Source organism: Geobacter sp., assembly GCF_030834625.1.
Classification (GTDB): Bacteria; Desulfobacterota; Desulfuromonadia; order Geobacterales; family Geobacteraceae; genus Geobacter.
Window position 1 is genome coordinate 1 of sequence record NZ_JAUQXO010000089.1, and the last position, 57671, is coordinate 57671.

General features: G+C 63.3%; 49 protein-coding genes (1 of these 49 running past the window's edge). 20 read left to right on the plus strand and 29 right to left on the minus strand.

The features are described from left to right. The 3 genes from RCH91_RS20390 to RCH91_RS20400 form a co-directional block, all read left to right on the plus strand. The coding region (locus RCH91_RS20390; RefSeq protein WP_306537145.1) for a DUF998 domain-containing protein at nt 1–587 on the plus strand (587 nt) is incomplete at its 5' end. A gap of 335 nt (nt 588–922) precedes the next feature. After that, nucleotides 923–1354, plus strand: a complete 432-nt coding sequence (locus tag RCH91_RS20395; RefSeq protein ID WP_306537147.1) for a quinol oxidase — start codon at nt 923–925, stop codon at nt 1352–1354. A gap of 4 nt (nt 1355–1358) precedes the next feature. Further along, the gene (locus tag RCH91_RS20400) at nt 1359–1982 is read left to right on the plus strand and encodes a sigma-E factor regulatory protein RseB domain-containing protein (protein WP_306537149.1); all 624 of its coding nucleotides are present in this window, start codon (nt 1359–1361) and stop codon (nt 1980–1982) included. On the opposite strand, the gene RCH91_RS20405 is transcribed toward RCH91_RS20400, so the two are convergent. Both RCH91_RS20405 and RCH91_RS20410 read right to left on the minus strand, forming a co-directional pair. After that, nucleotides 1973–2497 (minus strand): SRPBCC family protein, encoded by a 525-nt coding sequence (locus RCH91_RS20405; protein ID WP_306537150.1) that lies wholly within the window; start codon nt 2495–2497, stop codon nt 1973–1975. The two genes, RCH91_RS20400 and RCH91_RS20405, sit on opposite strands and share 10 nt — an antisense overlap. Before the next feature lie 113 nt (nt 2498–2610). Next, nucleotides 2611–2877, minus strand: coding sequence for a hypothetical protein (locus RCH91_RS20410; protein ID WP_306537152.1), 267 nt, complete (start codon nt 2875–2877; stop codon nt 2611–2613). Nucleotides 2878–3087: 210 nt separating this feature from the next. Here RCH91_RS20410 and RCH91_RS20415 point away from each other — a divergent pair, with 210 nt between their 5' ends. The 4 genes from RCH91_RS20415 to RCH91_RS20430 are packed head-to-tail and all read left to right on the plus strand — an operon-like array spanning nt 3088 to nt 7183. Further along, complete coding sequence (locus RCH91_RS20415) at nt 3088–3426, plus strand: hypothetical protein (protein WP_306537154.1); 339 nt, start codon at nt 3088–3090, stop codon at nt 3424–3426. A 12-nt stretch (nt 3427–3438) separates the two neighbouring features. Then, complete coding sequence (locus RCH91_RS20420; protein ID WP_306537156.1) at nt 3439–4536, plus strand: hypothetical protein; 1098 nt, start codon at nt 3439–3441, stop codon at nt 4534–4536. Between the two features lie 16 nt (nt 4537–4552). Continuing rightward, entirely contained in the window at nt 4553–6385 is a 1833-nt protein-coding gene (locus RCH91_RS20425; protein WP_306537158.1) for a hypothetical protein, read from the plus strand. A gap of 57 nt (nt 6386–6442) precedes the next feature. After that, nucleotides 6443–7183 (plus strand): PEP-CTERM sorting domain-containing protein, encoded by a 741-nt coding sequence (locus RCH91_RS20430; RefSeq protein WP_306537160.1) that lies wholly within the window; start codon nt 6443–6445, stop codon nt 7181–7183. Between the two features lie 95 nt (nt 7184–7278). Here the strand turns inward: RCH91_RS20430 and RCH91_RS20435 are convergent, their stop codons facing one another. The 3 genes from RCH91_RS20435 to RCH91_RS20445 all read right to left on the minus strand — a co-directional run bounded on the left by RCH91_RS20435 (nt 7279) and on the right by RCH91_RS20445 (nt 11487). After that, entirely contained in the window at nt 7279–8172 is an 894-nt protein-coding gene (locus tag RCH91_RS20435; RefSeq protein ID WP_306537162.1) for a DMT family transporter, read from the minus strand. A gap of 5 nt (nt 8173–8177) precedes the next feature. Next, nucleotides 8178–9815 carry an ABC-F family ATP-binding cassette domain-containing protein gene (locus RCH91_RS20440; RefSeq protein ID WP_306537164.1) on the minus strand — a complete coding sequence of 546 codons (1638 nt, stop codon included), beginning with the start codon at nt 9813–9815 and terminating at the stop codon, nt 8178–8180. Between the two features lie 160 nt (nt 9816–9975). Next, nucleotides 9976–11487, minus strand: a complete 1512-nt coding sequence (locus tag RCH91_RS20445) for a multiheme c-type cytochrome (RefSeq protein ID WP_306537166.1) — start codon at nt 11485–11487, stop codon at nt 9976–9978. Nucleotides 11488–11668: 181 nt separating this feature from the next. Between RCH91_RS20445 and RCH91_RS20450 the strand changes: the two genes are divergently transcribed. Further along, complete coding sequence (locus RCH91_RS20450) at nt 11669–12424, plus strand: RNA-binding protein (RefSeq protein WP_306537168.1); 756 nt, start codon at nt 11669–11671, stop codon at nt 12422–12424. Nucleotides 12425–12481: 57 nt separating this feature from the next. Here the strand turns inward: RCH91_RS20450 and RCH91_RS20455 are convergent, their stop codons facing one another. From RCH91_RS20455 to cydD, 3 genes are read right to left on the minus strand one after another with little or no spacing between them, the layout of a single operon-like run. Next, nucleotides 12482–12913 carry a DUF2141 domain-containing protein gene (locus RCH91_RS20455; protein WP_306537170.1) on the minus strand — a complete coding sequence of 144 codons (432 nt, stop codon included), beginning with the start codon at nt 12911–12913 and terminating at the stop codon, nt 12482–12484. A gap of 17 nt (nt 12914–12930) precedes the next feature. Then, entirely contained in the window at nt 12931–14577 is a 1647-nt protein-coding gene (cydC, locus tag RCH91_RS20460; RefSeq protein ID WP_306537172.1) for a thiol reductant ABC exporter subunit CydC, read from the minus strand. Then, nucleotides 14574–16301 (minus strand): thiol reductant ABC exporter subunit CydD, encoded by a 1728-nt coding sequence (gene cydD, locus RCH91_RS20465; protein ID WP_306537173.1) that lies wholly within the window; start codon nt 16299–16301, stop codon nt 14574–14576. The genes cydC and cydD overlap by 4 nt, the downstream gene beginning before the upstream one ends. A 224-nt stretch (nt 16302–16525) precedes the next feature. Between cydD and RCH91_RS20470 the strand changes: the two genes are divergently transcribed. The 3 genes from RCH91_RS20470 to RCH91_RS20480 all read left to right on the plus strand — a co-directional run bounded on the left by RCH91_RS20470 (nt 16526) and on the right by RCH91_RS20480 (nt 19590). Next, entirely contained in the window at nt 16526–17008 is a 483-nt protein-coding gene (locus RCH91_RS20470) for an Hsp20/alpha crystallin family protein (protein ID WP_306537175.1), read from the plus strand. Nucleotides 17009–17151: 143 nt separating this feature from the next. Continuing rightward, nucleotides 17152–17589, plus strand: coding sequence for a DMT family transporter (locus tag RCH91_RS20475; RefSeq protein ID WP_306537177.1), 438 nt, complete (start codon nt 17152–17154; stop codon nt 17587–17589). Between the two features lie 147 nt (nt 17590–17736). Then, a complete protein-coding gene (locus RCH91_RS20480) occupies nt 17737–19590 on the plus strand; it encodes a phosphoenolpyruvate carboxykinase (GTP) (RefSeq protein ID WP_306537179.1) in 1854 nt (617 codons plus the stop codon). Nucleotides 19591–19681: 91 nt separating this feature from the next. On the opposite strand, the gene RCH91_RS20485 is transcribed toward RCH91_RS20480, so the two are convergent. The 10 genes from RCH91_RS20485 to RCH91_RS20530 all read right to left on the minus strand — a co-directional run bounded on the left by RCH91_RS20485 (nt 19682) and on the right by RCH91_RS20530 (nt 33270). After that, a complete protein-coding gene (locus tag RCH91_RS20485; RefSeq protein WP_306537181.1) occupies nt 19682–20590 on the minus strand; it encodes a putative 2-dehydropantoate 2-reductase in 909 nt (302 codons plus the stop codon). Nucleotides 20591–20680: 90 nt separating this feature from the next. After that, the gene (locus tag RCH91_RS20490; RefSeq protein WP_306537183.1) at nt 20681–22552 is read right to left on the minus strand and encodes an aldehyde ferredoxin oxidoreductase C-terminal domain-containing protein; all 1872 of its coding nucleotides are present in this window, start codon (nt 22550–22552) and stop codon (nt 20681–20683) included. Between the two features lie 180 nt (nt 22553–22732). Beyond that, nucleotides 22733–24088, minus strand: a complete 1356-nt coding sequence (gene adeC / locus RCH91_RS20495; RefSeq protein ID WP_373694415.1) for an AdeC/AdeK/OprM family multidrug efflux complex outer membrane factor — start codon at nt 24086–24088, stop codon at nt 22733–22735. A gap of 187 nt (nt 24089–24275) precedes the next feature. Beyond that, nucleotides 24276–27434, minus strand: a complete 3159-nt coding sequence (locus RCH91_RS20500; protein WP_306537186.1) for an efflux RND transporter permease subunit — start codon at nt 27432–27434, stop codon at nt 24276–24278. A gap of 12 nt (nt 27435–27446) precedes the next feature. Continuing rightward, nucleotides 27447–28649 (minus strand): efflux RND transporter periplasmic adaptor subunit, encoded by a 1203-nt coding sequence (locus tag RCH91_RS20505; protein ID WP_306537188.1) that lies wholly within the window; start codon nt 28647–28649, stop codon nt 27447–27449. A gap of 226 nt (nt 28650–28875) precedes the next feature. Continuing rightward, a complete protein-coding gene (locus RCH91_RS20510; RefSeq protein WP_306537190.1) occupies nt 28876–29451 on the minus strand; it encodes a TetR/AcrR family transcriptional regulator in 576 nt (191 codons plus the stop codon). An 87-nt stretch (nt 29452–29538) separates the two neighbouring features. Continuing rightward, entirely contained in the window at nt 29539–30348 is an 810-nt protein-coding gene (locus RCH91_RS20515) for an epoxyqueuosine reductase (RefSeq protein WP_373694416.1), read from the minus strand. A gap of 11 nt (nt 30349–30359) precedes the next feature. Next, nucleotides 30360–31550: an MFS transporter gene (locus tag RCH91_RS20520; protein WP_306537194.1), complete on the minus strand. Its 1191-nt coding sequence runs from the start codon at nt 31548–31550 to the stop codon at nt 30360–30362. Between the two features lie 67 nt (nt 31551–31617). Next, on the minus strand, nt 31618–32625 hold the full coding sequence (locus RCH91_RS20525; RefSeq protein WP_306537196.1) for an oxidoreductase: 1008 nt from the start codon (nt 32623–32625) through the stop codon (nt 31618–31620). A gap of 57 nt (nt 32626–32682) precedes the next feature. Further along, nucleotides 32683–33270, minus strand: coding sequence for a TetR/AcrR family transcriptional regulator (locus RCH91_RS20530; protein ID WP_306537198.1), 588 nt, complete (start codon nt 33268–33270; stop codon nt 32683–32685). A gap of 220 nt (nt 33271–33490) precedes the next feature. Between RCH91_RS20530 and RCH91_RS20535 the strand changes: the two genes are divergently transcribed. Together RCH91_RS20535 and rarD are read left to right on the plus strand one after the other, a co-directional pair. Continuing rightward, entirely contained in the window at nt 33491–33799 is a 309-nt protein-coding gene (locus tag RCH91_RS20535; RefSeq protein WP_306537201.1) for a DUF2917 domain-containing protein, read from the plus strand. 47 nt (nt 33800–33846) lie between these two features. Then, nucleotides 33847–34755, plus strand: a complete 909-nt coding sequence (rarD, locus tag RCH91_RS20540; RefSeq protein WP_306537203.1) for an EamA family transporter RarD — start codon at nt 33847–33849, stop codon at nt 34753–34755. Here rarD and RCH91_RS20545 read toward each other — a convergent pair. The 4 genes from RCH91_RS20545 to RCH91_RS20560 form a co-directional block, all read right to left on the minus strand. Beyond that, nucleotides 34745–35425, minus strand: coding sequence for an outer membrane protein (locus RCH91_RS20545; RefSeq protein WP_306537204.1), 681 nt, complete (start codon nt 35423–35425; stop codon nt 34745–34747). The genes rarD and RCH91_RS20545 overlap by 11 nt on opposite strands. 97 nt (nt 35426–35522) lie before the next feature. After that, on the minus strand, nt 35523–35843 hold the full coding sequence (locus tag RCH91_RS20550; RefSeq protein WP_306537206.1) for an AzlD domain-containing protein: 321 nt from the start codon (nt 35841–35843) through the stop codon (nt 35523–35525). Beyond that, nucleotides 35843–36556 carry an AzlC family ABC transporter permease gene (locus RCH91_RS20555; protein WP_306537208.1) on the minus strand — a complete coding sequence of 238 codons (714 nt, stop codon included), beginning with the start codon at nt 36554–36556 and terminating at the stop codon, nt 35843–35845. The genes RCH91_RS20550 and RCH91_RS20555 overlap by 1 nt, the downstream gene beginning before the upstream one ends. Nucleotides 36557–36597: 41 nt before the next feature. Beyond that, nucleotides 36598–36939: a zinc ribbon domain-containing protein YjdM gene (locus RCH91_RS20560; protein ID WP_306537209.1), complete on the minus strand. Its 342-nt coding sequence runs from the start codon at nt 36937–36939 to the stop codon at nt 36598–36600. A gap of 201 nt (nt 36940–37140) precedes the next feature. Here RCH91_RS20560 and RCH91_RS20565 point away from each other — a divergent pair, with 201 nt between their 5' ends. From RCH91_RS20565 to RCH91_RS20575, 3 genes are all read left to right on the plus strand, one after another. Next, the gene (locus RCH91_RS20565) at nt 37141–38319 is read left to right on the plus strand and encodes a methyl-accepting chemotaxis protein (RefSeq protein WP_306537210.1); all 1179 of its coding nucleotides are present in this window, start codon (nt 37141–37143) and stop codon (nt 38317–38319) included. 216 nt (nt 38320–38535) lie between these two features. Next, on the plus strand, nt 38536–39291 hold the full coding sequence (locus tag RCH91_RS20570; protein WP_306537212.1) for a lipopolysaccharide kinase InaA family protein: 756 nt from the start codon (nt 38536–38538) through the stop codon (nt 39289–39291). Nucleotides 39292–39297: 6 nt separating this feature from the next. Further along, nucleotides 39298–40167, plus strand: coding sequence for a methyltransferase domain-containing protein (locus tag RCH91_RS20575; protein ID WP_306537214.1), 870 nt, complete (start codon nt 39298–39300; stop codon nt 40165–40167). 61 nt (nt 40168–40228) lie between these two features. Here the strand turns inward: RCH91_RS20575 and RCH91_RS20580 are convergent, their stop codons facing one another. Both RCH91_RS20580 and RCH91_RS20585 read right to left on the minus strand, forming a co-directional pair. Then, complete coding sequence (locus tag RCH91_RS20580; RefSeq protein WP_306537216.1) at nt 40229–41005, minus strand: lipopolysaccharide kinase InaA family protein; 777 nt, start codon at nt 41003–41005, stop codon at nt 40229–40231. Beyond that, a complete protein-coding gene (locus RCH91_RS20585) occupies nt 40983–42458 on the minus strand; it encodes a capsule assembly Wzi family protein (protein ID WP_306537218.1) in 1476 nt (491 codons plus the stop codon). The genes RCH91_RS20580 and RCH91_RS20585 overlap by 23 nt, the downstream gene beginning before the upstream one ends. A 287-nt stretch (nt 42459–42745) precedes the next feature. On the opposite strand from RCH91_RS20585, the gene RCH91_RS20590 reads away from it, so the two are divergent. Beyond that, complete coding sequence (locus RCH91_RS20590; RefSeq protein WP_306537220.1) at nt 42746–44572, plus strand: autotransporter assembly complex family protein; 1827 nt, start codon at nt 42746–42748, stop codon at nt 44570–44572. Further along, on the plus strand, nt 44569–48708 hold the full coding sequence (locus RCH91_RS20595) for a translocation/assembly module TamB domain-containing protein (RefSeq protein ID WP_306537222.1): 4140 nt from the start codon (nt 44569–44571) through the stop codon (nt 48706–48708). The genes RCH91_RS20590 and RCH91_RS20595 overlap by 4 nt, the downstream gene beginning before the upstream one ends. A 184-nt stretch (nt 48709–48892) precedes the next feature. Here RCH91_RS20595 and RCH91_RS20600 read toward each other — a convergent pair whose 3' ends face one another. From RCH91_RS20600 to hpnI, 4 genes are all read right to left on the minus strand, one after another. Then, complete coding sequence (locus tag RCH91_RS20600; protein WP_306537224.1) at nt 48893–51094, minus strand: ATP-binding protein; 2202 nt, start codon at nt 51092–51094, stop codon at nt 48893–48895. Next, nucleotides 51075–52025, minus strand: a complete 951-nt coding sequence (locus tag RCH91_RS20605) for a PfkB family carbohydrate kinase (protein WP_306537226.1) — start codon at nt 52023–52025, stop codon at nt 51075–51077. Before RCH91_RS20605 ends, RCH91_RS20600 begins: the two co-directional genes overlap by 20 nt. Further along, on the minus strand, nt 52022–52654 hold the full coding sequence (locus RCH91_RS20610) for an HAD family hydrolase (RefSeq protein ID WP_306537227.1): 633 nt from the start codon (nt 52652–52654) through the stop codon (nt 52022–52024). The genes RCH91_RS20605 and RCH91_RS20610 overlap by 4 nt, the downstream gene beginning before the upstream one ends. 230 nt (nt 52655–52884) lie before the next feature. Continuing rightward, nucleotides 52885–54021, minus strand: a complete 1137-nt coding sequence (gene hpnI / locus RCH91_RS20615; RefSeq protein ID WP_306537229.1) for a bacteriohopanetetrol glucosamine biosynthesis glycosyltransferase HpnI — start codon at nt 54019–54021, stop codon at nt 52885–52887. Nucleotides 54022–54180: 159 nt separating this feature from the next. On the opposite strand from hpnI, the gene RCH91_RS20620 reads away from it, so the two are divergent. Beyond that, nucleotides 54181–56355 carry a HEAT repeat domain-containing protein gene (locus RCH91_RS20620; protein ID WP_306537231.1) on the plus strand — a complete coding sequence of 725 codons (2175 nt, stop codon included), beginning with the start codon at nt 54181–54183 and terminating at the stop codon, nt 56353–56355. Beyond that, entirely contained in the window at nt 56352–57470 is a 1119-nt protein-coding gene (locus RCH91_RS20625) for an HD-GYP domain-containing protein (protein WP_306537232.1), read from the plus strand. The genes RCH91_RS20620 and RCH91_RS20625 overlap by 4 nt, the downstream gene beginning before the upstream one ends. On the opposite strand, the gene RCH91_RS20630 is transcribed toward RCH91_RS20625, so the two are convergent. Continuing rightward, a protein-coding gene (locus RCH91_RS20630; protein WP_306537234.1) for a SpoIIE family protein phosphatase crosses the window boundary here: on the minus strand, nt 57451–57671 show its 3' portion. Its footprint extends 1705 nt past the window's final position; the window shows 221 of its 1926 coding nt (coding positions 1706–1926); its start codon lies beyond the right edge, outside the window; it ends in the stop codon at nt 57451–57453. The genes RCH91_RS20625 and RCH91_RS20630 overlap by 20 nt on opposite strands.

The window sequence follows — 57671 nt, forward strand, 5'->3', positions numbered from 1 at the left end:
TGGGCCCGCTCCTTTGGCTTTCACTCATCGGCGTTGCGGGAGCTATGCGACCGGAGTTCAATCACATCACGCATTACATCAGCGAGCTTGGGGAACGAGGGAGTTCCACGGAGGTCATGATGCGATATGCAGCATTCGAATTCACGGGCTTTCTGTATCTCTGTTTCGCCTCAGTTCTGATGGCGACCTTCCGAAAAGGATGGTGCTCCACGCTGGCCGCAGGCCTCATTGCCCTTGAGGGACTGGGGCGTATAGGCGCAGGAGTGTTCCCCTGCGATCCCGGATGCGGGGGGCTCTCGTCGAGTCAAGAACTACACCGACTGTTTGCCACTGTCGGCTTCTTATCAGGTATCCTGGCTGCAATCGCATGGGGCATCATCTTCCGGCGACATGGTTGGCCGCAGCGTTTGACTTGGTACTCCGTCGGTACCGGCATTCTGGCACTGATTTTTCTTCTTCTCATGTCATGGAGTCGGAATCCTGTGAATACTCCCGGCCTGTTTGAGCACCTCGCAACAGGAGTCCTCTCGTTGTGGCTCATGGTGTTCGCTGTACACTTGATGCACGCCTCAGAGCAACCTTTGTAGCGTTCATGACATGAGCACTGCGTCCTCAAGGCTGGCTAACCCGGCGCTCACAACTGAATCGACGAATGCCGATGTCAATCGTTGTGGGAACGGAGAGTGACTCACCTCCGGCAAAGCCGGAGGCTTTAAAAAAACCATGCATGGATTGACCCCGCAGTGAAAAATCCTCAGACGATTCATCATCTTGGCAGCGGCAACTTCATGGTTGCAGGCAAAAAGATCAAGCTGAAATCAAAGATGAAGTAGCGGTAGGACGCCAGTTTTGACTGAAGTACCTTTTACATCCACGGAAGAGCGTTATTATTGATAGAGATCCGAGACAGGAGGTCGCGAACATGAAATTATGGCACAGTATCTTTCTACTTACAGGTGCTCTTTTGCTGGCCGGTGGTACAGGCTTGGCCAAAGGTGCGGAACAGCCGACACCGAGCAAGCCATACAAGGCAAGTGTTGCCAAGGACGGGGTGCAAAGAGTGGAGATTGTCGGCGGCAGCTATTTCTTCACCCCTAACCGGATCATCGTAAAAGTCAATATTCCGGTGGAATTGAAGATTCGCAAAGAGCCGGGGATGGTCCCGCACAATATTGTCGTTGCTGCGCCCGAGGCAGGGATAGCCTTTGACGCAACCATGGAGAATGAAGCCAAGGTTATCCGTTTCACCCCGACCAAGGTCGGCAGCTATCCTTTCTACTGCAACAAGAAACTCCTCTTTTTCGAAAGCCACCGGGAGAAGGGAATGGAAGGAGTCCTGGAGGTAGTCGAATAGCGCCATGCTTACGGTAATGGCCCTTTTCCTCACGCTGGCCGCACTTCCCGCCAATCCGGTCGATTCAGCACTGGCTAATTTCCGCCAACTCGACAGCTATCGGGTGACACTGCGCTCCGGACATGGCGACAGCGTCGAGGTGATCCGCTACAGCTACAAAAAACCTGGTTTCGTCAGGATGGATTTCATCAATCCCCATAATGGGGCGCAGTTGGTCTACAACCCCGTGAGCAAAAATGTCCGACTCAGACCATTCGGTTTTGCCAAGCTGCTGGTTCTGACCCTCAGCCCGGACAACAGCCTTGTGAAAAGCGCGCATGGCCACCGAGTAGACGCCTCTGACCTGGGCTCTCTCCTGCAGCAGGTGCAGCGGCTGCAAGAGCATGGCAAAACCAAAATTGAAGGGGAGACCACCGTCGGAAGGAATGGAGCACTGATGGTGTCGGTCGTGGGGGACAAGGATATCGTTCTGACCGGAGTGCATAGCTACCGGCTCTGGCTGGACACGATGACCCTGCTGCCGCTCAAGGCTATGGCTTATGACCACAACGGCAATCTGCTTGAAGAGGTGCTGATGGAAGACCTGGAGCTCAACCCGGCATTGGCTGACGAGCTCTTTCAGCTCTGAGCCTGGCCGAATCTTGTCTGTTGCTGTTCAAGATGTCTGGCCAATCCTTCTCCCCCCCAGCGCATCACCTGGTCGTGATTCCAGCTAAAGAGCAGCCGGGCAAGCGGAGCAAGGAGATTCATCCACTCCTTCTGCGTTGCGACCCGCCATTCGTAATGCACCACGACAACTCCACCATCTTCACTGAAGCGCCAGACCCCTGTGCCGGACAGGTCGCCGCTGGCAGTGCCGGCCAGCAAGAGCGGCCGGTCGATTTGAGTGATGCGGATGTCGAAAACCAGCCTATAGGGTAGCACCCCCTTCCAGCTGTAACGGCGCAGATTGCCGATGCCGCTGTCGTCGCCCTTTTCCAGTTCGACCACACTCAGAAGCCCGGGCCACCACTCCGGCCAGCGCTCGGAGTGGTAGATTGCCTCCCAGACCAGATTAAGGGGCGCGGCAAGACGCCAGGTGGTGAGAAAATCATATTCAACCATGGTTATGAGATTATCAGCAAATGCGGGGATGCAAAGCATATCGGCTGACTTTTTCCCGGCACAGGTGAGTAGCGGAGAGAAGGCTGAAGTGACGCATCACTGACACCAGCACAATGGCGAATGAGGCCGTCCCCCTTGAGCGGTAGACGGCCTCAGGTGACATCTTGAATGCCTGTTTGAAAGGGCAGCCGAAAAACCACCCAGGAGAAACCCCCGTCGGAAACCTTTACAGCCAATCCCCCCATTCCCTTGAGTTTATGCCAAGGGTAGTCATCAACCACCTCGCGCATCCTCCGCCACATCCCTGCCTTGTAATCCCCCCTGATCAAGCCTCCTCCAAGCCTATCCTTAATCCACAGACATTCCCCTGAGATATTACCCCGCCTTGGCCGGACCATATCTGAAAGCATCCATTCCATCAGGGACCGGCCCCCCAGGCAACCCCTTTCCTGACCCGCTGATTCCGTACATATAGTGTCGATTTTTCTTACACTACAATCCCTACACCTCCACACCTGCGCAGTGATTTCAGCAAATTGCACCGAAGGAACAAAAAATGCATTTTAATTTGGGCACATACACGATTATGGGCCGCAGCATTCCATCATCAGGGGCGAAAGGAGATCATCATGAACAAGTTGATGAAATGGTTACCTGTTTTTCTGCTGGGCGTCGGCTTGGCAACCGGCCCATCAGCCATGGCTGCAACGGCTTGGGTGTCAGTCCCCTCAACCCCCGATTCTTCCGGCAAAGTCACCATTACTGGTGGCGATCTGACAACCGGCAGCGCAGTCACCGTCCAGATTGTTGATCCTAACGGAACCACCACCAGCCAGGTGGAGGCCGTCACCACCGATGGAACCCTCAAGGTCGAGTTTCTGCCTGGAATGCCCGGCGGTTACCATGTCACGGTTCTCGACCAGGGTGGCAAGGTAATCGGCAAGGGAACGTTTGGCTACATCAAGTAACGGGGAGGCAACGTGAGTTCAATCCTGCGAACATCCATCCTGACCGCGTTGGCAACGGTTTCTCTCTCCTGGGGGGCAGGCGCGGCCACCACCGCCGACGAGGTTCTCTTTGTTTCCAACCGCGACGGCAACGCGCAGATTTACCTCATGAAGGCCGATGGTTCGGGGCAACGCCCCCTCACCCACACCCCTGAAGAAAACACCGAACCGGCCTGGTCCCCCGACGGCACGCGCATCGCTTTCACCTCCTACCGTGACGGCAATGCCGATATTTACGTCATGGATGCAGACGGCACCAGCCAGAAACGCCTGACATCTGACAAATTCTCCGACAACGCACCCACCTGGACCCCGGATGGGCGCATCATCTTCCGTTCCATCCGCGACCGCTGGACCAATTTCTACGTCATGGATACAGATGGAACCAACCTGAAGCAGCTGACCGGCACCAAAGTGGACAAGGGAATACCGATGCTTTCACCCGACGGCAGATGGATCGCCTTCGTGGTCCATGGCGAGACGGGGAGCTCGGAAATTCATGTCATGCCGGCAGCTGGCGGAGAAGCGAAGAACCTCACCGGCCCCCTCTCCAAGAACAGGAAGATGGCTCCCTCCTGGTCTCCCGACAGCAAGCGCCTCATGTACACAGAAGCCAAGGATCTGGCCCTGAACATCCGTATTATTGATCCCGACGGCGGCAATCCGGGCACGCTTACCGACAATGTCTACACGAACGCATTCCCGGCCTGGTCGCCCGACGGCAAGCGCATCGTCTTCGTTTCCAGCCGCGAGGGCACCCGCACCGAAATGGCCCGGGGCGACATTTATGTCATGAACGTTGACGGCAGCGGTACCACCAACCTCACGCGCAATCCCGACGAGGATAACTATCCGGCATGGTCCGCTGACGGCAGCACCATCTATTTCGTCAGCCTGCGCAACGGAACGGCCCAGATATATTCCGTTCCTGCCCAAGGCGGAGAGCAGCTGCGACTGACCAAGAACAAGGGGAACGACGTAATGATCCGGCCGAAGGCCCCGCAGGCTTCGAAGCTCCGGCCTGACACGGCACGCGACACCGTTATCCCCAACCAGTCGCCCGTGCACTGACATCAAGGAGTCAACCATGAAAAGAGCGATTAAGAAACCTCACCCTTTCAGACCCCTCATCCTCCCCTCCCTCGTTCTCGGCCTTGCCCTGACGGGGGGAAACGCCCTGGCCGCAAGCCAGACCTACACCCTGGACACCGACTTCGACCTGGGAACCATGATCGGAGTCAACCACACCGCGCCCAACAACAACCAGCTGCAGCTGAACATCACCGGCACCAGTTTCCCGGTGTTGTGGATCGCCAACGCCGGCGAGGACACCCTGTCCAAGGTTGACTCAACCCAAATCGGCGGCTCGCCGGGCCGCGAGATCGCCCGCTACCGCACCTGGTTCAACTCGGGCGTTTACGCCCACGACGCCTGGGGCGGCCCGGCACCATCGCGCACGGCGGTGGACACCCAGGGCAACGCCTACGTGCTGGATCGCTGGTTCGGCGGTTACCCGACCCTGTTCAAGATCCTCAACAACACCTTCATCGACCGCAACGGCAACACCGTGGTGAACACCTCGACGGACGCCGACACAAGCGGCACCATCCAGCTCAGCGAGATGATGCCCCTGGTGGACAACAATCCCGCCAACAGCATGATTGATCCCGCCGAGATCCAGGACGAGCGCATCGCATGGGTAAAACGGGTGCCCGACGGAACCTACGGGGGTGGCATGACCCGCCCTAACGGCATCGGTCGCGCGCTCTGCATCGGAACCGACGGAAACCTCTGGGTGGGACTTTACAACAACCAGGAGTATTATAAGGTCAGTGCGGTGGATGGCCACACCATTGCCGGACCGGTGTCCACCAACGGGCAGCCCAACTATGGCTGCCTCATCGACCAGAACGGCACCCTGTGGGGAGCTAACTGGGCAAATGCGACTCTGACCAGGATCGCCAACACGGGCAGCAATAGCGGCCCGTACACCGTCACCAACATCCCCATGCCGAACCCCGTATACGGTCTTGCGCTGAGACGTGATGCCAGCAACGTCACCCACGTTATCATGGGTGGTTCCTGCAACAGCTATGTGGAACACATCGATAACGGGACCAACAACTGGAGCAAGCCGGCCCCTGTCAACTACTGCACCTACGCGGTGGGCACCGACAACGACGGTAATATCCTCGTGAGCAAGCAGACCGGCGGTGTGGTCAAGTTCGCTCCTTCCGGCGCCGTCATCTGGGACAAGGGAAGCCAAGTGGGCGGTTCCGACAGCCGCGGGGTCATCGCCGATGCCAACAACGATATCTGGCAGGTCCATCGCCAGACCCACAACATGGCAAAGTACAAAGGTACTGACGGCAGCTTCCTGGGAGTGATCGGGGTCGGCTATGAGCCCTATACCTACAGCGATGCATCGGGCACCGCGGCCCTGAGCATCACCACCAAGACCGGGAGCTGGGCCGTGACCAAAAACGGCGGTACCCCCGGCACCAAGTGGGGAACCATCTCCTGGAACGCCACGGTTCCCACGGGGGCCGGCGTCACGGTCGAGGCCCGCACCTCCGACAACCCGGTACCATCCGGTGCATTCACTCCCGTAACCAACGGTACACCGTTCAACCTGACCGGCCAATACATCGAGGTGAAGGTGACCCTCAACGCCAACCCCCAGAACCAGTCGCCGGTGGTGCAGGACGTGACCGTTGTCAGCATCTCCCAGCTCAAGTGCGACGTGGACAAGGACGGCGACATTGACCAGAGCGACCTGGCGCTGATCAGCAAGGCACGGGGTCAGCGGGCAACCGGCACCGACGACCCGAGGGATTCCGACAGCGATGGCCTGATAACCCCCAATGATGTGAAGCGCTGCATTCCGCAATGCACCAGGCTGAACTGCGCTGTCCAATAACGGTGGCACCGCTCCCGGCCCCGCCGGGGGCGGTGCCTGTCCGAAAGGAGTGATACCATGAAATATCTTACCCGTGCTTTATCTGTGCTGCTGCTGGTGCTCTTCACCAGCATGGGGGCTCAGGCCACCCCCCTCTCCGACCTGTTCAACGGCGGCTCGATCACCGCAGGCGACAAGCTGTTCGACAACTGGAGCCTATCCTTCTACGACGCTTCCGATGGTCGCAGCTTCAACGCCGCCAACATCGACGTCACCCCCCTCAACGATGGAGGCACGAACCCGGGTCCCGGCCTGCAATTCACCGTTTCCAACAATGAGCTGTCCGTGACCGGCGATGGGATCTACGCCTACGTCGACCTGATGTTCGGTTTCCGTGCCTCGGTTCTTGACCCCACTATGAGAATCAGGGACAACTCTCTGACATTGACTGATGGTTCATTGGCGTGGGATCCCGCTGACGGCAGCTACGATCTCGGCACGTACATCAGGGAAACCATCGGTTCGGCCGCCGGTCAGGAAAACCTGGGGGCAAAGGACGTCCAGTTCAGCGTATTCGGCGATCCGCAAGAGCTCATCGACAATACCTTTAACTCGGCAACATTCGCTCCCCAGAGCGAGATCTGGGTGACCAAGAACATCCTGGTCTGGTCCGTAGATGATACCGATACGGCAGAACTCTTCGGATTCGAGCAGCGCTTCTCCCAGACCCCGGCAACGGTTCCCGAACCGTCCACCCTGCTGCTGACCGGTCTGGGTATTGCCGGTCTGGTGGCGCTGCGCCGCGGGAAAAAGCTGTGATTCACCGAGCGAACTGAACCGCTCTGCACGAGAAAAGGCAGCCCCAGGGGCTGCCTTTTCCTTTTCTTGTTCCGGCAAAATGGAGCTGATTCTCCCTAGTTCCGCCCCTTGCCCACGGCCAGGAGCGCCAAGCCGCCAAAAAGGAGGGCGATGCCGCAGAGGGCCGTGGGGGTGAGCCGCTCCCCCACCACTGCGACGCCGAGGATGGCGGCAGTGAGGGGTTCGGCCAGGGTGAGAGTGACGGCGCTGGCCACGGGGACGGTTTCGAGCCCCCGGGCGAAGAGGAGGTACGCCGCGGCCGTGGCAATCACCCCCAGGTGGAGGATGACCAGGGCGCCGCGGGGCTCGGCGAGCCAGGTAATGTCCGCCCCCACGAGGAGGGGCGAGAGGATGAGGGCGCCGACGCAGAAGACCACCGCCATGACCGCGTCGGGGGAGCGGCCGTTGAGGAGGGTCTTGATGGCCAGGGTGTAGGCGGCGTAGGAGGCCCCGGCCCCCAGGGCCAGAAGCACCCCGAGGGGGTTGACGCTAATGCCGCCCCCCCCGGCCATGACCAGGAGGATGCAGCCGGCAATGGCGAGCACCGTGGCTGCCATCCAGCGCCGTCCCGGCCGCTCGCCCCGGAAGACGAAGGCCAGGATGCCGGCCAGCATCGGCGAGCTGCCGATGGCGACCATGGTCCCCACGGCCACGCCGGTGGCCTTCACGGCGGCGAAGAAGGTGAGCTGATACGAGGCCACGAACCCGCCGGCGCAGAGAGTCGCCACCAGGGGCCACCCCCCTCCCCCCCTGAGCCCCCCCCGCACCAGGGCCACGGCCAGGAGCGCCACCCCCCCGGCGGCCAGGCGCAGGGCACCCAGGGTCATGGGGGTGGCGCCGGCTGGGGCCAGGGCCTGGGAGGTGCCGGTGGTTCCCCAGAGGACCGCAGCCATGAGAATGAGCCACACACCCCCCATGGATCGGCTGTATGTCGGTTTGTCCGTGGTCATTCCGATTACAGGCTCGCCTCCACGTGGCCGTGATAGAGCTCGTCCCGCTCCCGGGCAACGCCGGCATCCTCCAGGAAGTCGTCGAAGCTCATGACCCGGTCAATGACCCCGCCGGGGGTGATCTCCACGATCCGGTTCGCCACGGTGGAGACGAACTCGTGGTCGTGGGAGGCGAAGAGGACCACCTCCGGGTAGGCGATGAGCCCGTTGTTGAGTGCGGTGATCGACTCCAGATCCAGGTGGTTGGTGGGCTCGTCCAGAACGATGGCATTGGCGCCGGAGAGCATCATCCGGGAGAGCATGCAGCGGACCCGCTCCCCTCCGGAGAGGACGCCGGTCTTCTTGGTGGCCTCGTCGCCGGAGAAGAGCATCCGCCCCAGGAATCCCCGGGCAAAGCTCTCCCCCTCGCCGGGAGGGGCGTACTGGCAGAGCCACTCGATGAGGTTCATGTCCCCCTCGAAATAGGCGCTGTTCTCCTTGGGGAAGTAGGAATGGGTGATGGTCACCCCCCAGCGGAAGGTCCCGGCGTCCGGCTCCAGCTCCCCCGCAAGGATCTGGAAGAGGGTGGTCTTGGCCAGGCTGTTGCCGCCGACAAAGGCGATCTTGTCCCCCTTGCGGACGGTGAGGTCGAGATTGTTCAGGACCTGCACCCCGTCCACCGTCTTGGAGAGCCCCTGGATCTCCAGGATGATGTCGCCGCAGGCCCGCTCCGGCTTAAAGACCACGTAGGGGTACTTGCGGGAGGAGACCGGCATCTCCTCCAGGGTCAGCTTGTCCAGGAGCTTTTTGCGGGAGGTGGCCTGCTTGGCCTTGGAGGCGTTGGAGCTGAACCGCTGGATGAACTCCTTCAGCTCATTGGCCTTTTCGGTGGACTTGCGGTTCTCCTCCTGCTTCTGCCTGAGGGTCAGCTGGCTCGCCTGGTACCAGAAATCGTAGTTGCCCACGTAGACCTTGATCATGCCGAAGTCGATGTCGGCCACGTGGGTGCAGACCTGGTTCAGGAAGTGGCGGTCGTGGGAGACCACGATGACCGTGTTCTGGAAGCGGGAAAGGAAATCCTCCAGCCAGGTGATGGATTTCAGGTCCAGGTTGTTGGTGGGCTCGTCCAGCAGCAGCACGTCGGGGTTGCCGAAGAGAGCCTGGGCCAGGAGCACCCGCACCTTGTCCCCCGCCTCCAGCTCCTTCATCTTTTTATGGCGCAGCTCCTCGGGGATGCCGAGACCGTTCAGGAGCACCGCCGCCTCGCTCTCCGCCTCGTAGCCGTTCATCTCGGCGAAATCCCCCTCCAGTTCGGCGGAGCGGATGCCGTCCTCCTCCGTGAAATCCCCCTTGGAGTAGATGGCCTCACGCTCCGCCATGACCTTGTAGAGCCGCTCGTGCCCCATGATGACGGTGTTGAAGACCGTCTCCTCGTCAAAGGCGAACTGGTCCTGGCGCAGCACCGCGATCCGCTCGCCGGAGCCCACGGAGATCTCCCCCTTGTCGGCCTCCACCTCGCCGGCGAGGATCTTGAGGAAGGTGGATTTGCCGGCGCCGTTGGCGCCGATGAGGCCGTAGCAATTGCCGGGGGTGAACTTGATGTTGACGTCCTTGAAGAGAACCCTCTTGCCGTAGGACAGGGTAACGTTCGATGCGCTGATCATGCTCTGGGTAACTCCTTCTCTTGTGCGGGTAAAATAAAAGAACCACAGGGGTGACCCTGTGGTTCACGTGCTGACTGGTTATACCATTTTCGTCCTCGCGGCGGCAATCCCTTTTTCCGTCGCGGGGTTCCGGGGAACTCCGCCAAGGGGCGCCGCCCCCCTACCGTTTTTTCCTGTCCTTTCCGTGGGCCTCTTCCAGAAACCTCAGCCAGTCGGCCATCTCGGCGGTATTCTTGTTCATGTACCAGCGACCGTTGGCGAAGACCCCGTAATCGGCACCCATCATGGCCGACGCGAACCGGGTCGAATTGGCGTAAAACAACCACGATTCCACCCACTTCTTCTCCAGGGCCTCGTTGAAGAGGCTGTCATTATCGGCAAGCCCCCTGGCCAGTCCCTCCTCCCACGCCTCCAGCATGATCCGGGTGGCGGTGAGGGTCTTGTCGTTCATATCCTTCACGGTGGCATCGAAGCGCTCAAAGTGGTTATCGATCCACACGGAACCGTGGCATCCTGCGCAGATCCCCTTCATGGCGCTGCGGCGTTTTGCCTGCTCCTTTGCGTCGATGAGGTACGCCGATGCCGGCTCCCCGGTCAAATCGGTGGGGAGGGGGAGCCCCGCCTTGTTCCTGATCTTGGTGGTGTCAGGGTCCACGGGATGGGGATGGGCGTAGGGGAGGCCGAAGATCCGCCAGTCGAGGCGGTCGTTGAACTGGTGGGTCCGCTGGCCAAGGACTTCGCCGGTCCGGGAAACAACCAGAGAGGCATGGCAGGTGGCGCAGGTGGGGGCAGTGAAGTCTTCCCCCACGGTCCAGGGGACCGCCTTGAAGTTCCAGTTTTTGTTCTGGGAATTGTAGATATTGCCGTGCTTGCTGACCTCGTACACGGCGTAGGCGGGAACATCGGGCCCCTTGTGGCATTGGGAGCAGGTGGCGGGCTTGCGTGCCACCTCGATGGAGAACTGGTGGCGGGGGTGGCAGGAGGTGCAGGCACCCAGGGTCCCGTCGGGGTTTATCCGGCCGACCCCCTGATTGGGCCAGCCCGACAGTCGCGAAACGTTCACGGGCCCAAAGGGAGATGCCTTCTGGATGATCCCCTCGAACGTCACCACGGTGCCGTGGCACGAGTTGCACGAATCGGCCGTGGTTTCGGGGGAAGGAGGGACCACGGAGAGTTTCCCATCATCAAATTTCTGGGTGCCGTTGGTCATGGCGACCATGTCGTGGTAGACGGGGTTGTTGTTGAGGTTACCGTGGGCCTGGGACATGATGTTATTGCCGTACTGACGGTCTTCTTCGGGATGGCAGACGGCGCAGTCCCGGGGAGAAACCACCGTGTGGAGCCTGAAGCCGTTGTGGTCGAAGCTGTCGGGATGGCGGTCGGCGTTCATGGTGTGGCACTCGGCGCACCCCACCACCGTTCGCCCCAGCTCGCCGGGGAGCGACACGGCGGAAATACGGCGTTCCAGAGAAGGTTTTGCCATTCCCTGGTTCGGCGTGGTCACGGCGTGGAGACTCTTTTCCCAATCGGCAACGATACCCGGCGTTGCCGTCCGGTGGCAGGCGAGGCAGCGCTGGGTATCGGCGCTGATCTCCGCACCTCTTGCATGCCCAACAGCCACAACCGCCAACACAATCTGCCCCACGATGATCGCGTTATGAATTCGCCCCACGGTTCTGCCCCCCTGTGTCCTTCCGTTGTCCTCCGACCTGGACCGGTATCTCACCGCAATTGACAGTCTAAAGTGTGCCATCAGCATGTCAAGGTAGTGCCCTCCCCAATCAACGGCAAATCCTTATGCTTTTGGCGCGCAATCTGCTACCATCGGAAAATATTGCATGAAAGGAAGAATCATGAGCAAAGAACTCTATGTGGGGCACATGTCCTACGAAGCCACAGAAAAGGATCTCCAGAAGCTCTTTGCGGTGGCCGGCACCGTCACGTCGGTCCACCTGATCATCGACCCCGAGACCGGCGAATTCAAGGGGTGCGGCTACGTGCGGATGTCGACGGCTGAAGAGGCCCAGGAGGCGGTCGAGACCCTGGACGGGGCGCTGTTGAGAAATCGCGCCATCACCGTAAGTATTGCACGGCCCCAGAAACAGAAACCCCGTCCCGGCGCCGGCAGACCGGGCAAAGGCAGACCCGGCAGCAGCTTCAGCGGCAGCGGGAAGAGCACCCCCGGCACCAGCGGCAACCGCAGGGCGGGAGGACCAGGCACCCACACAACCGAAGGCAGCCGCAGGGCAGGCGGACCGGGTACACGCACCACTGAAGGCAGCCGCAGGGCAGGCGGACCGGGCACCCGCACCACCGAAGACAACCGCAGGGCAGACGGACCGGGCACCCGCGCCGCCGAAGACAACCGCAGGGCAGGCGGACCGGGCACACGCACCGCCGAAGGCAGCCGCAGGGCAGGCGGACCGGGCACCCGCACCACCGAAGGCAGCCGCAGGGCCAGCGGACCGGGCACACGCACCGTCGAAGGGAGCCGCGGGAAGAGTGGACCGGGCACCGGACGCGGGAAGAGCGGGCCCGGCACTAGTCCCAGCGGGACCAGCCGTGGGAAAAGCGGACCGGGCAGCCGCTTCGGAAGAGGGAAGAAATAAACGCACGCTCCGACGCCGCCCCCCGGCGCGGAGCGGCGTGAAACAGCCTCCTTGCCCCTACCTGAGCCTGATCGGGATGCTCCGTGATGGCCCGCTGAGCTCAAACGCCGCCGCCTTGAATTTCGGCGGTCCCATCATCCCCCTGGCGTCGTTCGACGCACCGACCGGCTCCTTCGGCAGACCGATGAAGTTCCTGTCCAACTCACCATTGCCGTTCTCGTCCTGGAAAGCCGTCACCGCATAGACACCCCGGGGAAGCCCCTCCACAACGACGGTCATTTCCGGTCCGGAAACAGGCACCACCCTGCGGGCCGCAGCATGCCGGACATCCTTGAGAAAACGGGCCTCGTCATTCCAGACCGTCACGAAGAGAGTCCCCTTCACACCCCGCAGGCCGGTGACGGTAACGGTCAGGGTTTCGGCAGAGGCCTGGCTGGCCTCCAGAAGAAGCAAGAGAGTTGCGAGTGTTACGACAGCAGCCCGTACCATGGGTTTCCTCCAGTATTCTAACGTTTGACCGACAGACGCACCACCCGGTCAGCCAAGACAAGACAGGCAGGACGGTGGGTGATGACCAGCACGGTTTTCCCCGCGGTCCGCGCGGCCAGCCGGGCCACCACCTCCCGCTCGGTGCCGGCATCGAGTCCCTCGGTGGGCTCGTCCAGGAGGAGAATCGGCGCATCCTTAACGAGGGCCCGGGCCAGGGCGATACGCCGGGCCTCGCCCCCGGAAACGGCGCTCCCCCCCTCCCCCACCGGCGTCTCCATCCCCAGCGGTAGCCCCGCCACCCACGCCGCCAGTCCGGCATCCTCAAGGGCGTGGCGCAACGCATCATCTCCCGCCGCTGGATTTCCCACCATGATGTTCTCCCGGATGGTTGCATTGAAGAGGTGCGGGCGCTGGGGGACCGCCGCGATCACCCCCCGCAGCTCATCGGCCGCCAGGTCGCGGATCTCCGTCCCCCCCACGGTGACGCTACCGGCGTAGTCGCGGAAGCGGAGGAGGATCTCGGCGACGGTGCTCTTGCCGACGCCGCTGGGGCCGGCGAGGGCCACCCTTCCCCCAGGCGGGACTTCGAGACTGAACCCTTCGAGGACCGGCAGGGCCGGATCGTAGGCACTGTATACGTTGCGGAAGACAATGCCGGTTCCGGCGGGAAGTGGCGCTAGCTCGGCGGGGTCGGGGACCGGAGCCGGTGCGTCGGCCAATTCGCGAATCCGCCGAACCGCTTCCCGCGCCGCCGGAACCAGCTGCAGCGCCGCCGGCATTCCGCCGGCAGCCTCAAAAGCCGCCGCCGCGAAGAGGACGAGCATCACCAGGGCCGGGCCGGAAATGAGCCCCGTGGCCACCGAGGCGCTCCCGGTCAGAAGGACCGCCGCCACGCCAAGGCCGCCGCAGGCCACCCCGCCGGCCAGGGTGAGGCCGCCAATGGCGCCGAGGCGCTCCTGCTCGGCCACGAGGCGCGCCGAGAGGAGATCCACCCGCGCTGCCTGGCGCTCAGCCGCGCCGAGGAGTATCAGCTCTTCGGCCCCCTGGAGCCCTTCGGTCACCGCCGTGCGAAGCTCCCCCGCAAGATCCGCCGAGCGCCGCCCCGGTTCCTCCGCCAGGCGCCGGGCAATGAGAGGAAGCACCACCCCGGCAGCCAGGAGGAAGGAAAGAAGGGCCAGGGCTGCCGGCACACTCCAGCGGACGGCAAAGAGAACCGCCAGGACGATGGCGGCCGCGCCGGTGGCCAGGGGCGCCACGATCCGCAGGTAGAGGCTCTCAAGGGCGTCCACGTCGGCCCGGAGCCGGCCGGCCACGTCGCCGCCGGCGTAGCGTTCAAGCCCGGCCGGGGCCAGGGGTTCCAGCCGCCGGAAGAGCCAGACCCGCAGGTCGGCCAGGATGCGGAAGGCAGCCTCGTGGGTCACCAGCCGCTCGGCGTAGCGCCCCACGGTCCGGAGGATGGCCAGCGCCCGGATGGCCGCAGACGGGAAAAAATAGTTAAAGGGGACGGCGGTGACCCCGGCCACGGCCATGGAGGCGATGAACCAGCCGGAGAGGGCCATGAGCGCGGCGTTGGCGGCGATGACGGCGACGCCGAGGATGATGCCGGCGGCCATCCAGGGCCACTGGCGCCGGGAGACGGCAAGGATCCGGACAAGCTCCCTCATCTCCCCACCTCCCCCGCCGCAGCGGCCAGGAACTCCGCCGGCGCCACCACCCGCTCCAGCCGTCCGCCGGCCATGACAGCGACCCGCTCCGCCCGGCGGACGGTCTCCTCCCGGTGACTGATGACGAGTATTGTCCGACCCGTTGCCAGCCGCTCCAGGGCCTCACCCACCAGCCGCTCGTTCTCGGAGTCGAGGCCGGCGGTGGGCTCGTCCAGCACCACCAACGAGGCATCGCGCAGGAAGGCCCGGGCCAGGGCCAGGCGCCGGAGCTCCCCGCCGGAGAGCCCCGCTCCCCGGTCGCCCAGCTCCGTGTCGAGGCCCCGCGGCATCCGGCCCACGAAGGCGCCGGCCGCCGCGGCCTCCAGGGCGGCGCGGATTCCCGCTGCATCGGCCGATGGGCTGCCGAGACAGAGGTTTTCCCGGATCGTGCCCCTGAAGAAGAAGGGGCGCTGGGGAACCCAGGCAATGCGCTCCCGCCAGACGGCCGGGTCAAGGTCGGCGAGGTTGGTGCCGTTCACCGTGATCCGCCCCGCCTCGGGACGGGCCAGCCCCACCAGAAGCCGCACCAGGGTGCTCTTGCCGGTGCCGCTCTCCCCGGCTAGGGCGGTGAGGCTTCCGGCCGGCAGTTCCAGGTCGATGCCGCTCACCCCTCCCCGCTCGCCGCCGTAACGGAAAGTGACCCCCTCGAACCGGACCGCCGGCGGCCCCAATGGTACCGTAAGGGCGCCGCAGTATCCTTCGGGCTCGGGAAGAGCCAGGAGCGGCGCGATCCGCTCGGCGGCGGCCGTTCCCTGCATCCGGGCATGGTAGGAGAGGCCCAGGGTCCTGAGCGGCAGGTAGAACTCGGGGGCGAGGAGGAGGACGAAGAGGCCATCGGCGAGAACCAGCCCCCCTCCCAAGAGGCGGAAACCGACGATCACCGCCACCACCGCCGTGCCGACGGTGGCGAAGAACTCCAGGGTGAAGGCCGAGAGGAACGCCACCCGGAGCACAGCCATGGTCCCTTGGCGGTACTCCTCGGAGACCCGGGCCACCGCCGCCGCCTCGCGCCGCGCCGCGCCGAAAATCTTCAGGTCGGGGAGCCCCTGGACGAGGTCGAGGAGGTGCCCCGCCATGCGGGAGAGGCGCCCCCACTGGCGGCGGTTGAGGCTTTCGGAGCCACGGCCGATGAGGATCATGAGGAACGGGATGAAGGGAGCGGAGAAGAGGAGGACGAGCCCCGCGCGCCACTCCGCCGGAAAGACGAAGAAGAGTGCCGCCGGCGGCAGCACCGCCGCCAGGGCCAGGTGGGGAAGGAAGCGGGCCACGTAGGGCTCCAGCCCCTCGACGCCGGCGGTCACCGCCTCCACCAGGGGGCCGGTCTCCTCGCCGGCGCGCCCCGCCGGTCCCAGCAGCTGAAGCCTGCGGTAGAGGAGACTCCGCACCCGCTCCTTGACCCGGGCAGCTGCGGCCACTGCCCACCGCTCGGAAAAAAAGACCAGGAGACCCCGCGCCACCGCCAGCGCCGCCACCCCGCCGGCCAGGGGCGCCACCTCAGCGACGCCGGCCCCGCCTATCACCACCTCATGGCAAGCCCGGGCCAGAAGCCGCGCCTGGAGGACGATGAGGAGCCCGGCGGCAAAGGCCCACCCCACGGCGCGGACCAGCTCCCCCTTCACCCACCGGGCCCCATCAAGCAGCCATCTCTCGGGGCGCTGCCCCTCTCCTGTGCCGTCTCTGCTCATGGAGGTTATCTACACCCCCCACTGGCACCTGTCAACGACGCCGGCTCCAAGGTATTGACATTCATTATCAATTGAGTATACTGAAATCAGAAATAAACCAATAAAGAAAGGGGTGTTGATTCATGAGACGGCATACTGAACTCAGGACAGTGTCCCGCAAAGACACCGGGGAATCGGTGGAAACCAAACGGACAACGGGATCCGGAACCCATAGAACGAAAGCAATGACGACGGGTGAACCCCGGGAGACAAGCGGTGAGGTGAGCGTACTCTCCCCGCTCAGAGAGATGGAACGGTGGTTCGAGGAATCGCTTAACCGTCCCTTCTTTGGCATGAACTGGACGCCGTTCAGGCAGATGTTCCACGAACTGGGTGATCGGGGTGACATGATGCCCGCCGTCGATATGTTCGAGGAAGGAGGCCAACTGGTGGTGAAGGCCGAACTCCCGGGCATCACGAAAGAGAACCTCAATCTCCGGATTGTCGACAACAATCTGATCCTCTCCGGTGAAAAGACCACCGAGGAGAAAATCGAACGGAGCAACTACCTGCGGCTCGAACGGTCCCACGGCTCCTTCAGCCGGACCCTGAGCCTCCCCGATGGCCTCGATGCCGAGCAGATCAAGGCCACCTTCAAGGACGGCGTGCTCGAGGTGCGAATCCCGAGAACCGAGTCGAGCACGGTCCGGCAGATTACCGTTGAGTAACCAGGGTGACGGATAACGGGACGCCTGCAGTACGGGGGAAGCGAAAAGCTTCCCCTTTTTTGTGTCCGGGGATTGCGTTGCGGGTCACGGAGACGTACAATCTGCCGTCATGTATCCCTAACAGCGCACGCCAAGGAGCACCCATGTCCAACCTCCACCTGTTTCTCCTCATGATGTGCGGCGGCGCCGTGCTGGCGCTCCAGCCGTCCATCAACGCCCGCCTCGCCCAGAAGGTGGGGATCATCGAAAGCTCCTTCATCTCCTTCGCCGTCGGAACTCTCGTCCTCGCCGTGGCGCTTTCCTTTTGGGGACGCGGCAGCCTGCGGGCCATTTCGGGCGCGGCGTGGTGGGAGCTCACCGGCGGACTTCTCGGTGCCGCATTCGTCACCCTCACCATTCTCGTCGTGCCGCGCATCGGCACGGCCGCGGCCATGGCCGCCATCATCGCATCCCAGCTCATCACGGGGCTTCTGATGGACCACCTGGGTCTCTTTGGCTTCCAGGGCGCCCCCCTGGACGGCAAACGGCTTGCCGGGGCGCTCCTGCTCATGGCCGGGGCAGCGCTGGTCTTCCGGCGGTAGCGGCGCGGAAACCTTGACCCTCGCTAAAAAAATTTGCTGAAAGTGAATTTCGCATTGAATGAAACACCGTTAAAGTCTATCATTGTTGTCTATCCCGCGGTGAATCGTGGGGGCCCAACTCTTACATGGCACAAGGAGGCAATCGGCATGAGCTACGATTTACCAGCAAACGAACAGCTGTTGAAGTGGGTGGAGGAAGTCAGGACCCTGTGTGAGCCTGACCGCATCCATTGGTGTGATGGCTCCCAGGAGGAGTACGACGAGCTGTGCAAACTGCTGGTTGAGAATGGCACCTTCAAGAAGCTGAACCCCGAGAAGCGCCCCAACAGCTACCTGGCCTGTTCCGATCCCATCGACGTGGCGCGGGTCGAGGACCGCACCTTCATCTGTAGTATCTCCAAGCAGGATGCGGGCCCCACCAACAACTGGATGGCCCCCAAGGAGATGAAGGAGAAGCTCCACGGTCTCTTCAAGGGGTGCATGAAGGGACGCACCATGTACGTGATCCCCTTCAGCATGGGTCCCCTCGGCTCCCCCATCGCCAAGATCGGCATTGAAATATCGGACTCCCCCTACGTTGCCGTCAACATGAGGATCATGACCCGCATGGGCAAAGCCGTTCTCGATGTCCTCGGCGGAGGCGAGTTCGTCCCGTGCCTCCACTCCGTGGGCGCCCCCCTGGAGCCGGGCCAGAAGGATTCCCCCTGGCCCTGCAACAAGGAGAAGTACATCGTCCACTTCCCCGAGGAGCGCGCCATCTGGTCCTTCGGTTCCGGCTACGGCGGCAACGCACTCCTGGGCAAAAAGTGCCTGGCGCTGCGCATCGCCTCCAAGCAGGGGAAAGACGAGGGGTGGCTGGCGGAGCACATGCTGATCCTCGGCGTCGAGTCCCCCGCCGGCGATAAGACCTACGTGGGGGCCGCCTTCCCGAGCGCCTGCGGCAAGACCAACTTCGCCATGCTGATCCCCCCCAAGCCGATGCAGGACAAGGGATGGAAGGTCACCACCATCGGCGACGACATCGCCTGGATCAAGCCCGGCCCCGACGGCCAGGTCTATGCCATCAACCCCGAGTACGGCTACTTCGGCGTCGCCCCCGGCACCAACGTCAAGACCAACCCCAACGCCATGGCCTCCTGCGCCGCCAATACCATCTTCACCAACGTGGCCCTCACTGAGGACGGCGACGTCTGGTGGGAAGGAATGACCGACGAGCCGCCGGCACGGCTCACCGACTGGCAGGGGAACGAGTGGACCCCGGGCTGCGGCCGCCCGGCTGCCCACCCCAACGCCCGTTTCACCTCCCCGGCATCCCAGTGCCCCTCCATCGACCCCGACTGGGAAAACCCAAAGGGAGTGCCCATGAGCGCCTTCATCTTCGGCGGCCGCCGCAAGGACACCGTGCCCCTGGTCTACCAGGCCTTCAACTGGAGCTTCGGCGTCTATCTCGCCTCCACCCTCGGCTCCGAAACCACCGCCGCCGCAGTGGGCGCCACCGGCAACGTGCGCCGCGACCCCTTCGCCATGCTCCCCTTCTGCGGCTACCACATGGCCGACTACTTCAGCCACTGGCTCCAGTTCGGCCGCTCCATCGCAAAGCCGCCGCGCATCTTCAGCGTCAACTGGTTCCGCAAGGACGCCAACGGCAAGTTCATCTGGCCCGGCTACGGCGACAACATGCGAGTCCTCGAATGGATCGTCAAAAGGGTCCAGGGGAAGGCAGCGGCCATCGAATCCCCCCTGGGATGGATGCCGCGCTACGAGGACATGGACTGGGACGGGCTGGACATGACCCGGGAGAAGTTCAACGAACTGACTTCCGTGGACCGCGACGTCTGGCAGAACGAGCTCATCTCTCACGAGGAGCTGTTCGTCAAGCTCTTTGACCGCCTCCCCAAGGAGTTCCTCCACATGCGTGAGCTGATCCTCTCCAGCCTCTGGCGTTCGCCGGAGCACTGGGAGCAAATCGGCGACGTCCATCCTGAAGGCTGGAACGAGTAACCCCAGCCTCCTGTTACGCACGAAGGCCCGTCAGATCAATCTGGCGGGCCTTCGTGCTTGGTGAATCACGGTGGGACGCGGACTCCAGACTTCAGCTGGCGACCTGCTCCAGCAGCGTCGCCAGCATTTCCACCCGCGGCATGGCTATCCCCTGCCGGGCACCGTAGGCCAGGGGCGTCCTGAAAATGGCGGCAATCTCCAAGGGCCGTCCCTCTTCACGGTCGATCTGCATTGAAGGCCGGTATTCCCCCATCTTGTCGGTAAATTCCAGCATACTGTCGGCGTAACCTTCGGCAATGGGGGTGGCAAGCCCCTGGGCATTGGCGGCGGCGATCACTTCGTGCATGATTTCGCGCACCAGCTTCCTGCTCGCTTTCCGCGCCAGCAAAAGGTTCACCGGCTGCTGCACCAGGGCGCACAGGCCATTGAACGGGATGTTCCAGACCAGCTTTTCCCAGCGGGCCCGCTTCAGGTCGTCTGTTGTCCGGCAATCCACCGCTGCCCTGGTGAACATGGCGGCCAGCTCCTCGATCCGCCCCCCGTCGCGGGGGAGGAATTCGCCCAGGATGATCCGGCCCGACCCCAGGTGGTGCACCTCCCCCGGCTCTCCCCGGTTGGAACAGAGAAAGGCCACCCCGCCGATGATCCGCCCGGCGCCGAAAAGGGAGGCCAGCGCCTCCTCGTTCCCCAGGCCGTTCTGGAGGGTCAGGATCTGGGTCCCCTCCCCCACCAGCGGGCGGATCAACTCTTCATACCGGTCGTTGGCAAAGGTTTTCAGCCCCACCAACACCAGATCCACCGGCCCGATCTCGTCCGGAGCCCGGTATCCCTTAACGTGGGGTAGGGAAAAATCGCCGTTGATGGAAAAAACCTTCAGGCCGTGTTGGAAGATTGCCTCGTAATCGCTGCGAAGGAGAAAATGGACGTCTTCACCGGCCCGCTGCAGAAGCGCACCGTAGTAAAGTCCCAACGCTCCGGCACCGACTATTGCTATTTTCATATAATCGACTCCGCTGGATCAGGTTGAGATTCTTTCTCTTCTTTCGGTATTCTCCAGACACCATCTGTCACTTCCGTGCATCTCGTCGCTTCAGAAGAATTCCCGCAGGCTTTCGTCGATCCCCTTGAGGGTCTCGTACCAGAACTCCCGGGCGGCCTCTACCCGGTCCCGGTCGAACTTTTCGAGCCATTCTGCAAGCTCGGGACGTCCGTCCTGGTCCACCTCCTTCTTCCGTTTCAGGAACGTGTGGATGAAGTCGATGTCCCGCTCCGACTCCCAGAATATGGGGCTGTTGCGGCTGTGCAGGCGGCTGGCCAGGACGTCGATGGCGCGCATGAATTGCTCCCGGCAGTCGTAGAGGGAGCCCATGACCTCGGGGAGGAGTTCTTCAGCCCACCCCCGGTGGAAGCGGCAGATCCCCAGGTTGTCGAGGATGAGTTCCTTCTTCATGCGATCCGCGCACATCCTCCCCAGCGTCCGGGGGGGGACGAAATCGAAGCTGTAGATCATGTAATACTTCCCCATGATGGCCATGGGGGCCAGGGCGCCGGAAACCCAGTACTGGTTGGGGACCATCCACCCCCGTCGGCTGAAGGCGACGTAGACCAGCCGGTCGTGGAGCGCAGTACCTTTCTCGCGGGAATGGATGCGGCTCCATTTGCGCACCCCCTCCTGGAAGTCGAGGATGCCCCGCCGCTCCAGAATGGCGTCGATCAGCTCGCACCCCAGTTCGGCGTTGTGCAGGGAGTCGTTGACTATGTCGAAGGCCGCCACATCCCACCGCGGAACCCTGGTCACCCCCAACTCTTCCGGGGTCAGGAGCCCGACCTCCAGAAGGTCCATGAGCCAGGCCAGCACCCCTCCGCCAGAGATGGCGTCGAAGCCCATGGCGTCGCAGTGGTGATTGAGCTTTTCCGCGGCCCGCTGGTCGAATATGCCACACAGGGGCCCCATGGTCTGGTACGGCTCGTAGTCCTTCTTGTAGCCGCCGTTCATCTTCTTGCAGACGGCGGCGCAGGGCTCGCCGCAGGTGGCCTGCTGCCGGTTGGCGATGGTCTCTTCGTTGAACTGCTTGAGGTAGTGGTCAACGATGAACGTCTGGTGAAGGGAGGTACGTTCCTCCTCGGTCTGGTGGATGGTGCGGTAGTTGAACGCCATGATCCGGCCGCCCATGGTGGCGTAGTTCACGCCGAACGTGCCGCCGGTATTGAATTTTTCGTCGTAGCGGTACTTGGTGGTCACCTCCAGGTCCTTCTGCATGAGACGCAGGTTGTATTTGTCTTTGAACCACTCATCGGCCACCGTGTGGTCCCGGAAATCCTCGTCGGCCGCCGTGCCGCCATAGATGACCGCCACGATGCCGTACTCCCGGGCCATGGCGCTGCCGAAACCGCCGCGGCCGGCCCAGGTGTCGACGTAACTGATCTTCCCCCTGGTGATGGGGACCGACATGATTCCCCCCATGTCGGTGTGGAGGGCCGCCGGGCCGGTGGCAAGGATACGGGGGTCCTTTTCGTAGCGGGCGCCGAACATCTCGTAGACCTTATCCGTGAGGGAGTAGACTCCCGTTCGCCCTTCTTTCCAAACGGCCTCAGCATCGATGGGGACCACCTCCACCTCGATCTCCTCCCCGTGGTTGCGGTTCAGGTAGAGAACCGACGGGACCGGGGCCTTCCCCGTCAGGCTGAGCATGTTAATCCCCAGGTTGTTGAAGACCAGCCCCGCGCCCCCCATGGAGCTGATGTAATACCCTTGCCAGCAAGGGGAAAACCCGGTCACCACCAGGCGGTTGGACCCCGGAAAGATGGACCCGGCAAAGATGCCGACGCCGAAATTGAGGCTCCGGTACTTTTCGGTGAGATGAATCCCCAGATCCACCGGCCCGAAATAGCGGTCGAAGCCGTACCTTTTCGTTTTGTAAAAACCGGTGGCCGGATCGACCAGAAGTACTCGCTGATACATGGTCATTTCCTCCTCATTCATCCTGAATGGCGAGAGGTTATGGGGAGGTCGGAGGCGTGAAGCTTTGGCGTTCCTGTCCCGATGGTCGTCAGGGATGTCGTGGGGGGGCGCTGTTACCCTCGATAAGCCGAGAGCGACAGCACGCCCCTGAAAACTATACCACGGTGGTGGACGTCCCTCTCACTCGGGGGCGCCGCCACCCAATACCTTGTAGAGGGTCGCCTGGTTGAGGAGGCGGACGAGGCGGACGCCGATCAGGTTCTGCTGGGCGCCGTAGAGGGCCCGCTGGGAATCGAGCACCTGCAGGTAGTTGTCGACCCCCTTGTCGTAGCGGGCCAGAGAAAGCTTGTGGCTCTCGTCGGTGGCGTCGGTGAGGGACTGCTGGGCCGCGAGCTGGTCGTCGATTGTACCCCGCTGCGCCAAGGCGTCGGCCACCTCACGGAAAGCGGTCTGGATGGCCTTCTCGTACTGGGCCACGGCGACGTTGCGGTCTGCTTCTGCCACCTCCAGGGTTGCCTGGTTCGCTCCGGCGGTGAAAATGGGGAGGGAAATGCGCGGCGCGAAGGCCCAGGTGAAGGTATCGCCACTGAAGAGCCCTGCCAGGTCGGTACTGCCGAAGCCCACGTTCGAAATCAGGGTGATGCGGGGGAAGAAGTTGGCCCGGGCCGCGCCGATGTTGGCATTGGCCCCTTTGAGCAGATTCTCGGCCTGGAGGATGTCGGGACGGCGCAGCAGCACGTCGGACGGCAGGCCGGGCGCCACGTCCTTCATGGCGGTGAGGTTTTCGGTGAGGGCCGCGGGAAGGAGTTCCGCCGGCACCGGCGAGCCCACCACCAGGTTCAGGGCGTTTGCGTCCTGGGCCACCAGGGTGGTGAAGCGGGCAATGTCAACCCGGGCCGACTCCACGCTGGTGCGGGCCTGGTGGAGATCGAGGGCCGAGGAGACGCCGGCATCGAAACGGCTCTTGGTGAGGTTGTAGGAGGACTGCTGGCTCTCCAGGGTCTCCTTGGCCAGCTTCAGCCGCTCCCGGTCAGCGGCCAGGGTCAGGTAGTTGGAAGCCACCTCGGCCACCAGGCTGATCTGGACACTGCGGCGGGCCTGCTCCGTGGCCAGGTACTCCTCCAGGGCCTGGTCCTTGAGGCTCCGCACTCGGCCGAAGAGGTCCAGCTCGTAGGAGCTGACCCCGAGGCCGACGCTGTACTCGTCGATGGTCTCGGCATTGCCGGTGCGCGTAAGGTCTTCGGATACCCGTGCGAAATTGCCGTCGGCGTTGGCGTCCACCTTCGGGAAGAGATCGGAGCGCCGGATCCGGTACTGGGCCCGGGAGCGCTCGATGTTAAGGGCCGCGACCCGCAGGTCGCGGTTGTTCTCCAGGGCCAGGGCGATGAGCTTTTGCAGCTTCCCGTCCACAAAGAACTCCTGCCAGGGGATGTCGGCCAGAGGCTTCTCCGCCACGGCCGCCGCCTCCCTGTAGGCCGGGCCCTGGGGCCATGCGGCCGGAACCGGGGCGGCGGGCTGCTCGTATTTGGGGGCCATGGTGGTACACCCGCTCAAGGCTGCAAAAGCGACAAATCCAATTGAAACATGGAGCAACGGAGCAACGGAGCAGAATCTGAGCAAAACCCTGGACATAAACGATATATTCCCAACTGCGGGATCAGACCTATAACCCATCGGTTTCTCCGTTTCTCCGTTGCTCCGTGTTATTCCAAATATGTTCATCTCAATTCACCTCCGTCGCTGTTTCAGCGGCCGGCTGCACGGCGGGCTGCTTTTTGGCAAACAGTTTCGACACCATGACAAAGAAGAACGGAATGAAGATCAGGTCGATGAAGGTGGCCGAAAGGAGCCCCCCGGTGACGGCGGTGCCGATGGCATTCTGGGCTGCTGCCCCGGCCCCCGTGGTGAGTGCCAGCGGCAGAGTACCGAAGAAAAACGCCAGAGAGGTCATGATGACCGGCCGCAGCCGGATCTTGACTGCCGACAGGGTGGCTTCGACCAGTTCGTGCCCCTGATGCATCTGCTCCTTGATGAACTGGATGATCAGAATGGCGTTCTTGGTGGAAAGTCCCACGGTGGTCAGGAGGCCGATCTGGAGATAGACGTCGTTTGGCAGCACCCGTAGCGTCACCGCGGTAACCGCCCCCACCAGGCCCAGCGGCAGCATCAGCAGGTTCACGAAGGGGATCGTCCAGCTCTCGTAGAGGGCCGCCACCGCCAGGAACACCACCAGGAGCGAAATGGCGTAGAGGGCCGGGGCCTGGGCACCCGCCTGCCTTTCCTCGTAGGAGAGGCCGGTCCACTCGAAGCCGATGCCGGTCGGCAGCTGGGCCGCCATCTTCTCCATCTCCTCCATGGCCTCTCCGGTGCTCACCCCCGGCGCCGCCTGTCCCATGATCTCCATGGACGGGATGCCATTGTAGCGCTCCAGGCGGGGTGAGCCGTACTGCCAGCGGGCGGTGGCAAAGGCCGAGAACGGCACCATCTCCCCCTTGTTGTTGCGCACATACCACGTGCCGATATCCTCGGGGACCATCCGATATTTGGCATCGGCCTGGAGATAGACCTTCTTGACCCGGCCGTTCTCGATGAAATCGTTGACGTAGGAGCTGCCCCAGGCAGTGGAGAGCACGTTGTTGACATCCGCCAGGGATACTCCCAGGGCTCCCGCCCGCACATCGTCGATGTCCAGCTTGAACTGGGGCGAGTCATCCTGGCCGTTGGGGCGCACCGCGATCAGCTTGGGATTCTGCATGGCCATCCCCAGGAGCTGGTTGCGGGCCTCCATGAGCTTGTCATGGCCCAGGCCGCTGCGGTCCTGGAGCATGAAGTCAAAGCCGTTGGCCTGCCCCAACTCCACCACTGCCGGGGGTGAAAAGGCGAAGGCCATGCCGTCCTTGATCTTTGAGAAAACCCCCATGGCGCGGCCGGCAATGGCCGGCGCCCTCAGGTCGGGGGTCGGGCGCAGCTCCCAATCCTTCAGCTTGACAAAGGCGAGGCCCATGTTCTGGCCACGACCGGCAAAGCTGAACCCGGCCACGGTGATAATGGCCTCCACGGTCTTTTTTTCATTCTCAAGGAAATGATGCTCAAGCTCCTCGATCACCTTGATGGTCCGCTCCTTGGTGGCGCCGGCGGGGAGCTGCACCTGGCACACGAGGAACCCCTGATCCTCGTCGGGGAGGAAGGCCGTGGGGAGCCGCAGAAACAGAATGGCCATGGCCGCCACGATGGCGCCGTAGACCACCAGGTACCGGACCGGTTTGCCGAAGGAGCGGCCCACGATCCCTTCGTACTTTCCCCGCGCCCAGTCGAACCACTTGTTGAACCAGCGGAAGAACTGGCAGAACCAGCCGCACTCACCGGCCGTATGTCCCTTTTCGATCGGCTTGAGCAGGGTGGAGCAGAGGGCCGGGGTCAATATCAAGGCCACCAGCACCGAAAGGATCATGGCGGAGATGATGGTGATGGAGAACTGGCGGTAGATGACCCCGGTGGAGCCGCCGAAGAAGGCCATGGGGAGAAAGACCGCGGTCAGCACCGTGGCGATACCCACCAGGGCGCTGGTGATCTGCCCCATGGACTTGATGGTGGCTTCACGGGGAGGCAGCCCCTCCTCGGACATGATCCGCTCCACGTTCTCGACCACGACGATGGCGTCGTCCACCAGCAGGCCGATGACGATGACCAGGGCGAACATGGTCAGGGTGTTGATGGAGAAGCCGGCGGCCGAGAGCACCCCCATGGTCCCCAGAAGAACCACCGGCACAGCGATGGTGGGAATGAGGGTGGCCCGGATATTCTGCAGGAACAGGAACATGATGATGAAGACCAGGAACACGGCTTCGACCAGGGTCTTGACCACCTCCTTGATGGAGACCTTGACGAAGGGGGTGGTGTCATAGGGATAGACCACCTTCATGCCGGCGGGAAGGTAGCGGGAAAGCTCCTCCATCTTGGTCTTGACCCGCTCCGCCGTATCCAGCGCGTTGGCGCCGGCCGCCAGCCGGAGCGCCATGCCGCCCAGGGGTTTCCCCTTGTAGCGGGCCTCGATTTCGTAATTCTCGGTGCCGATCCTGGATTGAGCCACATCCTTGAGTTTCACCGTGGAGCCGTCCGGGTTCGTGCGCAGGATGATGTCATTGAACTGCTCCGGGGTCTGGAGCAGGGTGCGGGCGGTGATGGTGGCGTTCAGCTGCTGCCCCTGGACGGAGGGGCTGCCGCCGAACTGGCCGGCCGATACCTGGGCGTTCTGGGCCTGTACCGCCGCAATCACATCGTTGACGGTGAGGCGGTAGTTGTTCAGCCTGGCGGGGTCCAGCCAGATCCGCATGGCGTTCTGGGAGCCGAAGACCGTAACCTCGCCGACCCCCTCGGTCCGGCTGATGATGTCCTGGACATTGGCCACCAGGTAGTCCGTCAGGACATCCCGGCTTATGGAGCCGTCTTCCGACACCAGACCGATAATCATCAGGAAGTTCCTGGTGGATTTGACCACCTGGATTCCCTGCCTCTGGACGATCTGGGGCAAGAGCGGCGTGGCCAGCTGCAGCTTGTTCTGCACCTGCACCTGGGCGATGTTCGGGTCGGTGCCGGCCTTGAAGGTCAGGTTGATGGCCACGGCCCCGGCCGAGTCGCTGGTGGAGGACATGTAGATCAGGTTGTCGATGCCGTTCAGCTTCTGCTCGATGACCTGGGTGACCGTATCCTGCACCGTCTGGGCAGAGGCGCCCGGATACATGGCGTTGATGGTGATCTGGGGCGGCGCGATCGGCGGGTACTGGGAGACCGGCAGGGTCTTGATCGCCAGGAGACCCGCCAGCATGACCATGATGGCAATTACCCAGGCAAAGATCGGGCGGTTGATGAAAAATTTGGCCATGGGGGCGCTCCTTTACTTAGTGGCTGCAGTGGGTTGCTGCGGGGCTGCGGCTGGTGCCGCCTCCGGCTTTGCTCCGAACTGCACCGCCTTTACGGTTGTGCCCGGCTTTGCCTTCTGGATCCCTTCGAGGATGACGCGGTCGCCCGCTTTCAGCCCGCCGCTCACCAGCCAGTTGTCGCCGACGGTCCGGGCGACCGTGATGGTCCGCGACTCCACCTTGTTCTCGGCTCCCACCACCAGGACCGTGGCTTCCCCCTTCGGATTGCGGGTAACGCCCCGCTGCGGAACCAGGATCGCCTGGTCGCTTACCCCTTCCTCCACGATGGCGCGCACGAACATGCCGGGGAGGAGGGTCTGTTTCGGGTTCGGGAAGACCGCCCGCAGGGTGATGGAGCCGGTGCTCTGGTCCACGGTGACTTCCGAGAACTTCATGGTTCCCGGCAGCGGATAGGCGCTGCCGTCCTCCAGCACGAGTTTCACCACGGCCTGGGCTGCCCCGTTGCTTTTCAGGAGGCCGCTGGCCAGGTTCTGCTTCAGCTTCAGCAGCTCGGCGCTGGACTGGGTGACATCCACATACATGGAGCTGAGCTGCTGGATGGTGGCTAGGGGAGCCGCCTGGCTGGCAGTCACCAGTGCCCCGTCGGTGACGGTGGAGCGGCCGATCCGGCCGGAGATGGGGGCAGTCACCTTGGTGTAGGCCAGGTTGATCCGGGCAGTATCCACCGCCGCCTTGGCAGAGGCGACATCGGCCTCGGCCTGCTTGAGCGAGGCGCTGGCGTCGTCGTAGTCCTGCTGGCTCACGGCCTTGATCTTCACCAGATCACGGAAACGCTCCTCCTTGAGCCGGGCCGGAATGAGATTGGCTTCGGCCCGGGCAAGGGCCGCCCTGGCGCTGGCATGGGCCGCCTGGTAGGTTGAGGGATCAATCTGGTACAGAACCTGACCCGCCTTCACGTCGGAACCCTCGGTGAAGAGGCGTTTCTGGACGATCCCCCCCACCTGCGGCCGTACTTCGGCAATCAGATGAGCTGAGGTACGGCCGGGGAGTTCCGTCGTGAGCTCTACCCGTTGGGGCTGGACGGTCACCACCCCCACTTCGGGGGGGCCGCTCGGGGGCGGGGTGCCATTGGATTTCCTGCCACACCCGGCCACCATCATCCCGGCAGCCAGAAGTCCCGCTACGGCCATCAGTCGTGTTCTGTACATTGCTTGCATGGACACCTCAATAATGTGAATAAATTTGCGGCACAACCGGCCGGTTACCTGTCTTTTCTCATGAAGGCGATGAGTGCTGTCAGCGTCCAGACCGCCATCATGAATGCGATAAAAATAGTCATCAGCGTCATCCCTCTCAGCAGATTCGGCGCCTTGCCCCTGCAGCCCGTCGCATCACGAATGAATGTTCATTCTTTAAGATCAGAAAGCAGGCGCCTCGTCCGCTCTATCTCCTGACCGCGTCCCAGCAAGCCTCGATAGTTCGGGCAATAAGGTCATCGTCCAGTGTGACAAAACCGAGGATGTGGTCCCGCGCCACGGACAAAAGCGGACCGAAAGCCAGGGCGAAAAGGATGGCCAGGGGAACATCTTTCATGACCTGTTGGGCAATCCCTACCTCGAAAAGCTCACGAAAAACGAAGCGTTCTTCTATTTCCCCCAGGAGCCTGTCCCGGCGGAACTCAACACCGTAGGGGGAGTTATGAAACTGCTCCAGGTAGCGGAAATCGAGAGGGTTTTCAATGAAGTACCTGAGTAGCTCCGTCCCGAGATGAAGAAACCGCTCCCGGAACGCCTTTATCTCCGGGTATCCCTCCATGATGACGGGGTAGATCCGCCCCTCTATCTCACTATAAAGTTCGGTAATCAGTACGTCCTTGTTCTCGAAATAACGATAGATCGTCCCGGCGCCAACCCCTGCCCTCTCGGCGATCATTGCCATGGGGGCGCCGTGGAAGCCGTGCTCGGCGATGAGTTCAAGGGCTGCGCGGAAGATCTCGTCGCGCTTTTCTACTTTTGACACGAAATGCCTCACTCTTAATATGGAATGAACGTTCATTCCATATTAAATCCCGAAGCACTCTCCGTCCAGTTAAAATTTTGTTATTTTTTATTTTCCGGGCGGTACCGCCGCTTCGCACGGGACACGGGTCTGGCAGAGACCGCAGCCGGTGTGGGGAACACCGTAACGCTCTCCCACCTCCCGGGGTGCGGCGCCGTAGACGAACTCCCGGCAGCGGGCCTTGTCGTGGCCGGCAAAGGTGATGGCCCCCACGGGACAGCGGCCGATGCAGACGCCGCAGGTCCCCTCGCGGTGCCAGAGGCAGTTGTGGCGATGGTCAGGGGCGGTGCGGGGAGTGGCAGGAAGCGCCAGGTCGGTGATGACGCTCCCCACCCGGTGGGCGATTCCCCGCGCCGTGATGAGGCCATCGGAGAGGCTGAAGGTGCCGAGCCCGGCGGCATAGGCGGCGTGGCGCTCGGACCAGGTGGAGGCGATGCCCACCGGGGTATCGGTGAACTCCTGCCAAGCGGGGGCGTACTGGGGGGCCACGGCCCGGTGGCCAAGCCCTTCCAAATACGCCGCCAGGTGCCGCCGGAGCGCGCCGTTCAGGGTTTCGCCGTGGCTTCGGGTGAGGGACCACTTGAGGGAGGGCCAGTCGCTTTCCAGGCGATTGCTCATCCGGGTCCCCTCCGTGACCGGCAGCACCCAGACGATCACCGTGGCCGCCCCCCCCAGGAGTTCGGCCGGCGTCAGGTGGAAGTCGCCGATGATTCGCTTGTACTCGCGGAACAGTGGGTCATTGGCCGCTGCGAAGCCCACAAGGGGTGCATCGAAGTAAGGGCCGCTGCCGTCGGGAAAGCGGTTACCGGGGCTTTCCGCCACAAAACGTCTGATCTCGGCAAGAATTGTTTCCACAATCTCCTCCTTCTTTAGACTGATGCAGGCGCAGGCCGCCGGTAGAGGGTGGTGAAAAGGAGCAGTGTCGCCACCCCCACCGCGCCATTCAGGAAAAAGCCCGTCTGAAAACCTCTCTGCTGGATTACCGGCCCCATGCCGGCCGCGCACACCATCATCCCCGCATAAACACTGGTATTGTAGCAGCCCATGGCAAGACCCCGCTGCTCCCGGGGAACAACATCGGCGATCAGCGCGCAGACGGCGGTGAAGGCGACTCCCATGCTCACCCCCATCACCGCCGCAGCCCCCATGAGCGGGACCACGGACCGGCAGAGGCCGAAGGCGGCGAGCGCCAGGGCGAAAACGGCAAGCCCCACCGTCACGAGGACACTCCGGTCGGCCACCCGGTCGCTCAGCTTCCCCGAGGGAAGGCGCGAGATGGCGTTAGCCAGGGCCTGGGCCGCGAAGACGAACCCCACATGTCCCGAATGCATACCCTGGCTTCGGATATAGAGCGGCATGAAGGTGACGAACATGCCGAACCCGAAGCAGGTGCCGAGGGTAGCGACGAGACAGGCCATGAGCCGGCGGTTTCCCATGAGCCCCATGAGGGCCGGCAGGATGGCGGGACGGACAGAGCCGCGGGCCTGGGCCGTGGAAGGCGCGGGGAGGAAGATGAGTGCCACGAAGAACATGGCGAAGATCAGCCCCCCCGCCACGAGAAAGACCGGCCGAAGCCCCAGTGCCGTGCCGAGGAAACCACCGGCGGCCGGGCCCAGGGTCATGCCGCCGTACAGGGCCATGGTGTACCAGCCGTAGGCCTGGCCCAGAACCTCCGGCGGGGTGACGTCGGCCACATACGACATGAGGGTTGGCGAGAAGGCGGACAGCCCGATGCCGAAGAGGAGGTATATCCCCGCCATCTGCAGCGGGCTGTTGCTCCAGTAGAGAAGAAACGACGAGGCGGCCAGGAGAAGCAGCCCCCCCAAGAGCGGGAGCCGGCGTCCCAACCGGTCGGAAACGAGCCCCGAGGGGATGGAGAGCGCCCCCGCCATCAGCATGAAGGCGCTGTTGATGAGCCCCACTTGCGCCGCATCGGCCCCCAGCGACGTGGCAAAGAGGGGGACGATCGGAATCCTCATGTAGGAGCCGAAGAAGCATACGAAGCTGATGGTACAGGCGATGATGAGCAGTTTTCCCGCCCGGTGTTCCCTCGATTCCATGGGCAACTATCCCTTCAGCCCCTTGGGCAAATTCACCATCATTTTCTCCTTGGCCAACTCATTTTTTTCAGCTCTCCCGCAGGTTGACCACGACACGTCCCGTGATCCCCCCGTGGAGAATGGCCTGGATCATCACCTCGAGTCCCGTCAGGGTGCACTCGGTCACCATATCGGCCAGGCGAGCGGGCTTCCAGCCGGCGGCCAGCCGCTGCCAGACCTCCTCGCGGGTATCCCGGGGGCACTGGACCGAATCGATCCCCAGGAGGCTCACCCCCCTCAGGATGAAGGGATAGACGTTCACCGGCAGCTCCGGCGAACCCACGAGCCCACAGCAGGTGACCGTGCCGCCGTACCTGGTGCTCTTCAGCACCGCCGCCAGGGTTGCACCGCCGACCACATCCACGGCCCCGGCCCAACGCTCGGCCAGGAGCGTTTTCTCCGCCCCGGCTACCACCTCGTCACGTCCGATCACAGCGACAGCGCCGAGCTCCTTGAGGAAATCCTCGTCGGCCTCCTTGCCGGTGGATGCCACAACCCGGTAGCCGGCGACGGCAAGGATCGAGACCGCGATGCTCCCCACCCCGCCGGTGGCGCCGGTGACAAGGATATCGCCATCGCCCGGCTTCACCCCGGCCCGCTCCAGCTTCAGCACCGACAGGGCCGCCGTGAACCCGGCGGTCCCCAGCGCCATCCCCTCCCGCAGGGTGAGCCCCTCCGGGAGCCTCACTGCCCAGGCCGACGGAATGCGGATGTACTGCCCCCAGCCGCCGTCGGTCTCCATCCCCAGGTCATAGCCGGTGACGATGACCTTTTCCCCCAGGGCGAAGGGGCCCCCCTCGCACGAAACAACCTCCCCTGCCGCATCAATTCCCGGTGTATGGGGAAACTGCCGCGTCACCCCTGGATGCCCCGTGGCAGAGAGGGCATCCTTGTAGTTAAGGGACGAGTAGTGGACCCGCACCACCAGGTCGCCGGTTGGCAGGTCGTCCATGCTCCGCTCCCGGATCTCCCGCACGAACTGCTTGTCGGGGGTCTTCTCCACCACCAGCGCCTTGAATTTCGTCACGTTTTCCATGCACACCCTCCTCGTCCAGCGAATTAGACTGGTCGTCTAGTAATCAAAAAAAATTCCCTACACTTTCCGGAGCACCGTCGCAAAAAGGGTTACGATAAAATCCCGCAGGGGCTGGGGCGATTTCATCACCTTGGCCCGGAGGACAGCCCCTTCCCAACCGGAGAGGATGAACCCCGCCACCACGGACAGATCAAGCTCCGGCGCCAGTTCCCCTGCCCCCTGGGCCTCCCGCAGGCAGGCGGCGTACCGCTCCTTCCACGAGCTGAAGATCTCTTCGAGCCGCGCCCGGAACCGCTCATTCTGATCGGCCAGTTCCTGCCCCAGGTTGCCGATGAGGCACCCCCTGGTGCACTGGTTCTGCTCCAGCCGCGCCAGACCGCTCTCCAGCAGGTTGCGGATCCGGTTCAGCGGCGTCACCTCCTCGTCGTTCAGGAAGGTGTCGAGCCGCTGGTCGTAGCGATCGGCAAAGTGGTCGATCACCGCCAGGCCGAACTCCTCCTTGCTCTTGAAATAATAGTAGAAGGAGCCCTTGGGGACCCCCGCTTCCCGGAGTATAGCGTCGATTCCGGTGGCGTTGAATCCCTGGCGGCCGATGAGGTCGGTGCCGATGCGGATTATCGTTGCGCGGGTTTCGTTCTTGTCCATGGGAGAAATTATTAGACCGGTCGTCTACAAAGTCAAGCATCTTTTCGCAAGCGTAACAGTTCGCCCCGTTTACAGGCATAACAGTTGAGCACCATCGCAATCTGTAACGGTAACAATTATTATTTTGTGCAACTGTTATTCTTGTCCGTGATCGGCGATACTGACAACCATCACAGACCGCCCGCTCAGGGGAAAATGCCTGCGGAGAGGAGAAATCGCCATGGAACTGCGTCTACCCAGGAACGAAACGGTAGCCATCGAGGGGAGCCCCCAGGGGCTCGTGCTCTGTTGCCGGGAGGGGATTGTCTGGCTCACCCAGGAGGGGGATGACCGCGACCGGTTCCTGAAGCCGGGGGAGATGTTCTGCTTTGCCCACGGCGGCAAGGCGGTGCTGGAGGGGTATCGGGACGCCCTGGTCACCATCGCCAGGGGGAAGCACGGCGCATCCACCGCCCCGGCGGGGCGGCAAGAGGCATCACCGGACTTTGAAGCCGGCATCCGTCTCGTGTATCATGGGGGCGACCAGTGAAGGAAATAACCATCTCTCCCCTGACGACACCCCTCCAGGAGACAACAATGCCCGGAACGCCGGACCACGCAGCGCGGGAGGCCCGCGCGGGAGTAACCTACGGTCTCGCGGCCTACCTCCTCTGGGGGTTCTTCCCCATCTACTTCAAGGCCCTGGCAGGGGTGGCGCCCCTGGAGGTCCTCTCCCACCGGATCGCCTGGTCGGTGGCGACCCTTGCCCTTATCCTGACCGTGGCCCGGCGGTGGGAGGGGGTCCGGACGGCCTTCAGCCAGCCGCGCACCCTCATGACCCTCTGCGCCACCACGCTCCTCATCGCCGTCAACTGGCTGGTCTTCATCTACGCCGTCGGCGCCGGCAAGGTGCTCCAGTCGAGCCTCGGCTACTTCATCAACCCGCTGGTCTCCGCGCTCCTCGGCGTCGTGTTCCTGCGGGAGCGCCTGAGCCCCAAGCAGAAGACAAGCTTCGTTCTGGCCGCCGCCGGCGTAGTCCTCCTGACGGTCAGCCACGGCGAACTCCCCTGGATCGCCCTCTCCCTCGCCGTCTCCTTCGGTCTCTACGGCCTCCTGCGCAAGCAGGCCCCCGTGGACTCCCTGGCAGGGCTCACCGTGGAAACCCTCCTCCTCTTCCCCCTGGCCGTGGGCTATCTCGGCTGGCTGGCCCATGGCGGCAGGAGCGCCTTCATCTCGGGACCGGCGCACCTCACCGTGCTCCTGGCCTGCGCCGGGGTCATCACCTCCGTTCCCCTCATCTGGTTCGCGGCGGCCGCCAAGCGGCTTCGGCTCGCCACCGTGGGGCTCATGCAGTACGTGGTGCCGACGCTCCACTTCCTTCTGGCGGTCTTCGCCTTCGGCGAACCCTTCACCGGCGCCCACCTGGCAAGCTTCGCCCTCATCTGGGCCGGGCTTTTCCTCTATACCTGGGACGCGGCGAGGCTGATGCTCGGGGCTAGAACTTGACCCTGAACCCCATCAGCGCATTGTGACTCTCGAGCTTCATCCTGGTTGACGTCACCGGGCCTTCGTCGAAGGTGGCCTCTGAGGTGCCGAAGTAACGGTACCCCAGGTCGAGGGAGAGGATCGGGTTGAGAGCTATCTCCACCCCGGCCCCCACCTGGTAAGCGAAAACGGTGTCGTCACCCTCGTCGTAGAGAATGACACGATCACCTCCGCTGTTAATTCCCGTGGTATCGTTCAAATTCAGCACGGCAAAGCCGATGCCGCCCCCCACGTAGGGGGTGATGGGGGTATCGTTGTGCAGATCGAAAAAGGCATTGGCCATGAACGCCAGCGTCCCGACATCACCGTCCACGCTGCGGAATCGCTCATTGTTTAAAGTGTCGGTGATCGCCCCGATCTCCCCGTGCCGGTAAGAAATCTCCCCCTCCAGACGGAACAACCCGTAATCGTACCCGGCGGTTCCTCCCGCGGCGATACCGGGGTCGAACTCCACCCGGTCGTCGAACTCCTCATTAATGACGAAATCGGTGCTGGAGACGTCGGCGTCCCGGGGGAAGTTCACCCCGAGAAATCCGGAAAAATACCCCCCCGGCCGTGCGGGCGCAGCCTGGCTCATGGATGGAATCCCCCAGATGGCGACGGCGGCAAGGGCTATTAAAATTCGTTTCATGGTGATCCTCCTTGGATAGTGATGCCCGTTCTTAATCGAGTATAACGCACCTGGAGGTCTGCGGTTTACTTCTGGAGCAAAATGTAACCCGCCCCTTTCAGACGACCTTTCCCGCCAGCCAGTAGCAGAACATCCCCGCCACCACCGTGAGACCGAGGGAACGGCTTTTGAGGGCGACGACAAAGGTAGGGAGCGCGGCGATCAGCTCCGGGCGTCCCAGTTCGAACGCACGGGTCTCGCCGGCAAAAAGGCCGGGGGCAAGGAGGGCGCCGAGGATCGCGGCCGGGATCAGGTCGAGCCAGTCGGCCAGCCACGGGGGAATCCGGCGGTTGGAGAGTGCAACGAGGGGGAGCATGCGGGGGAGATAGGTGGCAAGCGCCATGCCGACGATGATGGCCAGGTAGGTCCGGAAATCCATCAGAGCGCCCCCCTGGCGGAGCGGCTCCGGCGCAGGGCATAGCCCGCCGTGGCTGCGACAACCGCGGCAATGACGATGTGGGAGTTGCCGGGGATCGTCACGTAAAGGGCCGTGGCCACAAGTCCCGAAAAGGCGGCGACGATGGCATAGAACCGACTCCGCAACTGGAAGACGAGAAGGCAGATGAACATGGCGGTGAGGGCGTAGTCGATACCAAAGGCCCCGGCGGGGATGAAATCTCCCACCCAGGCCCCGGCCACGGTGCTCACGATCCAGGTGAGGTTGGCCGCGTGGTTCACCACCAGGGCCCGCCACCGATCCCAGCCGCCGGCGCGGAACTTCGCCATGTTGACCGCGAAGCTCTCGTCGGTGACCCCATAGGCGAACAGGGCCAGGAACCGGCGGCTAACCCCCTTCAGGGGCAACGCCAGGGCCGAGCTCATGAGGGCGTGCCGCAGGTTCACCATGAAAGTGGTTGCCACGATGGCCACCAGGGTGGCCCCGGACTTGATCATCGCCACCGCGATGAATTGGGAGCCGCCGGCAAAGACCAGCGTCGACATGAGCGCCGTCTCCAGGGGGCCGAGCCCCGCCTTCTGGGCCAGCACACCGAGGGCAAGGCCGATGGGGATATACCCCAGGCAGATGGGCCAGGCGGTGCCAAGGCCGTCCCGCAGGATTCCCCTGTTTCGTTCAGCTGTTCGGTCTGCCATCAACCCGCCAATGCTGTAAACCGGTCAGAGGATTCGATCGCTTATGCCTTCTTGACAAATTCCGATTTCAACTGCATGGCGCCAATGCCGTCAATCTTGCAGTCGATATCATGGTCTCCTTCGACGAGACGGATATTCCTTGCCTTGGTTCCCACCTTCACCACCGCAGATGAGCCCTTTACCTTCAGGTCTTTGATCACGGTAACCGAGTCTCCGTCATTGAGCACATTCCCATAGGCATCACGCACCACACGGTTGTTATCCGCGCTCTCCGCTGCCGCATCTTTCTCCCATTCATGGGCGCATTCCGGACAGACATACATGGTTCCGTCCTCGTACGTGTATTCTGAACTGCATTTCGGACAGTTAGGTAAAGTGCTCATGGTGCATCCTTTCGTGATTGGTTGAGGGACATAGTGGGGTCCGGCTTCCAATATGTCAAGTCGCTTCCTGCGCAGTTTTCCCGTTCAATTCCATACCTCTCTGCTCTTTTCAGCGGGATGGGATTTTCACTGCAGTGACGGCGCAACCTGCCGATAAGAATAAAGTAAAACCATTCTGATCAAGAAAAGTCGGAGGAGGCCATGGGCTTTTTATTAAATCTCTATCTTCACCTGACGATACGCACGCGGATTCTCCTGCTCTGCGTCTGCTACAGCTTCTGCATCATCATGGCCGTCGTGGCGGGGCGCATGTTATCGACGGCACAGGCCATCGCATCCACGACCGTTTTCGTGCTGCTCGGGATCGTGTTCAGCGCCCTGCTCTACTGGACGCTCAACGATGCGCTCAAGCGCATCGTGGGCTACTTGACCACATTGACCGACGGCGACCTGACGCATCCGATTGCACCCAAGCGCAACAACGAAATCAGCAGCATCATCCGCTCCATCGGCAACCTTCAGACAACCATCCGCGCGATCATCGCCCAGATATCGCAGACGTCGGAAGAGGTTGCCATGGCGTCGCGGCAGCTTCAGGCCAACGCCGACCAGATTGCCACGGGGACGGACACTGTCGCCTCCCAGACCAATACGGTAGCCGTGGCCAGTGAAGAGATGGCCGCCACGTCAGGCGACATCGCCACCAGTTGCATGAGCGCCGCGGAAAACTCCAGCCGGGCCAGCAACGCCGCCCGGTCGGGGGCCGACGTTGTCCGTCAATCCACCGATTGCATGGAGCGTATCGCCAGCCGGGTCAAGGTTGCAGCCAGAACCGTCGAGGAACTGGGCTCCCGGTCCGACCAGATCGGACAGATCATTGGGACAATCCAGGACATTGCCGATCAGACAAACCTGCTGGCCCTGAACGCCGCCATCGAAGCCGCCCGGGCAGGGGAGCAGGGGCGAGGATTCGCCGTCGTGGCCGACGAAGTCCGGGCCCTCGCGGAGCGCACCACCCGCGCCACCCGCGAAACCGGCGAGATGATCAAGGCCATTCAGAATGAGACGCGGGGGGCCGTTTCGGCAATCGATGAGGGGGTAGCAGAGGTCGAGAAGGGAACCAAATACTCGGACAAGTCGGGCCAGTCCCTGGAACAGATCCTCCAGCAGATCAACGACGTCACCATGCAGATCAACCAGATCGCCACCGCCGCCGAGCAGCAGACCGCCACGACCGGAGAGATATCCTCCAACATCCAGCAGATTACCGCCATAGTCCAGCAGACTGCCCGGGGGGCCACGGAAACAGCCACTGCGGCGGCCACGCTTTCACGGCAGTCAGAGGAGCTTCAGCGCCTGGTCGGGCAGTTCAGGCTGTGATTTTTTCGGTAACTGGCAGTGCCTGTCGGGGAAAATCTCCGTCCCAAATCTACCAAAATTGAATTGACGGCACCTAAATTCGGGTGGTATTCTTACTCCTCGCAAAAACCAACGCTATCCTCTCATCTATTCTCTCCTCTATCCTCAGATAATAATCGACTAACGACCTTATTCTTCGGGAAGGCATAAACAGCTGGGGCGCCAGAGAATCGCGACATGAGATTCGCCGTCAATACCATACAGTGGAACCTTGACCACGAAGTGGACGACACGACCGAGATGGAGCTTTTCTCGAGCTTTGACCGTGTCTTTGAGATGGACGGGGAGATCGTCTCGGGAGGCCAGTTCTGCGAGACCATCAGAGTAGTTGCCGGCGGCCGCGACTATTACGTCAAACGCTATCGAGCGCAGGGCAAGCACCGGTGGAAGGCCTTAGGCCGGAGCAGACCCATCACCGAATACCGCAACCTTACCTATTTCTCACGGATGGACATTCCAGTGCCACGGATTGTCGGGTACGGAAGCCAGAGCATGCTGGGGTTGTTTCGCCGGGGCGCAATCATCACCGAAGGGGTCCACCAGGCGACCGACCTTCAGACTCTGATTCGCACGCAACCCGCTCTGTTCCACAATCGACCATGGCTGCTTCAGGTACTGCGATCGCTGGCTGACTACGTGCGACGCATCCACGAGGATGGCTTCACTCATGGCGATCTGAAGTGGCGGAATATCCTGGCCACTACGACGGAAACACCCCGCGTCTTTTTTATTGACTGTCCAAGCGGCAGCCGCAAGCTGCCTCTAAGGCATAGGCATTTTCTCGTAAAGGATCTTGCGAGCCTGGATCGATTGGCGGCCCAGCACCTCTCTCGAACAACACGTCTGCGTTTCTACCTCTGGTACCGCAACCAGACTCACCTGACGAACAAAGACAAAGAACTGATTGCCAAAGTACTATCTATTGGAGGATGACCTACCTTGAACAGCGATAAACCTGTGGCCGACGAAACCAAAACCACTCAATCCATGAATGACCACCCCCTTGCTTCCCTTCTGCCACTGCTTGCCTGCCCCGAATGCCGGGGGGATCTGGCCCGCCAGGGAGCCGGACTAACCTGTCAGATGTGCTCGCGCAGCTATGAGGTAGCTGATGGGATCCCCTTGCTGGCCCAAGCAGGTTCAAGTGAGCTGTGGGGCGTCGAATCCGACAGTCAGTCAAGCACTGCCTATCAGGAGCAATTTCTGGATGTGAGTATCGGGGAACGGTATCAGCAGAGGTATGAACGCCGGTGGACCAAGCGCTGCGTGACGCGTCGGGAGATTAGCCGTATCGAACAGTTACTGGTATCCCAGCCCCGCTGCCACCGACTGCTCGACATCCCCTGTGGCGGCGGTCGGGTCAGTGGTCCATTGGCGAAAGCAACCGACCTTCTTCTCCAGGCCGACCTCAGCCTGAGCCAGGTTCTTACGGCACGGCAGACAATGGGTTCCCAGGGGAATTTTGCCTGGTTTACGGCTTCCGCGTTCTTGATCCCTCTGAAGCAAGGCACCGTTGATGGCATCCTCTGCAACCGACTGACACATCACCTTTCAGGCGTTGAACAGGAGCGTCTGATCGGCGAGCTCCTTCGCGTATCGAAGCGCTTCGTAATCCTGTCCTACTACGATCACGATTCATTCAAGAGTCGCGGGCGCCGCCTCCGCGGCAAAAATCCCGGGCACACCCTCCGACGCTCGGACCTTGACACAATGGCGAAGCGTCACGGGGCGTCCGTCGCGATGGATGTACCTCTTTGGTTCGAAGGCTCCCGCCTTCGCTATGCCCTCCTTCTAAAGAACCTCGACTGATCAATCTACGGAACGGCAGTGACGCCGGTTCAATTCCGGCAGCTGCCCCACGCGGGCCCATTCAAATTACAGCCTTCTGCCATGCTTCGATCACGCGGTTGCGCAGAGGAACGCTCCCCTCTTCCCGGTCCAGGTCCTTGAGGAAGCGATTCAAATCCTTTCGCGCGCGTGGGAAATTACAGCCGCCAGAAGCAGCGCTACCGTCAAGGTCGACCAAGCGGACGGTTTCCAAAGTTGGCTCGTTTGTCACCATGATGTTGTTCCATTTCAAATCACCGTGGAGCATCCCAACCCGGTGCATCGTGCCCAGCAGGGTACCGAAGAACTCTCCGAAACGAACCTTCTCCGTGTCAGTCAGTTGCTTCCAGCGTTCCAGCAGGGAGACGGCGTTCTCGACAAACTCCATGAGGATGTAGGAGCGCCCCAAAAGCCGAAAACGACGCTCCTCGAGACATAGAAGGGGTTCAGGAACGGGGATACCGCGAACAAGGTACTGCCAGGTAGCCAGCCAGGTGCGCACAGCTCTGGAGCGGCGGAAGGCGTTGCCGATACGGTAACCCCAGCCTCGGCAATTGTAACGCTTAAGCACATACCTGACGCCGGCAATCTCCACCACTCCGACATGGGAGCGGCTGCCGGGCTTGAGAATGTGAGAATGATCGAAGGCCTGGTCAGGGTCGGGGAGCAAGAACGCCAGAGCGGCCTCGGCGGCGGGGGTACGCTGCCGCAGGATTAGAAGGCCTTGGCGCTCTTCCCGAACGAATCTGGCATTGCTGCCAAGTGCCTGCCGCGCCTCCCGGTGCCAATTGCGGACGTCAGAATCTATACGTAATCTCACTGGCGATCCTGTTTATCTCTCTGTCATCACCGGCGATATTCCCCAGGTTTTTGACCCTTCCATACTCATACGATGCCTTCAGCTCTAACTCCTTCGTCAGTCTTATCCCGGCATTCAAACCGAACTCATCCTTTTTCTCCCGGACACTCCCGGAAAGGTTGTGCTCCTCCCGGTCATAAAAAAGGGAAATCCGCCCGGATCGTTCCGGAATAAGATACGATGCCTCGACAAAGACGTCCCGCGAATCGGTCCCCATGTGATGGCCGATGATTCTTCCTTTGTAGGTATAGCCCTGCCCGTAAATGTGGTGGTTATACCAGACGTTCGGGGATCCGCTTACGTGGTTGGTGGCGAATTCGGCGCGCAGGTCGACCCGCTCAAGGCCCGCCACTCTCGGCAGATAGATCCCGGCCAGGTAAGCCCACTTGTATGGCAGGCCCCCGGCCTCATCCTCACCTGCTGCCTCCATGTACATTTGGACTGGCTGCCAGGGGAAGGGAAGGGTCAGTTTTACATCATATCCCGCCCGCTGATCTCCCGATTCGCTCGGGTCGTTTTCCCCTTCTCCGCTAAAGCTCTTCAGCCATGTCTCCAGGTCCGCCCGCCGTCCCTCTCCACCCAGGAGGGCGGTCCTCCCCAGCCCGATCTCAAGGAAGGGGTGGGGTTTCAGGGTGAGGCGCATCCCCCACAAATACGGCTCAGAAACGGGTACCCTCCCCGCCACTCCCTTCGGATTATCCTCCAGTTGGGAGACGAAGAAGGCAAATTGAACTGGGCCAAGATACTCGAACACCCAAGGAAGAAGGACGGGCTGCGGATTGGTGAGCTTCACCATCTTCAGCGGTTCCGGGTGGTTAGAGAGAAGAAGCGATCCGTGATACCCCGGGCCCCACCACTGCGAATCCTTGCCAGCAATCAGATCCAGCCCCAGTGCGTGGAGAACCCCGTAGGCTTTGAGTGCGATGAGTTCCGTAGTGTCATCTGAATACCTGAATTCCGGATTAAGATAGAGGGCGAGCCAGTCGAATTCTGCCCGTGATGCAAAACCGAGTCGTACATTGGCCCCTTTTTCGAACCGGTCACCATCGTTGTTGTAGTCCAGAACCTGAATATCCGAATCGGAGTATGAAAATTTGCCATAGATGTTATCTGCTGGTTTAACGAATTGCTTATCGTCAAGATCATCCCTGAACCTCTCTTTCAATGTATCGATCAGAGGTTGAACCACCTCGCTTTTTCTTCCGGAATAGCCCTCGGCTTCCTGCAGGAGACGAGTAATTTCCTTGCGGCTCAGGGGTTTTGTCGTCAGTGCCCCACTCTTCAAAATTCCTTCCGCCTCCAGGCGGGAAAGGGTGTAATAAATATCATCACCAACATCGACATAGGTTGAAGCCAGAGCGGATGGAACAATGGCTACTATGGCGAAGGTGACTATTGCATATCTCAAAAGCATTATCGTTTCTCCTTCTGTAGGATTTACACGCGAAAAAATTCATCCGAGTATACCCATAACATTAATTAATTCAAGCAAGGAAGAGTGCTTGGGGGGCAGGAGGAATTTCGGGTAGAGTCCTCCTTCCGATGATGCCCTGACCATGAACGGGACAAAAGCCGTTGTCAAGAGCTGCGTGCTCCCTTCTCACGGGGAAATGCCGGCATTGCCTTTCCAGCCATCACCCGATACACTTGTCCACTGAAACCGCCATGGTATCAGAAGCAATCACCCGGAACAGGACAAAGATGGCAATTTACCCCCCCCTCCACGCCTCAACAACCCCCTCCCGGCAAATCCCCCTCTGGCCGCTCCTCATCCGGCAGGGGCTGGTGGCTGCAGTGCTCCTCTGGCTTCTGTTCGGAGGCGCGGCCCCCCTCCGTGCCGAGGAACCGGTGGAAGTGGTGGTGGAAGGGGTGGAGGGAGAGGCTCTGCAAAACGTGGAGAAGGCCCTCGCCCTTCCCCACGGCCTCGTGCGGGACGGGAAGATCGACAGCCAGTGGCTGGAGCGCTTCGCGGGCCAAGCCCAGGAGCGGGTGAAGGGGGCCCTGGAGCCTTACGGCTACTACCGGGCGCGGGTCACCACTTCCCTGGAGGAACCCGCCGAAGGGAACTACCTCCTCAGGGCCACCATCGACCCCGGCAAGCCCGTGACGATTGCCGAGGTGCAGGTGACCCTGACCGGCGCAGGGGACACCAACACGACCCTGACGGAGCTTGCCGGCCAATTCCCGCTCCAGACCGGCAACATCCTCATCCAGCCTGACTACGAGGAGGCCAAGGGGGTCCTCCGGTCCAAGGCCCAGGCCCTCGGTTACCTGGACGCAGATTTCACAACCCGCGAGATCCGCATTAACCCCGACCGGACCGAGGCCCGCATCAGGCTCGTCCTCGACACGGGTCCCCTCTACCGCTTCGGCGATGTCACCATCACCGGGGCGCCCCGCTATCCCGACGCCTTTCTCCGTCGCCACGTCACCATCACCCCGGGCCGCCCCTTCTCCTACTCAAAGATGGGTGAAACCCAGCTCAACTTCGCCAACACCGAGCGTTTCACCGAGGTGATCATCACCCCCGATCGGGAGCGGGCCCTCGACAACCGGGTGCCGGTGACCATCACCCTCAAGCCCGGCCCGACCCAGCGACTGCGGCCAGGGATCGGCTACGGCACCGACACCGGCGTACGGGGCTCCCTCACCTATCGCCACCTGAACGTCCTGGACCTGGGCCACGAGTTCCACTCCCAACTCTACCTCTCGGAGCGCCTCCAGGGGATCGCTGCCAGCTACGTGATCCCCTCCCCCCGGGACACCAGGACCTACTCCGCGCTGCAGCTCAACCTCCAGCGGGAGGATGTGAGCACCTACGTCAGCCGCCTGGTGGCCCTTGAAGGAAGCGTGAACCGGAGCATGGGGAGGGGAAAGCTCGGCACCGCCTTCCTGAGGGTCCATCAGGAGAGCTTCACCGTGGGCGACGAAGACTCCAGCTCCCTACTGGTCCTCCCCGGCCTTCGCTACTCAGAGCACCGTTTCGACAATCTGGTCCGCCCCACCCGGGGGTACCGCTTCATGGTGGAGGGAAGCGGCACCCACCAGCTTCTGGGGTCCGATACGGGGCTCATCCAGCTGCGGGCCGAGGGGAGTGCCATCGTTCCGCTGCCGTGGCGCCTCTCCCTCCTCACCCGGGTCGCCGGAGGCCTCACCTTCCTCAACGATCCCCTGGCAGATCTGCCGGTGTCGCTGCGGTTCTTCGCCGGTGGCGACCGGAGCGTGAGGGGCTATTCCTACAAATCCCTCGGCCCCCGGGACGACTCGGGGGATGTGGTCGGTGGCCGGAACCTTCTGGAGGGGAGCGTGGAACTCCGGCGAGCCCTCTTCACCAACTGGGGGGTTTCTCTCTTCTACGACGCGGGGAACGCCTTCAACGACCTGGCAAAAATCCACCTCTACCAGGGCGCGGGGTTCGGCATCCACTACTATACCCTGGTGGGAGCCATCAACCTCTACGTGGCCCGGCAGATCAACGAGGACGATCCGGCAATCCGCGTCCACCTCACCATAGGGTTTGAGCTGTGAAACGGGCCATTGCCTATCTTCTCATGATTCTGCTCCTGGCCGCCGTGGTCGCCGGGGTCGTCGCCGGCCGCTGGCTCCTGGGGACGCCGGAGGGGGCCCGTCGGCTTCTGTCGGCAGTGTCGCGCTTCACCCCCCTCACGATCACCGCACATACGGTTGAGGGGAGCGCGGGGAGGGATCTGCGCCTCGGGGGAGTCCGCCTGACATGGTCCGAGGGGTATCTGGAGGCGGAACGGCTCCGGCTCCGGTGGCAGCCCCTTCTCCTCCTCTCCGGAATCGTGGCGGTGGCGGAGCTCTCCCTGGACCGGGTCATGATCCAGGACAACGCCCCCCCGAGCATCACCGCCCCGGACCTTGCCTGGCCCACCGTCACCGGCATCGCGGCCCGCATCGACGGCTACGTGGACACCCTGGGGATCACTGGGCTCCGCTACCGGAGCCGGACAGGGCCGACCCAGGATCTGGGGAACCTGTCCGCCATAGTCACCTGGCACGACCGGACCCTTACGGTCGGCAGACTATCCGTAAAAAGCCCGACCGGCACCATAACCGGCCACGTGGTGGCGGGCTTCGAACGGCCGGTCATCCGGGCCGACCTCACCGCTGCCATGGCTGACGCGGTCGCCGGGTTCCATCACTTCACCCTGGCGACACGGCTGACGCCGGCCCGTTCCCCCGAGCAGATGGCGGGCCCCCTCTCCCTCACCGCCTCAGGGGGGGAAAAGCGGTCCGCAACGCTGACAGGAGAGGTGGGAATGACCCGCACGGGGTTCACCCTCCGCGCTGTCCGCCTCGCCGAAGCGGGGAGGCGCGGCACCGTCACCGCCGACGGAACCATCACCCTCACGGCCGGCGACCCCGTGGCAGACCTGCGGGCCAGACTCGACTCCCTCGACCTGGCCCCGGAGACGGAGACCGCCACGGACCTCTCCGGCACCGTGGTCCTCGCCGGAACCTGGCGGGACTACCGGGGGCACTTCGACCTGGCCAATACCGGCAAAGGGTGGCGGGCCGCACGGCTGGCCGCTACCCTGGCAGGTACCGACAGGGGAATGGCGCTCTCCTCCCTGGCCGGGGACCTCCTGGGTGGGCGAGTAAACGGGGCACTGAACCTGGGGTGGAGCAAAGGGTTCGCCCTTGCCGGCTCCCTGCAGGGGCGAGGCCTCGACCCGGGGCGGATCACCCCCGACTGGAACGGCGCGGTGAACCTGGACCTCACCGGGGACGCCCGCTGGACCGGCACCCTTCTTCCCACGGGGGGGGTGAATCTCACCCTGCGGGAGAGCCGCCTGCGGGGGCACCCCCTCACCGGCGCCCTGGACGCCCGCTCCGACGGCAACGACCTGCAGATCAACCAGCTGGCCCTCCACGGCAGGGGGTTCGACCTGGACGCCCACGGTGCGCTCCAGGAGAGGATCAGCTTCAAAGCCGCCGTCACCGACCTGGGGGCGCTCGTCCCCGACACCCGCGGACGCCTCGCCCTCGAAGGATGGACCCGCTACCACAATGACCGGCTGGGCGGAAGTATCGCAGGCACCGGGAAGGAGCTGGGCACCGGCGACACGGCCATTGCCTCCACGGAGTTCACGGCAAGCCTCGCCAATGATGCAACGGGGACCCTCAACGCCCGCGTCCGCCTGGCGGGGGTCGCCGCCGGACAGTTCCGGGCCGACACCGCCACCATCTCCGCCACCGGCACCCTCCCCCGGCACACCATTGACGGGGAGCTTCGCTCCGGCGCGCACTCCGCTGCCGCAACCCTCGCCGGCGGCTACGCCGACGGCAGCTGGCGGGGGCGGATCACCCGCCTCACGGCCAACGACCCCGTGGGGCCGTTGCGCCTGATCGCCCCGGCAGAGCTGGCCGTCACCCCCAACGCCATTACTCTTTCCCCCCTCGTTCTTGCCGGCACCGGAGGCGAGCGGCTGGAACTGGCGGCGAATCTGGCCCGCGACACGCTGCAGGGAACCGTCCGGGGCACCTGGCAGGAGCTGGACCTGGCCCACGCAGCCCCCTGGCTCCCCCGGGAGTTTCATCTTGCGGGACGTCTCTCGGGGAACGCGACGGCACACCTTCTGCCGGGTGACCGCATGGACCTCGCGGGGCGCGGAAGCCTCGCCTCGGGCGCCTTCCGGTGGACCGGAGCCGAAGGAGGGATGACCGCATCCGGCGCCCGTGCGGAGTTTTCCGTCACCTGGCGTGGGGGGCTCGCGGCAGGCGCCCGGCCCCAGGCCGATGACCGGCTGGCATTCACCGGCAGCGCCGCGGCCCAGGCTGCGGTTACGGCAGGGGGCCAGGAGATTGCTGTCCCGAAACTGTCCCTCGCCCTCCAGGGGGGGCCGGAAGGGATGGAGGCGCGGCTCGACCTGGGAAGTGCCGGCGGAGGGACGCTGCAGGCCCGCTTCTCCTCCCGCGGCCCGGCCCGCCTCGCCATCCCCGACCGGGGAGAGTTCACCGCCTCGTGGCAGGGGCTCGATCTGGCCCTGGCCCGCCCGTGGCTCCCTGAAACCCTCACCCTTACGGGACGCCTCGCCGGTGAGGCTGCGGGGAGCCTCCTTCCTGACGCCCGCATCGATGCCCGGGGAACGGCGGCCATCGGCCAGGGAAGCGTCCGCTGGCACGACGGGGAGCGAGAGTACACGGCCCGGCTGCGGCAGGCCGACACCTCCTGGAGCTGGCGCGACACTGCCCTGGCGGGCACTCTCTCCCTGACCCTCGCCGAATACGGGCAGGCCAAGGGAACCTTCCAGCTCCCCCTCCCCGCCCGGCTCCCGACAACCCTCTCCCCCCAGGGGCCGCTCCGCGCCACCCTGGCGGGAGAGTTCCGCGAACAGGGGATTCTCACCGCCCTCTTCCCGGGGCTCGTCCAGGAAAGCCACGGCTCGCTCCGGCTCGATCTCGCCCTCGACGGCACGTGGCAGACGCCCCGGCTCGGCGGCACCTTCGCCCTGGCCGATGCCGGCGCCTACCTCCCCCCGGCGGGCATCCGCCTCGACGGGGTTGCCATGAACGGCCGGCTCGCCGGCAACGAGATTACCATTGAATCCCTCAGGGCCACGTCGGGCCCCGGATCTCTCACCGCCACCGCCGTGATCACGCTCGACCAGTGGCGTGTTGCCCATTACCGGGGCACCGTGACCGGCGAACGGTTCCAGACAGTCAACGTCCCCGAGCTCCAGATGCTTGCCACCCCGAAGCTCACCTTCGAGGGGACTCCCGCCAAGGTGGCGGTCCGGGGCCAGCTCCTCGTCCCCGAGCTCCTGGTCACCGCGGCGGGAACCGGCGGCCCCTCCCAGGCGAGCCCCGACGTAATTCTCGAGGGTGCGCCTCCTCCCGTCGAGACTCAGTTTCCCCTGGCCCTCGACATCCGGGTCGGGGTGACGCTCGGCGACCGGGTGATCGTCAAGACGGCGGGAATCGACGCCCAGCTCGGAGGGAACGTGGACCTGGCGATCCTCGGCCCCGACAGGGTCACGAGCACCGGCGCCATCAGGGTAATCAAGGGGTACTACAGCACCTACGGGGTGAAGCTGGAGATCGTGCGGGGAAGGGTGTTCTACGCAGGGGGGCCCATCAACCGGCCAACACTCGATTTTCTGGCATTGCGCACCGAAGGGGACGTGAAGGCAGGGGTGACGGTGAGCGGAACCCCGGACCAGCCGGTAGTCAAGCTTTACTCGGAGCCGGCAATGCCCGACACGGAGATCCTCTCCTACATTGTCCTGGGCCGCCCCCTGAGTGCGGGGCAGGGAGAGACCAGCCTCCTGATGCAGGCGGCGGGAGCGCTCCTGTCGGCGGGACAGTCGGTGTCCCTTCAGGATCAGTTGAAACAGCGGGTGGGAATTGACGTGCTCGACGTCTCCGCGGCGAAAGGGACGTCCTACGGGGGGTACCGGAAGATTGACGTCACCCCCGGCGATGCTGCGTCGACGGCGGCAACGGCGGGGATCGGCGAAACGATGGTCACGGTGGGGAAATATCTGACTCCCGATCTCTACCTGAGCTACGGGAGGTCACTCTTCAGCGAGCGGAACCAGGTGGTCCTGCGCTACCGGCTTACGAAGCGGCTGGAGATCGAAACCCAGGCCGGCGCCGAGCTGGGGGCGGACATTACCTACCGGATCGACTTCGACTAGTACCCTGTAGTCCCCCCCTCCCTTGACGGGAGGGGGTTAGGGGGTGGGTGAAGGTACAAACTGTTGAGTTGTAATGGCAACTTCCCCCCCACCCTAACCCTCCCCCGCCAGGGGGGAGGGAACTCTTTAGTTAAGCGATGATGTAAGGTTTACAAGCACTAGCCTGCAAAGGGCCTGCTCAGCGTCAACCCGCAACGGTAAAGAAGAACGTTGCACCCTTCCCCGGCTCGCTCTCGGCCCAGACCCGCCCACCGTGGCGCTCGATGATCCGCTGGACCGTGGCCAGGCCGATGCCGGTCCCCTCGTAACCCTCGGCCGCGTGGAGGCGATGGAAGGGGAGGAAGAGTTTGTCCGCGTACTCCATGTCGAACCCCACCCCGTTGTCCCCCACGAAAAAGATCTGCTCGCCCCCTTCGGCGCGGGAACCCACCTCGATGCGGGCAGCGGGATTGCGGGAGGTGAACTTCCACGCATTATGGATGATGTTCGACAGGGCAGCCCCCAGCAGGGACGGATCGCCGGTTGCCCGGAGTCCCGGCTCGATGACGAACTCCACCTTTCGCTCAGGGTGGCTCCGGGTCAGGTCGTCGGCAATCTCCCGGACCAGGGTGGTCAGATCCACCGGGACCCGGCGCAGTTCGTCCCGGTTCACGCGGGACAGCTCCAGCAGATCGTCGATCAGCTCACCCATGCGGTTGGCGGCGCCGGCGATCCGCTGGATGCATTCCCTGCCGCTCTCGTCGAGCCGCTCGGCGTAATCCTCCTGGAGTATCGAGCTGAACCCGTGGATCCCCCTCAAGGGGGTGCGGAGATCGTGGGACACCGTATAGCAGAAGGTCTCCATCTCCCTCACCGATTGCTGCAGCTCCTCGGTCCGCTCACCCACCCGCTGCTCCAGTTCCACATTGAGCCGCTGGATCTGCTCCTCTGTCTTCTTGCGCGCGGTGACGTCCCTGACAAGCTCTATGCCGGCAACGATCTCGCCGCTGGCATCCCGCAGCGGTGAGGCGGAAATCTCCACAAACTCTGCCGGGCGCCCCGGAAGGTTCCTGCGCTCCTGCGTGTGGACCTTGCCGTCCGCGAAGCAGCGGACCACGGGACAGTCATCGCAGGCGTGGTCGTATTTGCGGTAGACCTCGTAGCATAATTTCCCCACATGGTTGCCGCCGGTCATCCTCTGGTGTTCGTCGTTCTGGTACAGGACCCGGAAGTTCCGGTCCTGGATACTGAGACCCTCACCAAGGGCAGCGATGATGGCGTCGGCCTTTTCCCGCTCATCCTCCGCCCGCGTAACGGCGGTACGCAACGATTCCTGCTTTTCCCTGAGAGCGCCCATCATGGTGTTGAAGGCGGTGGCAAGGGTGCCGATCTCGTCGCGGGACTCCACCGGCACCGGCTCCTGCCCCTCGGACCCGGCAGTCAGTGCCTTGATATGCCCGGTGAGGCGGGAGAGGGGTGCAATCAGGCGATGCATGGCATACCAGCTCACCAGGAGCATCAGGATGAGCCCCAGCACCATGGCGCTCACGAAATACGCCCTCGCCCGATAGAGGGAGGCATAGGCCTCGTCAAGGGGATAGATTGTCCCCAGAATCCAGTCGACGGCATGAAGGTGCCTGTAGGAAGCAAGGACCGGAACCCCCCTGGTGTTCATTGTCTCTCCGCTCCCCTCGAAACCGGCTACTGCCCGGTCGAAGAGCGGATTGAGCCCCGCCTGGACCTGCTTCATGATGAGCGACGTGTCCGGGTGTATGAGCCGTGTCCGGTTCCCGTCGGCCAATACCGCATAGCCGCTCTTGCCGATGGACACGCGCCCGAGGTCCGTCAGGAAATTCTCTTTCAGCAGATCGATATGGCCGGCCAGGATGGCGGTCATGCGGCCGCTGGCGTCGAACAGCGGAAACGTCAGCATGACCGCCGGATGGCCCGGGGAATAGGTGGAAACGTAAGGGGTGCTGATCTGGGGCTTTCCGGTCGCAACTGTCTTCTTGAAATAGTCCCGGAAGGAATAATCATTACCCCGGATTTCGAGCTTTGGGGGACTTTCAATGAGCAGCTTCCCCTCGGGAGAGAAAACGAAAAGGGCATCGAACAGCAGATGCAGGGTGGTCTTGTCGTCAAGGGCCCGCTGGAGCGTCTCCTCATTCCCGAGCACCTCCTGCGTCAGTTTTGGGGCAAATGCCTGAAGCGATTTCTGGGCAAAGAGGAGTTTGTTGTCCAGGTCACTGGCAAGGGAAGAGAGGAGCGACTCCTGGTGGGTGAAAATGCTTTCCTTGAATTTCTGCTGGAAATAGGCGAGGGCAAAAAAACCGGTCACCGAGCCGAAGCAGAGGAACAGGAGGGCAACCCCAAGAGCCATGCGGGATTTAAGACTGAACTGCGTCATGAATTGCCCCTGCCGTTGAGTTCGGTGGCACCGCTATATTCCGCCGCGCCAGGAAGGCGGCCACCTCGGGGAAACGAGGTATTCCCCGTTGAGCCCCCACTTGACGGCACTTCATGGCCGCCAGGGCCGACGCGAAGATGACCGTCTCCCGCACGCGCCACCCCTGGAGAATGCCGTAGCCGTAGCCGCCGTGGAAGACGTCGCCTGCCCCGGTGGTGTCCACCGCTTCCACCCCAAAGGCGGGGACAATGAACGGCTCCCCCCCCTCCCAGGTGAGGCTCCCCCCGGCGCCGAGGGTCACGGTGACCACCGGCGCGCCGAGACCGGCGGAGAGCGCCCTGAAATGCCCCGACGTGCGATCCCACCCCAGGTCGAGGAAGAACTGCTCCGCAGCCACCACGTAATCGCACTGCCGGGCGATGTCGAGCATGCCAGGCCTCATCCGCCCCGCATCCACCATGACCGGGATGCCGGAGCGCCGCGCCCTGCGGGCGGCATGGAGCGACGCGTCGGCCATGAGCCCGTCCAGGAGAAGGAGGGAACTTCCGGCAAGGAAGGCATCCGGCACCTCTCGGGGCTCAAGCGGCTCGCCGGCGGGACGCCGCCAGACGATGGTCCGTCGGCCGCTCCCTCGCTCGATCATGATGAATGCCCGCTGGGATTCTCCTCCGCGCCTGGCGACCAGAAAGGCTCCGTCCACCCCTTCGGAGTCGAGGGCCTGGCGGATTCGCCTGCCGGCGTCGTCATCCCCCACCACCCCTGCGAAGCGGCAGGCAACCCCGAGCCGCGCCAGGGCCACCAGCGCCGTGGCAGTGGGTCCGCCGGCCTGCTCCTCCCAGGCTACGGCTTCTGCCTTGCTGTCGGGGGACGGGTAGGCATCCACCACCGCGAGGGTATCCCAGCAGCACTGCCCCAGCCCGGAAACGGTCATCCCGCGCTCCGCACGAGCTCCGCCAACTCCTCCAGGCTTTCCACGGCGATGTCGGTCAGCTCCGGCCAGCGGAAGCTGCGGCTCCGGTCCACATGGACGGTGGCGGCGCCGGAGGCCCGGCCGCTCTGGAGATCGAAGAGGTAATCCCCCACCATCACCATCGACCCGCCCGTGGCCCCCCACCGGGTGGAGAGGATGGCAAGGCCGTGGGGGTCCGGTTTCGGCAGGGCATCGTGGCGCCCCAGGACATAGTCCGGCGCAAAGCGCCCCCCGACACCGATGGTTTCCAGCACCCGCAAGGCGATCCCCTTGGTGTTGCGGGTGACGATGCCGAGGCTTTTCCCCCGCCGGTGGAGCGTCTCCACGAGCCGCACCGCACCTGCCGCCGGCTCGGCCCGGGCCGCCAGCTCATCCTCGATCTCGTCGAGCCTGCGGTGGAGCCGCCGTGAGTCACTCTCGGGAAGTGAATCGATGTGCCCCAGGATGTCGGCCCCGTCAGGGATGCCGAGGTCGGCCCGGATGGCCGCAAAATCATGCACCGGCACAGTCAGGGTGCCATCCAGGTCAAAAACCCAGTGGGGCCGCGTCATTATCTCCGCAACACTGGCGATGCACGTGCGATGCTCCATCGTCTCTCCTTCCAGCACCACCTGGCGCTCTACCAATCCATAGTAACAAACAACGGCATGAAAAAAGAAGGCGGAAAACAGGTATAATTTAGCACAATCTGTGCCGGGAAGGAGGAAGCCATGCCGTTCAAGGGAAAGGTGCCGTTGTCACCGGAGGCAGGCTTCGTCGCCGACGCAAATTCATGGTGGACGGGGGGATAACCAGGAAGATGATCTACGCGTAGGGTGGTTCAGATTTCCACGATCCTGCCGCCGGGAAGGAGCCGGAACAGGTTGCCCCGCCAGTGGACGCGGTCCCCCGCGAACGACAGGGCCCACGTGGCGAAGGCGAGAGCGTCCCGCAGTGGGAGGAGCCAGAGCCAGCGGGGGAAGATGCCGTCCTTCACGTAGCTCCGGCTGAAGATCAGGACCACGGCGGCGCGGACCAGGTAGAGGAGGAAGACAGCCCCCCACCCGGCGCCGGAAAATCCGGAAGCGGCCAGCGCGAGGCACGCCAGGGGAAAAGGCTGAGTGATGCCGGAACCGAGGTAGCCGCCGGGACGCGAAACCCTCATGGTGCGTGACCAGCGGAGCTGGCGGGAGAGGACCGTGGCCAGATCCTCCCGGTGCATGACGCTCTCCACGAAGCAGTCGGATAGTTCCAGCCGCCACCCCGCCCGGTGGACCATGTTGCCGAGCTGGTAATCGTCGGCCAGATAATCCGCCAGGGCCTCGAATCCGCCGATCCCCACCAGGGCCTCACGCCGAACCGCCATGGACGTACCCAGGGCAAAGGAGAGCCCCTCCAGCTTCATGGCCACCATGACGTTGGGGATCATCTCCACGGTGAATCCCATGGCCTCCAGGGCCGTGGACGCGCCCCGCACGCCGGAACTGCGGTAGAGGGAGGTGACAAGCCCCACCTGCGGGTCCGCAAAGGGGGCCGCCACCTCCCGGAGGTAGTCGGGGGAAACCCGGATGTCGCTGTCGCAGACGATGATGAGATCGTGCTTCGCCCTGGGGAAGACGTTGATCAGGTTCGAAACCTTGTGGTTGGGGCCGTGGAGGGTGGCATCCACCACCAGTTCCATGTCTCTGGCGGGAAACTCCGCCATGAGCCGCCGGATGACGGGAATCACCGGGTCGGCGGCATCGGCGACGGCAAAGACGATCTGCCAGGGGGCGGGATACTCCTGGCGGCAGAAGGAGGCGAAGTTGTCGAAACTCCCGGCGTCCATCCCCTTGACCGGCTTGAGGATCGAGATGGGGGGCGTGTGCCCCGGTGCGGGGCGCCTGCGGCCGAAGTACGACCGGGCACAGGCCAGGGCCATGAGTCCGTAGGCAAGGGGCGGGAGGACACAGATGAACGGGAACACGGTGGCAAGCATGACGGGGGAGACCTCACGGGATTGTTCTTGAGCCTATTTAGCCCCGTTCGCGAGGCCATTGCAACGCAAATTTCGCCCTCATCGGGGCATGGCCCTTGCGAAAACAGGCCTCAGTGGACTACTATCGGACCAGGCAATTCACGCAATGGAAACAGCCCTGTGCAATCAACCCACACTCACATCAACATGGAGATGATCTCGACGCTGGTCATCGAGATGAACATCCTCCGTCGCCACGTGACCACCTACCCTGCGGGCCACCCGGTCACCCGGGACGCGGCCCACAAGGTGGCGCGGGTTCTGGACCGGCTCCTGGACGGCACCGAAAGCGTGACCCTCGGTATTGCCCGCAACACGATCCTGTTCGGTGACTTCACCCTCGACCGCAAGAATCCCGTCTATCGCGATTTCGCCCGGGTCCTCTCCGACCGGGGGATCGTCTCCCTCACCTGCCACCGGTACCTGGAGGCGGAGGAACTCCTCCGTTTCTGTGCGATTCTCTCCCGCAGTCGCGAAGAGATCGGTGCACGCGGCGGGATCGAGGCGGTCGCCGCAACGCAGGGGCTTTCCCGCCTGGAGGTGCGTGGGGTCGACTATGACCTGTTCCGGATCACCGAGGAGGAGCGGCTTGCGGGCCTGCCGGAGGGGAGCGGTGGTCCGTCCTCCCACTGGGAGCAGTTCGTCCGGGGCCTCCTGGACGGCACCCTCGACCCCTTCGGCGATGCGACCCGAAAGCATCCCCCCATGGACCCGCTCATCCTTGCCCGGCTGCTGAACGGCCACTTCACCAACGGCCAGGACCGCCCGGACAGGAGCTACGAAGCGGTGATCACCGCCTTCATGCGCCGCATGGAACGGGAGTCCGCCGAGGGACGACCGGGCCGGGAGTACGCCGATCGGTTCGCCGCTCTGGTGGAGCGGCTCAACCCGGATCTGCGCCGGCAGTTCCTCGGCAACGCCTTCAGGACCCTTGCCCAGCGCCCGGAGGCGGCCCGGCAGGTCCTATCGTCCGTCGGCAACGAAATCATCCTCGACACCCTTGCGGAACTGAACGACCGCAAGGCCGCCGTCCCCCCGATCATCCTGAGCCTCTGCCAGAGGCTCGGCGTCTCCTCCCAGGGAACCGACTGGGGGGACACCCCTCTCTCCCGGGCAGAGGCCGCCAGGGTGGGACAGAAACTGGGCACCATTTTCCGGGAGGGAAACTTCGCCCCCTACGTGCCTGAGGTCTACCAGGGGAACCTGGAGCAGATCGTGGCCGCCGGGAAGATCGCCTCGGGGCTCGCCGAGTCGGGGGAGCTGAAGGAACTGATGGTGGCGGAAAACCAGGGGGCGAAGGTGGGCGCCATCATCCTCCATATCCTGGAATCGGCCCCCGACGAGAACGGAGCAGACGACATGGGGGAGAGCCTCGGTGAACTCTGCGCGTACTATCTGGAGGTGGGGGATTTCACGGCCCTCAGGGAAATCTGCGACCACCTTCCCCTCCCCGGGGAAATGGTGTCGACACCGCTCCAGCAGAGGATCCTGACGGTGGTCGACACCCCGGCCTTCATGGCTTCCCTCACCAATGCCCCCGCCGTGTGGGGAAAGGAACGCTACGACGACATCCGCGCCGTCATCGCACGCGTGGGGACGCCGTGCGTGGCGCCGCTCCTGGACCGTCTGGCCGGGGAGGAGAGCATGTCGCTCAGGCGCTACTACATGGAGTGCCTCCTGGGGATGGGGCACGCGGCCCGGGACGAAGCCGTGGCAAGGCTGGGCGACAACCGCTGGTTCTACGTCCGCAACCTCGTGGCAATTCTCCGGGGGCTCAACGATCCGGTCGTAGTGCAGCCCCTGCGCCCGCTCCTGGACCACCCCCATCACCGGGTGAGACAGGAAACCCTGAGGACCCTGGTCCACTTTCGCGACCCGGAAGGGGAGCGGATGCTCCTGTGGGAGCTCGGGAGCCGCAAACGGGAATCGCTTCTGACCGCCATCCAGCTCTCCGACCGCAGCCGCAACCCCCAGGTGCGGGAACGGCTGCTGGGGCTTCTGCACAGGGGGGCCATTACCGGCCCCGATCTCGATATCCGTTGCGCCGTGGTAAGGGCCCTGGCCGAGACCGGCGACCCGGCGGTCCTCCCCGAACTCGCCCGCCATCTCCGCTCCCGAAGCATCCTGCGCAATGCCTCCCTCGTCCGCCTCAAGGCCGAGATCGTCCGGTCCCTTGCCCGGTACCCGGCGGCGGATGCGCTGCCGCTGCTCCATGAGTCGGCCGCCTCCGGGGTGCCAGAGGTGGAGCAGGCCGCCCGGGAGATCCTGCGGGCCATGGGGGAGAGGCATCCATGAATCGGACCGCCATCGAACCGCTTCGCCACGCCGTTCGGCACCTGGTGACCGCCGTGTCGAGCGCGGCCCTCTATTCCTTCGACCACCCCCAGGTGTCGCGGCTGCGGGGCGCTGCCCTCGACAGCCTGACGGCTGCCCTGGAGGCCGAGCCCGACATTTCCCTCGTCATCATCGGCGATGAGCTTCTGGCAGGGGATTTCCCCCTCGATACCGGCCTCTACGTGGGTCGGTTCGTGGAAATGATGAGGGCGCGGGGAATTGGGCACGTGAAATTTCTACGGGGGGTAACGGCCGGGGAACTGGCTGCCCTGGCGGCAGCCCTTGCCGGAGGACGGACGGAAGAAGAGATCCGCTCCACGGTGCATATCCGATTCGGAAGGGTGGAGGTGCGCTTCTCCCTGGCCGGCAAGGAAGGGGAGGAGGACCCCCTCGCCGACTTTACGGCCGAGGAGGTTGCCCGCGTAACGGAAATCTACGAGGGAGTTGCCCGGAACCGGAAACTGCATGCGGCGGGCATCGCGGACATGGTGGGGGGGTTCATCATCGCCCTGCGGGATCAGGCCCGCCCCCTCATGGCCCTAGCACCGCTGCGCGACATGGACGAATACACCTTTGCCCATTCGGTCAACGTCTGCATCCTCAACCTGGCCCAGGCCATGTCTCTTGGCATCAACGGGCCGCTCCTGCAGGAGATCGGCATCGCCGGCCTTCTCCACGACATCGGCAAGATGTTCGTCCCCCGGGAAATTCTCACCAAGCCGGCACAGCTTACCGACGCCGAGTGGCGCATCATGCGCCGCCACCCCCACCAGGGCGCCCGCTGCCTCATCGAAACGCCGGGGATCCCCCACCTGGCGGCAGTGGTGACCTTCGAGCACCACATGAAGCACGACTTCTCCGGCTACCCCGCCGTTCCCCCCGGCTGGAGGCAGAGCCTCGCCAGCGAAATGACTTCCATCTCGGACTTCTTCGACGCGCTGCGCACCCGCCGGTCCTACTGCGACTCCATGGAGCTGCGCCAGATAGCCGGCATGCTGCTGGACCGGCGTGGCCGGGAGTTACACCCCCTCCTCACCCGCAACTTCCTCCTGATCCTCAGCCGGATGATGGCGTGATTTTAACCGCCACCATGCAGATGTCGTCAGCCGGCGGCCGGCCGCCGGTAAAGGAGGCCAACTCCGCCAGCACGGCATTGATGACAGCCTCGGGCTCCTCCCCATGGCGGGAGGCCAGGATGGAGCAGAGTCGTCCCACCCCGAATAATTCCCCGCTGCCGTTGTCTGACTCGGTGATCCCGTCGGTGTAGAGGAAAAGGA

Bases quoted from the DNA above. Each gene is read 5' to 3' on its own strand.
- RCH91_RS20395 (WP_306537147.1), top strand. From the start codon at position 923: ATGAAATTATGGCACAGTATCTTTCTACTTACAGGTGCTCTTTTGCTG.
- RCH91_RS20400 (WP_306537149.1), top strand. From the start codon at position 1,359: ATGCTTACGGTAATGGCCCTTTTCCTCACGCTGGCCGCACTTCCCGCC.
- RCH91_RS20405 (WP_306537150.1), bottom strand. From the start codon at position 2,497: ATGCTTTGCATCCCCGCATTTGCTGATAATCTCATAACCATGGTTGAA.
- RCH91_RS20410 (WP_306537152.1), bottom strand. From the start codon at position 2,877: ATGGAATGGATGCTTTCAGATATGGTCCGGCCAAGGCGGGGTAATATC.
- RCH91_RS20415 (WP_306537154.1), top strand. From the start codon at position 3,088: ATGAACAAGTTGATGAAATGGTTACCTGTTTTTCTGCTGGGCGTCGGC.
- RCH91_RS20425 (WP_306537158.1), top strand. From the start codon at position 4,553: ATGAAAAGAGCGATTAAGAAACCTCACCCTTTCAGACCCCTCATCCTC.
- RCH91_RS20430 (WP_306537160.1), top strand. From the start codon at position 6,443: ATGAAATATCTTACCCGTGCTTTATCTGTGCTGCTGCTGGTGCTCTTC.
- RCH91_RS20435 (WP_306537162.1), bottom strand. From the start codon at position 8,172: ATGACCACGGACAAACCGACATACAGCCGATCCATGGGGGGTGTGTGG.
- RCH91_RS20440 (WP_306537164.1), bottom strand. From the start codon at position 9,815: ATGATCAGCGCATCGAACGTTACCCTGTCCTACGGCAAGAGGGTTCTC.
- RCH91_RS20450 (WP_306537168.1), top strand. From the start codon at position 11,669: ATGAGCAAAGAACTCTATGTGGGGCACATGTCCTACGAAGCCACAGAA.
- RCH91_RS20455 (WP_306537170.1), bottom strand. From the start codon at position 12,913: ATGGTACGGGCTGCTGTCGTAACACTCGCAACTCTCTTGCTTCTTCTG.
- cydC (WP_306537172.1), bottom strand. From the start codon at position 14,577: ATGAGGGAGCTTGTCCGGATCCTTGCCGTCTCCCGGCGCCAGTGGCCC.
- cydD (WP_306537173.1), bottom strand. From the start codon at position 16,301: ATGAGCAGAGACGGCACAGGAGAGGGGCAGCGCCCCGAGAGATGGCTG.
- RCH91_RS20470 (WP_306537175.1), top strand. From the start codon at position 16,526: ATGACGACGGGTGAACCCCGGGAGACAAGCGGTGAGGTGAGCGTACTC.
- RCH91_RS20475 (WP_306537177.1), top strand. From the start codon at position 17,152: ATGTCCAACCTCCACCTGTTTCTCCTCATGATGTGCGGCGGCGCCGTG.
- RCH91_RS20480 (WP_306537179.1), top strand. From the start codon at position 17,737: ATGAGCTACGATTTACCAGCAAACGAACAGCTGTTGAAGTGGGTGGAG.
- RCH91_RS20485 (WP_306537181.1), bottom strand. From the start codon at position 20,590: ATGAAAATAGCAATAGTCGGTGCCGGAGCGTTGGGACTTTACTACGGT.
- RCH91_RS20490 (WP_306537183.1), bottom strand. From the start codon at position 22,552: ATGTATCAGCGAGTACTTCTGGTCGATCCGGCCACCGGTTTTTACAAA.
- adeC (WP_373694415.1), bottom strand. From the start codon at position 24,088: ATGGCCCCCAAATACGAGCAGCCCGCCGCCCCGGTTCCGGCCGCATGG.
- RCH91_RS20500 (WP_306537186.1), bottom strand. From the start codon at position 27,434: ATGGCCAAATTTTTCATCAACCGCCCGATCTTTGCCTGGGTAATTGCC.
- RCH91_RS20505 (WP_306537188.1), bottom strand. From the start codon at position 28,649: ATGCAAGCAATGTACAGAACACGACTGATGGCCGTAGCGGGACTTCTG.
- RCH91_RS20520 (WP_306537194.1), bottom strand. From the start codon at position 31,550: ATGGAATCGAGGGAACACCGGGCGGGAAAACTGCTCATCATCGCCTGT.
- RCH91_RS20525 (WP_306537196.1), bottom strand. From the start codon at position 32,625: ATGGAAAACGTGACGAAATTCAAGGCGCTGGTGGTGGAGAAGACCCCC.
- RCH91_RS20530 (WP_306537198.1), bottom strand. From the start codon at position 33,270: ATGGACAAGAACGAAACCCGCGCAACGATAATCCGCATCGGCACCGAC.
- RCH91_RS20535 (WP_306537201.1), top strand. From the start codon at position 33,491: ATGGAACTGCGTCTACCCAGGAACGAAACGGTAGCCATCGAGGGGAGC.
- rarD (WP_306537203.1), top strand. From the start codon at position 33,847: ATGCCCGGAACGCCGGACCACGCAGCGCGGGAGGCCCGCGCGGGAGTA.
- RCH91_RS20545 (WP_306537204.1), bottom strand. From the start codon at position 35,425: ATGAAACGAATTTTAATAGCCCTTGCCGCCGTCGCCATCTGGGGGATT.
- RCH91_RS20550 (WP_306537206.1), bottom strand. From the start codon at position 35,843: ATGGATTTCCGGACCTACCTGGCCATCATCGTCGGCATGGCGCTTGCC.
- RCH91_RS20555 (WP_306537208.1), bottom strand. From the start codon at position 36,556: ATGGCAGACCGAACAGCTGAACGAAACAGGGGAATCCTGCGGGACGGC.
- RCH91_RS20560 (WP_306537209.1), bottom strand. From the start codon at position 36,939: ATGAGCACTTTACCTAACTGTCCGAAATGCAGTTCAGAATACACGTAC.
- RCH91_RS20565 (WP_306537210.1), top strand. From the start codon at position 37,141: ATGGGCTTTTTATTAAATCTCTATCTTCACCTGACGATACGCACGCGG.
- RCH91_RS20570 (WP_306537212.1), top strand. From the start codon at position 38,536: ATGAGATTCGCCGTCAATACCATACAGTGGAACCTTGACCACGAAGTG.
- RCH91_RS20585 (WP_306537218.1), bottom strand. From the start codon at position 42,458: ATGCTTTTGAGATATGCAATAGTCACCTTCGCCATAGTAGCCATTGTT.
- RCH91_RS20590 (WP_306537220.1), top strand. From the start codon at position 42,746: ATGGCAATTTACCCCCCCCTCCACGCCTCAACAACCCCCTCCCGGCAA.
- RCH91_RS20600 (WP_306537224.1), bottom strand. From the start codon at position 51,094: ATGACGCAGTTCAGTCTTAAATCCCGCATGGCTCTTGGGGTTGCCCTC.
- RCH91_RS20605 (WP_306537226.1), bottom strand. From the start codon at position 52,025: ATGACCGTTTCCGGGCTGGGGCAGTGCTGCTGGGATACCCTCGCGGTG.
- RCH91_RS20610 (WP_306537227.1), bottom strand. From the start codon at position 52,654: ATGGAGCATCGCACGTGCATCGCCAGTGTTGCGGAGATAATGACGCGG.
- hpnI (WP_306537229.1), bottom strand. From the start codon at position 54,021: ATGCTTGCCACCGTGTTCCCGTTCATCTGTGTCCTCCCGCCCCTTGCC.
- RCH91_RS20625 (WP_306537232.1), top strand. From the start codon at position 56,352: ATGAATCGGACCGCCATCGAACCGCTTCGCCACGCCGTTCGGCACCTG.